Origin of the sequence: Lysobacter sp. MMG2, from assembly GCF_016735495.2 — a bacterium.
GTDB lineage: Bacteria > Pseudomonadota > Gammaproteobacteria > Xanthomonadales > Xanthomonadaceae > Lysobacter_J.
The window spans coordinates 455,871-512,371 of record NZ_JAERQY020000003.1; the positions used below are offsets into that span (position 1 = coordinate 455,871).

Consider the following 56,501-nt stretch of genomic DNA (forward strand, 5'->3'; position numbering starts at 1 on the left):
CGAAGACAACCTCGTGGATCGGCCCCGGCGCGCGCGCGGTGATCGCTTCGGCCCAGGCGTCGGCGTTCTTGTGCGTCGGCCACCACGCGGCGGCGAGCTTCATCGCCAGCAACAGCACGGCCCATGCGAGCAGGCGCGGCCATGGCGGCAGGTGGCGGTCCTCGCGCGTCCATTGCAGCGCGACGATCACCGCCATCGGCACGAACAGCGGCAGCACGTACAACGGCATGCGCGAGCGCGCGAAGCAGAACACCAGCAGCGGCAACAGCAGCCACAGCACGAGCAGCAGCCAGTGCGCATCGCGCTGACGCCGTTGCGGATCCTTCCACCATGGACGCACCAACGCTGGAAGTCCGCGCGCCCAGCGCCACAGCGTCGGTGTCCACGGCAGCGTGCCGAGGATCAACGTGGGCACGTAGATCTCGATCCAGCCGTACCACTCGGCGTGGCGGCCGAACTCGCCGGTGGTCATGCGGTTGACCAGTTCGTCGCCGACGAAGTATTCGAACAGCCCCGGATTGCCGTGAAACACCGCCACGTACCACGGCAACGCAAGCAACGCGAACAGCAGCATCCCGAACCACTGCAGCACGCGATGCGCGCGCCGTCCCGGCAGGAGGAAATCGAACAGCAGCACCACCGGCAAGGGGAACAATCCCGCCGGTCCTTTGGTGATGAAGGCCAGCGCCAGCGCCGCCCACATCAACGCGATCCAGCGACGCGGATGGGGCGAAGGGGCGAAGCGTGCTTCGACGAACGCCCACATCGCCAGCGTGGTCCATGCGGCGAGCAGGTAATCGGTGGTGATGAGCTGCGATGCGCCGAAGGGAAACAGCATCGTCGCGTACACGACCGGCGCGGCCGCCCGCGTGCCCGGCGCCAACCGCGCCGCGATGCGCCAGCACAGCCACACGCACATCAGGTACGACAGCGCGGCGGGCAGTCGCGCGGCCCATTCAACCGGGCCGAACACCGCCACGCTGGCGGCGATCGCCCAGTAGGTCAGCGGCGGCTTGGTCCAGTGGCCGACTTCGTCGTTGCGGCGCGGACTGAGCCAGTCGCCGCTGTCGAGCATGTTCAGCGCGACGTTGGTGTAGCGACCCTCGTCCGGTTCCCACAGACCGCGCGAGCCCAGGAAGGCGAGCGCCAGCACCGTCGCCAACGCGGCGGTCCACAGGGCCGGAGATCGCAGCCATCCTTGCATCCGGCTTCTGTAGCGAAGCCGGGGTAAAAGAAACGTCGGAGCGCGCCGTCAGCCGACCTGCGCGATCCAGTCCTCGAGGTTGTAGTAGTTGCTCACGCGGTGGATGCGTCCCTCGCGCACTTCGAAGAACGCGCCGCCCGGCAAGACGTACTTCTGGCCGTGCGCGGGCGGAAGGCCGCTGTCGTCGGCCAGGTATTCGCCGTGCACGATGTACTCCGCCGCGGCGCGGGCGCCATCGGGCGAGACCATCACCACGATGTCGTGCAGTTGCTCGCGGTAGCTGCGGTGCATGCGCTGCAGGAACGAGGAGAACGCCTCGCGGCCGATCTCGCGCGGGCCCTGGTTCAGGTCGTGCACCACCTCGTCGCCGAGCAGCGCGAGCATGCCGTCCCAGTCACCGCGGTTGAATGCGGCGTAGTAGGCCAGGATCAGCTCGGTGGCGCGGTCGTTGGTGCGGGTGCCGTCGATCTTCATCGCATGTCCTTGCCGATTCGCCGCGCCGTGGGGCGCAGCAGCGGATCGACATGATAGCCGGCGCCCACGCGGCCACGACCGTGATGGGCGCCATAAATGCGCACAGCCCGCACCTGGCATGGCGGGGGCCGGGCGCGTTCACCGGTCTTCACACCGGCTTGACTCAGATCCGCACGGCGTCGCGCTGGCGCTGGCGGACGAGGCTGATCGAGAGCACCGTCGCCAGCAGCAGCGTGGTCACCGCGAACAGGCCCGTGCCCAGGTGCGCCCCGCTCAGTCCCGTCGCGACGATGGCGTCTTCGCGCGGCACGAAGCTCGCCGCGCGCATGCCGGTGTAGTGCATGCCGCACACCGCCACGCCCATCGCCAGCGCGCTGCCCAGCCGCTGCACCCAGCCGCGCAGGTTGAACGCCAGCCACAGTGCGACGATCGAGGCGACGACCGCAATCACGCCGGATGTCGCGACCAGCGTCATGTCGTAGCGGATCGTCGCCGGCATCAGCATCGCCTTCATGCCGGTGTAGTGCATGCCGGTGATGCCCAGGCCCATGAACATGCCGGCCGCGAACACCTTGCCCCAGCCGAAGCGGCCCACGCCGGCGATGGCCAGCCCGAGCATGCACGCGGCCATCGCGATCAGCGCCGAGGCCACGGTGATGCGCAGGTCGTAAGACACCGCCAGATCCATGCGGCAGGCGAGCATCGCGATGAAGTGCATGGACCAGATGGCCCCGCCGCCCATCACCGCACCGGAAGACACGATGGCGCTGCAGCGCTGCGCGGCCGAGCGCGCCGTCGGAATCGCGACGGCAAGCTGCAATGCGGTGAACGAGCCCAGCACGGACACCACGAACGACAGGATCACCAGCAATGGATCATGGACGCATTGGACGACGTGATCGTGCGGCACGGCGCAACCCTCCCTAGTTGGTTCGGCAAGCTCAGTCGTGGAATTCGAAGCTGCAGATCTCCGCGCCGGTGTTGCGACAATGGGTTTCCACCACGCGCAGGCCGTCCGCGCCGTGCGGGCCGCCGAGCAGTCCGCCGAGCATGCCGCGCAGGAAATGGCAGCACGCACCGTGGCCGCCGCGATGGCAGAAGGGGCTGTTGCGCACGCGCAATGCGTCCTCATGCATTTCCGCCTGCACGATCTGGCGCAACGCAGGCAGCGCGATGTGGCGCACCGCGTCGCCCAGCGCCAGCTGGCCGCCGAGGGCGAAATCGCGCTTGTAGACCCACGTGCCGACGCGCTGGCCGATGTAACGCAGCGCCGGTTCGCGCTGGTCGGCCGCCAGTTCGCGCTCCAGCGCGAGCAGCGGCACGAAGATGTTCGGATAGTCGTGCGCCAGTTGCGGCAGCAACGCTTCGATGCGGCGCGAATCGGCCAGGCTGGGCACGGCATTGGCGCGCGCCTGTGCCTGCGTGTCGGCCGCGTCCGGCGGAACCGCCACGCGTTCGGGCTCGCCCTCGGGGCGCGTTGCCTCGAAGCTGCGCACCTGCGGGTGCGTGCCCAGGGTTTCCTCCAGTGCCGGCAGGTGCGCCTGCGGGCCGCGCACGAGCATCGTCAGCACGACACCGTCCGTGCCGCCGGCCATGCGCTGGCGCAGCAAGGTGAAGCCACTGGCAATGACCGCCTGGCCGAGCGCCAACAGCAGTCCTTCGCGCCGGTCGGAAACGACGCGAAACTCCACATCCACCATCAGCCACCTCCCCCATGGCCTGAGTGTCGTTCTGGTTGTCCGCCGTGCTGGCGCGCACCGCGACGACCCCGGGTCCCCACCCGGTGCCGCCTTGCGGCGGCGCGGTCGTCATGGCTTCACGCCAGAATCGGCAAAGCGATTCTGTTCAATCCGTCACAATAGAGCAAATACCGGGACGCGATGTTCAGGCGCGCGCGAACAGCGCCGGCAACGCGTCCGGATCGACGTTTCCGCCCGAGAGCACCACGCCGACGCGCTGCCCCGCAAACCGGGCCGGCGAGCCCAGCACGGCCGCCAGCGCGACCGCCGAGGACGGCTCGACGATCTGCTTGGTGCGCTGCCAGAACAGGCGCATCGCGGCCACGGTGTCGGTGTCCTCCACCGTGAGCACCTGCGCGCCATGGGCGTGCAGCATGGCGAAGTTGATCGCGCCCAGCGTCCCGCGCAGGCCGTCGCAGACGGTGTCGGGGGTGAAGTCGGTGACCCGCTCGCCGCGTTGCATCGAGGCGAACGTTTCGGCCGCGCCGGCAGGCTCGGCCAGGTACAGGCGCGTGCCCGGCGAGCGCGCGGCCACGCTCAGCGCGGTGCCCGCGGCCAGACCGCCGCCGCCGACCGGAACGACCAGCGCGTCGAAGGGTTCGGGCGCGCACAGCAATTCCAGCGCGGCCGTGCCCTGGCCGGCGATCACGCGCGGGTCGGTGTAGGGGTGGACGAGTTCGGCGCCCAGTTGCGCTTGCAGCTCCGCGCAGCGGGCCTCGCGCGCGGCGATGGTCGGCGCGCAGCGGTGCAGGGTGGCGCCGTAGGCTTCGATCGCCGCCAGCTTGGCCGCGACCGCGCCTTCGGGCACGACCACATGGCAGGCCACGCCGCGCGTGCGCGCCGCCAGCGCGAGGGCGGCGCCGTGGTTGCCGGAGGAATGCGTGACCACGCCGCGCGCGGCAGTGGCCTCGTCCAGCGACCAGATCGCATTGCACGCGCCGCGGAACTTGAAGGCGCCCGCGCGCTGGAGGTGCTCGGCCTTGAAGTGCAACTCGCAGCCGGCCAGCGCGTCGAGCGTGCGCGAGCGCAGCACCGGCGTGACGTGCGCATGCGGCGCGATGCGGGCGGCGGCGGCCAGGACGTCGTCGAACGTGGGCAGGACGGAGGCGGCGGTGTCGTTCATGAGGCGATGTTAGGACTTATCGACGGGCGTTGAGCAGGCTCACGGCGGCCGACCCGGCGACCACCAGCGCGGCGCCGATCCAGCCCAGCGTCGTGATGCGCTCCGGCGCCAGCCACTGCGGCCACAGCGCGTGCACCGCCCAGGCGGCCGCGATGCACAACAGGGGCGTGGTGGCGAGGATCGCCGACACGCGCGAGGCCTCCCAGTGCGCCAGCGCCTCGGCGAAGGCGCCGTACGCGCCGATCGTGTTGAAGGCGCAGTAGGCCAGCAGCGCCCAGTGCAGGGCATCGAGCTTGAGCAGCGCGGCCGGATGCGCGAACGGCAACAGCGCGATGCTCGCGAAGACATAGATGAAGAACAGGATCTGCATCGAGCCCAGGCGCACGAGCAGTTGCTTCTGCAGCAGCGCGTAGACGGCCCACACGATCGCGCCGACGATCACCAGCGCAGATCCCAGTACATAGCCCGGCGCCTTCGCGCTGGCGGCGAGCTGGTCGGCGAAGAACAGGCCCATGCCCGCCACCAGCAACCCCAAGCCGAGCCACTGCGCTGCGCGGAAACGCTCGCCGAACACCCAGATGCCGCCCATCGCCATCAGCAGCGGCGCCAGCTGGATCAGCAGCTGTGCGTTGGCCGGCGTCGTGTGCTGCACGCCGAGCAGGTAGAAGACGTAGTTGCCCACCAGCATCAGCGCGGCGACGCCGAGCATCGACCAGCCCCGGCCGTCGAGCGCGCGATAACCGCCCAGTCGCCCGCGCCATGCCAGCCAGCCGCCGGTCACCAGCGCGGCGACGAGGAAGCGGAACCAGGTCAGGGTGATCGGATCCAGCGACTGCAGCACCAGCTTCAGCGCGACCGGCAGCGTCGCCCAGCAGGCGGCGGTGATCAGGGTGAGCACGAGTCCCAGTCGCCAATGACCGGAGGCGCGATGCAGGTTCATGGGCGCGACCGTCGCGTAGGGCGTGCCATGCTGGCATCGCGCGAAGCATGCGGCAATGCGCGGATGCGGCGTCTTGCGCTCCCGTGCCCGACCCGCCTTGGCGGGTGTGAAACGCCCGAACAATTAAGGCCGAGTTCAAAGCCGCGGCCCGAAGCTGGCGCCATACCCTGGGGGGTCCGACCATGATCCGCAAACTGCTTCTGCCCGCACTGGCCACCACATTGCTGGCCGGCTGCGTCACCGGCTACACCTACCGTCCGGTCGGCGCCGGCGGCGACTACTACTACGGCCGACCGAGTGTCGAATACCGCTATTACGGCGGCTACAGCTACGGCTATCCGGGCTACAGCTATCCGTACTACGGCTACGGCGGCGGCTACTGGGGCAACCCGTACCGCTACGGCTATTACGGCTATCCGTACTACGCCTATCCGCGCTATCCCGTGTACCGCTACCCGTATCGCTACGACCGCCACCCCGGCCAGCGCTGGGATGGCCATGGTCACGATCAGGGCCATCGCGGGGACGGCCGCGGCAATGGCCAGCGTTGGGACGGGCGCGGCAATGGCCAGCGCTGGTCCGGTCCCAATCCGGGCGTCGGCCAGCAAGGGCCGATGCCGGGCAACAACGGACCACGTCCGGCGCAGCCGCCGCGCATGAGCCAGCCGCCGCGCGCATCGGCGGAGCCGGCTTCGCGCATGCCGCCGCCGCGCGTCAAGAATTCCCGCGGCGTCCAGGAACACGAGCGGTAAGCGGGTTTGCGGGCTCTCGGGCGCAGTCACACTTTTCCCCTTGCGCTCGGGGGCGACTGACGGCAATCTGCGGTCATTGACCGATTGCGTCGCTTTTGGACGTAATTCGGAGAGCTGGCCCAAGCCGAACCGCTCTATGTCGGCGCCCGATGAGGAACCACGGATCCCCCCTGTTCCGTCCCCATCGGGCGTCGGCGCCCATCCAGGTCGGGCGTCACGGCCCACCGGAAACACGAAAGGCGCCGGAAACGGCGCCTTTCGCATTTCGCGGCCCAAAAGCCGCAAATAAAAAGGGGGCCGAACGTCCCCCGACATTCGGCCCCCGTGCTTCCCCCGCGAGCGCTTGACCAGCCCCTGTTCCAATTCCGGCCGGCGCTTAGCGCCTGCCCCGCTGGGTGCAGAGAATATGTCGCAGGAACCGTGCCAACTTTCACCTCCCATTCATTCTCGGCGGCAGCCGAGCCGGGGCTGACCTAGAATTCGCGCCCGGAGCGCCTTGTCTGGCGCGGCTTCCCGAACAGAACGATGAGCCAGAACTTCTACCAATACGACGTGATCGTGGTCGGCGGCGGCCATGCCGGCACCGAAGCCGCGCTTGCCTCGGCCCGAGCCGGCGCCCGCACGCTGCTGCTCACGCATTCGGTGGAAACCGTGGGCGCGATGAGCTGCAACCCGGCCATCGGCGGCATCGGCAAGGGCCATCTGGTGAAGGAAATCGACGCTCTGGGCGGCGTCATGGCGCGCGCCGCCGACGCGGCCGGCATCCAGTGGCGCCGGCTCAACGCGAGCAAGGGCCCGGCGGTGCGTGCCACGCGCTGCCAGGCCGATCGCGCGCTGTATCGCGCCTTCATCCGCCGCGCCGTGGAGAGCCAGCCGAACCTGACGCTGTTCCAGGCCGCGGTGGACGACATCGCTTTTGAAGGCGGAAAAGTGACCGCCGTGGTCACCCAGACCGGCCTGCGTTTCGAGGCGCCCGCCGTTGTGCTCACCGCTGGCACCTTCCTCGCCGGCAAGGTTCATGTCGGCCAGACCACCTACGCCGCCGGCCGTGCCGGCGACCCGCCCGCGGTCGCGCTGGCGCACAAGTTGCGCGAAGGCCCGTTCGTGGTCGACCGCCTCAAGACCGGCACGCCGCCGCGCATCGACGGCCGCACGCTCGACTATTCGGTGATGGAGGAACAGCCCGGCGACGATCCGCGTCCGGTGATGTCCTTCATGGGCTCCACCGCCGACCACCCGCGCCAGGTCTCGTGCTGGATCACGCACACCTCCGAGCGCACGCACGAAATCATCCGCGGCGCGCTCGATCGCTCGCCGCTGTACACCGGCCAGATCGAAGGGATCGGCCCGCGCTACTGCCCGTCCATCGAGGACAAGGTGGTCCGCTTCGCCGAGAAGGCCAGCCACCAGATCTTCGTCGAACCCGAAGGGCTGGAGGTCGTGGAGATCTACCCCAACGGCATCTCCACCTCGCTGCCGTTCGACGTGCAGCTGGAGCTGGTGCGCTCGATCCGCGGCTTCGAGAACGCGCACATCACGCGCGCCGGTTATGCCATCGAGTACGACTTCTTCGATCCGCGCGGCCTGAAGACCACGCTGGAAACCAAGTCCGTCGCCGGCCTGTTCTTCGCCGGCCAGATCAACGGCACCACCGGTTACGAGGAAGCCGCCGCGCAGGGCCTGCTGGCCGGCGTCAACGCGGCGCGTTCCGTGCGCGGTTTGGAGGGTTGGAGCCCGCGCCGCGACGAGGCCTACCTGGGCGTGCTCGTCGACGACCTCACCACGCACGGCACCAGCGAGCCGTACCGCATGTTCACCTCGCGCGCCGAGTACCGCCTGCAGCTGCGCGAGGACAACGCCGATCTGCGCCTGACGCCGGTGGGCCGCGAGCTGGGCCTGGTCGACGACGCGCGCTGGTCGCGTTTCGACGCCAAGCGCGAAGCCGTCACGCGCGAGAACGACCGCCTCGGCGCGGTGTGGGCCGCGCCGAACAACGCGCTCGGTCGCGAGGCGATGGACGTGCTGGGCATCGAGATCAGCCGCGAGACCAATGCGCGCGACTTGCTCAAGCGTCCCGAGCTCGATTACGCAAAGCTGATGACCGTGCCGACGCTCGGCCCGGGCGTCGACGATGCCGAGGTGGCCGAGCAGGTGGAGATCGGCGTGAAGTACGCCGGCTACCTCGATCGCCAGCGCGAAGAGATCGCGCGACAGCAGCGCCACGAAACCACGCCGATCCCCGACGGCTTCGACTACGCCGCCGTGCGTGGCCTGTCGGCGGAAGTGCAGCAGAAGCTCGAACGCGTGCGCCCGCAGACGGTGGGCCAGGCGCAGCGCATCCCGGGCATGACGCCCGCGGCGATCTCGCTGCTGCTGGTGCACCTGACGCGGGCGCGGCGTACCCGGGTGGCGTGATCCGACGCGGACACGCCGCGAACACGGCGGTCCCATCTGGCGGCGCCCAGCTTCCCCGTCATCCCGTTTCACCGTCATCCCGGCGAAGGCCGGGACCCAGGCTGATGGCGCTTGCCCCACCCCAATCCCGCCATTCCAGCCAGCGCAGCGCGGGCGTACCCTTCGCGCATGAAAGCCCTCCGACTGCTGCTTCCGCTTTCGCTCCTGGCCTGCGTCGCGTGCGAGCGCAATGCGCCCACCGCGGCGACGCCGTCACCGGCGACCACGAGCGCCTCCGCCCCAACGACAATGCAGGCGAACGCCGAACCCTGGCCGCTCCCCATCGACGCCACGGCCGCCGCCGCACAGCCCGACCTGTTGCGCGCGCCCGACGGCAGCCTGCTGCTGTCGTGGGTCGAGCACGGCGAAGAAGGTTCGCCGAACCGCCACACCTTGAAGTTCGCCCGCTACGCCAACGGCGCATGGAGCGAGCCCCGCGAGATCGCCCACGGCGGCGACTGGTTCGTGAACTGGGCCGACACACCGCACATCGCGATGTCGCGCGACGGCGCGCTGTGGGCCCACTGGCTGCGCAAGAGCGCGGACGCGAAGTACGCCTACGACATCGTGCTCGCGCGTTCCGCCGACGGCGGCGCGACGTGGTCGAAGCCCATGCCCGTGAACACCGACGGCACGCCGACCGAACACGGGTTCGTCTCGATGTGGCCGGCGGGCAACGATCGACTGGGCCTGGCCTGGCTCGACGGCCGCAACACCGGCGGCGGCGGGCATTCCGCCCACGGCGGCCACGCGGCAGCCGGCGCGAAGCACGAGCCCGGCGCGATGACGTTGCGCACGGCCGTCTTCGACGCCGCGCTCGCGCGCAGCGACGAGCGCGAACTCGACGCGATGACGTGCGATTGCTGCCAGACCGACGCCGCGCTCACCGCCAGCGGTCCGCTGCTGGTGTATCGAGGCCGCACGCCCGACGAGATCCGCGACATCCTCACCGTGCGCGGCGATGGCGCGCAGTGGCAGGCCGCGCAGCGCATCCACGCCGACGAATGGAAAATGCCGGCGTGCCCGGTCAATGGCCCGGCCGTCGCGACGGACGGAACCAACGCGCTAGTCGCCTGGTACACAGGCGCCGGCAACACGCCGGCGGTGAAGCTTGCGCGCAGCGGCGATGCGGGCGCGACCTTCGCCGCGCCCCTCACGCTGCAACACGGCGAGGCGGTGCAGGGACGTGCCGATGTCGCGCTCGACGGCGCCGCCGCGTGGGCGCTGTGGATGGACGAGGTCGAAGGCGCGCAGACGCTCCGTTTCGCGCGCTATACGCCGGACCTCTCGCGCGAGCTGCAACGCGGCGACGTGGCGAAGTTGCAGGGTAAAGGACGCGGCACGGGACTGCCGAAGATCGCGCTCGTCGACGGCGCGGCCTACATCGTGTGGACCGACGTGATCGACGGACGCCCAGGCCTGCACGCCGCGCGCTACGCGGTGACGCCATGAACGCGCCGCTGCACGGCGGCTGCCATTGCGGCCGAATCGCGTTCGAGATGACGCTGTCCAAGCCCGCATCGGAGTTCACGCCTCGCGCCTGCGATTGCAGCTTCTGCCGCAAGCACGGCGCCGCCTGGCTGTCGGATGCGCACGGCACCTTGCGCGTGCGCCAGCGCGGTGAGGCGGTGGTGTACCGGCAGGGCTCCGCGCAGGCCGACTTCATCGCCTGCCCGCATTGCGCGGTGCTGGTGATGGTGATGTTCGAACACGAGGGGCTCACGCACGCGGCGGTCAACGTGCGTGCGGTGGACGACGCGGCATTCGCTCCGGAGCAGCCGGCCTCGCCGCAACGCCTTGCGCCCGACGCCAAGCGCGAACGCTGGACGCAGCTGTGGTTCCCGGACGTGCGTATCGCGATGGCGGACGACTAGTCGCCGCCTTCACCGACGGCGTCAGGCCTGCAACGCAAACAACTCCAGCTCTTCCTCGCCCATGCGCACGGTCTCCTTGAACCGCAGGCCGATGCGCTCCAGCACCTTCACCGACGCGGCGTTTCCGGGCGAGACGATCGCCAGCAGTTCCGGCATGCCCAGAACCTGCATCGCGTAATCGCGAACGGCGCCGCAGGTCTCCACCGCATAGCCCTTCGACCGATGGCGCGGCAACAGCGCGTAGCCGATGTCGGGCGAGGGCAGGGTGTCGCGACGCACGATGCCGGCCATGCCGATGAGCTCGTCCGTCCCGCGCAGCTCGATGAGCCACATCCCGTAGCCGTCGCGTGCGTAGTTCGCGCGCCAGCGGTCGATGTATTCGCCAGCGCTGTCCAGGTCGTGCACGCCGCGATCGCCGATGTTCGCCAGGAAGGCCGGGTCGGTCAGCAGCTCCAGGATGAAGGGCGCGTCGCGCGGCTCCATCTGGCGTAGCGAGAGTCGTTGCGTCTGAAGCACCTGCATGTCACCAGGATCCCTTGCGTTGGTTCCAGCGTGGAACGGGACGAACTAGAACGTGCTCACTTTTCCTTGCGCCAGTTGAGCGATGCCCGGTTCTCCACCGTGCTCGACTCGATCTGCACGTCGAAGCCCTTGCGCAGCAGGTATTTCAGCATCAACACCTGGCCGGTGCCGAGCAGCGAGACGCCATAGCCCACGTAGAGACGCGGCGAGATGTGCTTGCCGAAGCCGAGCACGCTGCCGCCGAGCGCGCGGCTGTCGCTCACGCCCGCATCGTCGAGGCCGAGCTTGGCGCCCAGCTGCGAAGCGATCAGGCTGCCGCCGGCCGACAGCGCGGCGCTGGCGGCATTCACCTGGCGGCTTTCGTCGCTGCTCGCGCTGGCGAGCGGGCGGCCGAGCGTGAGGTAGGCCAGCGCTTCGGATTGCGAGCTGGCCGGATCGGACCACACGTTCGCCGTCGGCGCACTCGCGCGACCGCGGATGTCGACGCCGGCGGTGACATCGCCGACCACGCGCTCGGCGCGGATGTTGAGGATCGGATCCGACACCGGACCGCCCGACCACGACAGCTCGCCGCGCGTGATCTCCAGCTTCTGTCCGTACGCCTTGTAGCGACCGCGCACCTGCAGCTGACCGCTGGCGGTCATTTCGCGACCGGGGTGCGAGCGCACGCGCATGCGGCCACCGAGTCCGCCTTCCAGGCCGAAGCCGTTGAGCTGCACGTCGTCGCCCAGCACGAGCGTCAGGTCGAGGTCGAGCGGCGATGCGGCACTGGCTTCCGGATCTTCCGGATCGAGCACGACCACATCGGGCGATGCCGACACGCCCTGATCCAGGCGCTCCAGATCGATGCGCGCCGACGGCACGGTGACGGTGCCCGTCACGGTGATCGGCTGTCCTGCGGCGTAGCGCACTTGCACGTCAGGGCTGGCGACGGCATGCAGGTCGCGCGTGTCCGACACGAGCACGTTCTGGCCCTTCGCGGTGAGCAGCAGCGGCGCGTCCGTGTTCTGCCAGTTGAGCGAACCGTCGACGTTGAGCCGGCCTTCGCCGGAGCGGATGTGGCCGGAGATGCGCGCGGTGCCGTCGGGCAGCGCGTCCAGGCGCACATCGCCGTCGTCCAGCAGGATCGCCAGCGACGGGATCTCGGTGCTGAACTGCGTCAGCCGCGCCTGGCCGCCCAGCTGCGGACGCGCGCGCGTCCCGCCGAGCGTGATGCGCGCGTCGAGGTTGCCCTTGGGCTCCATGATGTCGGGCGAGAACAGCTCCAGCCACACCAGCTCGGAGGTGTTCACCGACACCTGGCCGGACAGCGGCGCGTAGTCGTCCCAGCCCGTGGTGACGCGTGCGTCGATGCGGCCGCCGCTGTTGAAGGCGGTAGTGAGTTCGGCGTTGATGCGGCGCGGGTCGAACGTCGCTTCCAACGCGAGGTTCTCGTAACTGAGCACTTCGCGACGCGAGCGCTCACTGTTCTTCATGCCGCCGCCGGAGGAGCGCACGTTGAGGTTGCCGGCCCAGGCGTTGCCGGCCGGACGCAGTTGGCCGTCGAGCGAAATCTCGCCGCGGATCAGCCACGGCCGCTGGTCCTCGCGTTCGGGCAGGTAGGGCACGATGAGGGTGAGCGGCAGCGAGTCGCCGCGCACGGCCACGCCGCGTCGCGGCCAGTCGGCGTTCGCACACAGCGAACCGCCGCCGCTGGAGACGAAGCAGCTGTTGCTTAGCGAGCCGTTGCGACCGTCCCAGCTGAAGCGCGCCGCTTCGCGCAGGCGCCACGAGGCGCCGCGCACCGGCGTGAGCTGGAACGCCGACAGCGCACCCTGCCACGTATTGCCGCGTCGCACGACGTTGCCCGCAAGCGAGAGTTGACCGATGTCGCCGCGCGCTTCGCCCTGCACTTGCAATGCTTCCACCGAGCCGCGCGCATCCAGCGTCACCGAGGACAGCGGCAGGCCGACTTCCAGCCCGCTCGCGCGCACCGCAATGGCACCGTTACCGCGTTGCCACGGCAGGCGTCCCTTCGCGGTGAGCGTCTGCGCCTGGTAATCGCCGTAGCGCAATGCGCTGCCGGTGAGGTCGACGTCGATGTCCGGCGCATTGCGCGCGCCGCGCACGTGCAGCGTGCCGCGCAACGTGCCGGCGCCACCGGGCAGCAGGTCGGACAGCACGAGCGGCGCGAGGTTCGCGTCGATCTCCAGCGCATTGGCAACGCGGCCGTTGGCGTCGATGCGGCTGGCGCCGAGCGTGAGCGCGACGTCGCCCTCGTACGCGGTTTCGCCACCGGCGGTGCCGGCGCCGTGCATGGCGAAACGCCCCTGGCCGCGCAGCGGACGATCGCGCAGGCGGCCGCTGAGGTCGGTGGCGGTGGCGCTGATGTCGAGCCCGCCGTCGGCGCGCGTGCTGCCCTGCGTCTTGAGCTTGCCGTTGACCGAACCCTTGAAGTCGGCGGCGAAGTAGCCCGGGTCGAAACCGGCGAGCGTCGCATCGATGTCCCAGCCCAGCGACGGCGCCCATGCCACCGTGCCGGTGCCGTCGAGCGTGCCGCTGGGCATGCGCGCCTGCAGCGTCTTGAGCGTCATGCGCTCGTCGTTGCCGCGACCGTCGAACTTCACTACGGCCTGTTCGCCATCACGGCTCAGCGTGGCGTCGCCGATCGCCGCCCAGGACTTCAACGTGCCGGCGAATCCGAGGTCCGCATCGACGCCGATCGCGACCGCTTCGGTCTGTGCGGCCGGCGCGGGCGCGGTCACCTTGCGCAGCTTCTGCGCGCTGATGCTGGCGGGCGGGTTCCGCGAAGCCGCCGTCGGCGTGGCGGTGTTCGTGGTGGTCTCGCCGCCGAAGGTGAGGCCGCGTGCGTTCGCGGCGAAACGGAACTTCGCGTTCTCCGCGTCGGTGAAGTCCGCCGTACCGCGCAGCGTCGCGCTGCCGCCGAAGATGCGCAGCGCCAGCGGCTGCACGTCCAGCACCTGGTTCTCCAGGCGCACCTTGGACGGCAGCACGGTGGCGACCAGGTCACCCTGGCGGAATTCGCCGCGCAGGTCGGCCGAACCGCCCATGCCGTCGGCGCTGAAACTGAAGACCAGCGGGCGGTCCTCGTCGCTGGCTTCCGCGCCGGTGACCAGGCCGAGGTCGAGTCCTTCCGCATCCGCGTCGACCCGCCACTTCGGCTGCTCGCGTCCGTGCAGCACCAGGCTGGCGCGTAGCGGTTGCGGCGCATTGCCGGCGATGTAGACGTTCATGCGCGACAGATCGCCGCGCGCGACCAGCCCGAAGCGCGCCGGCGTGCGTCCGTCGGCGGCCGGGAGCAGGGCGCTCGCGGTGAGGTTCGTGAGGTAATCCTTGCGCGGCACGTAGTCGCCGTGCAGGTTGAAGCGGCCGCGATCGCTATCGACGTAGAGGTGCTCGACGTGCAGCTCGCCCTGGCGCGCATCGAGGCCGCCGCGCAGCGTGCGCACGTCGATCAGCTTCTCGCCCGCCTGCGTGAGCAGGAACCCGTCCACGCGCACGTCGTCGGCCTGCAATTCCAGCGGCGGCGCGATCTCCGGCAACACCTCGGGCCAGCGCGGCAATTCGAACGGCTCGTCGCTCTTGGGAATCTCCAGCTTCGCATTGCTGATCTGCAACGCGTCCAGGCGCAGGCGCCTGCGGATCAGCGGACGGATCGCCGGGTCCAGGTGCACGCGGTCGGCGGTGAACACGATGCGGTCGTAGGTGAAGCGCACGCCGTTCATCGTCAGCGGGCCGGACAGTGGGCCCTCGACGCTGCGCCACGACAGCGTGGCGTTCTCCGGCAGGCGCGACACGATCTGCGCCAGCAGCAGATCGCGACCGCCGATGCTGGTGAGCAGCCAGTACAGGAACACGCCGGCGATCAGCGCGATCGCCACCGAGAGGATGCCCGCGCGCACCGCCAGCCAGCGCATGCGCGCGAAACGGCGCTGGCGCAGCTCGGCGATCCGCTCCTCGTGCGGGTCGCGCGGTGTTTCGGCAGTGGGAGGAGTCGGCTGGCTCATGGGCGCCTCACCAGGTCGCACCGATGTTCAGGTAGATCTCGTAATCGGAGTCTGCATCGTTCAGGCCGTGCGCGATGTCGACGCGCACCGGGCCGACCGGCGACCGCCAGCGCGCGCCCACGCCGATGCCCGTGTGGACGTCGAAGTTCTGGTCGCGATCGTTGGGGTCGGACACGTCGCTGCCGAACTTGTTGAATGCATCGCCCGCGTCGACGAAGACGGCGGCGCCCCACGGCCCGTTGTTGAAATAGTGCTCGAACTCCGCCGAGCCCGTGAGCACGTACTTGCCGCCGATGGCGTACTTCTTTCCGTCCATGCCGATGGTGTTCGGCCCGACCTCGCGGAAGCCGTAACCGCGGATGCTGTTGTCGCCACCGGCGAAGAAGCGCAGGCTCGGCGGCATGTTGACCAGCGCGTTGGTGAACGTGCCGCCGGCTTCGGCGCGCAGGATGAGGCGGTTGCTCTCGCCGATGGCCTGGTAGAAATGCGCCTGCCCCCACGCCTGCGCGAAGTTCGCATCCGAACCCACGCCTTCCAGGCCGCCGCGCACTTCCACCGTCACGCCGATGCCGTGCAGCGGGAAGATGCGGTCGTCGGTGTCGATGTACTCGGCGCGCAGCGAAGGATAGAGAAACGTCGCGTAGCTGTAGGCGGTGGTGACGAGCTCGTCGCTTTCCTCCGCGTTCTCCGCCTCCTCGCTGCCCGGATCGGGGCCGTCTGCGCCGCCTTCGAAGGCCGCGTACGCCCAGCGCTCGCGCAGCGCATGCAACGAGGCGACCGCGTTGAGGCGGCGGCTCACCTGGCCGGTGCGGCTGGCGACGATCTCGACCTTGCGCGTGTCCATGTAGTCGGTCTGTTCGTCGTAGTACTGCGCGCTGAAGATGTACCAGCCATCCAGCCACGCGAACGCCGGAATGCGGTACTGCGCGGTCGCGGTCTTGCGCTTGGAGGCCCAGTCGATCTGGCCCAGCGCCTTGTGCCCGCGGTCGTTGACGTAACGACGCTCCATGCCCAAGCGCACACCGGGGCCGCTGTCGGTGCCGTAGCTCAGACCGGCGGTGTAGACGGTGCGTTTGGCGGGCGTCAGCGTGACGGTCACCGGCACTTCGTTGTCGACCGCGTCCTCGGGCCTGGGCTCGATCTCGATGCTGGAGAAGTAATCCAGCCGCGCCAGCGACTCGCGGAAGCGGTCGAGCTTGCCCTGGTGGTAGTAGCTGCCTTGTTCCCAGTAGATGAGCTTGTCGAGCAGGCTGTCGCGGATGATCGCGTGTGGCGTCTGCTCGATGTTGATCGGGCCCATGTCGTAACGACCGCCGCTGCTCCACACCAGGTCGATGTCGGCGGCACGCTGCGCGCGCGTGACTTCCACGCGGCGCGAACTGAAGTCGGCGTCGAAGTAACCGCGCTCGGCGAGGCGGCGGGTGATGCGGGTCTTGCTCGCCTCGTACAGCGCGTGATCGAACACGTCGCCCGTCTGCGGGCGGAACGCGGCGAGGTCCTGCTTGAGGTAACGGTCTTCGCTGCCTTCGCCGATGATCGCGATGTCGGAGCGGCGCACACGTACGGGCTCGTCGAGCGTGACGGTCACGCTGACGGTCACGCCGGTGTCGCCGTTGCCTTCGCGCTTTATCTCGATCTTGGGCGAATAGAAGCCGAAGGGCTCCAGCGCCTCGCGCGTTTCGTCCTCGGCCTCGCGGATCAGGTAGGCCAGGCGCCGGCCCGGCACGTCCTTTCCGATCGAATCCACCACCGACAACGCGCCGCGCACGTTCAGGGTCTGGGCATCGTTCAGGCCGTGGATGTCGACGGCCTTCACCGTCGCCGCGTGCGCCGCACCGGCTGTGGCGAGCAACAACGCGGTGACGGCTTGCAGGCGGAACGATGGGCGCATCGACGCAGGATACCCGGGCTTCATCCCGAAGCCAGTGAACGGAGCATGAGACGCGGGAGAGATTCTCCCGCGCCGGTTACATCGACAGGTATTCGATCGCGGCGACGCTGCCCAGTCGGTCCGACAGTCGCTTGAGCAGCGCGAGGCGGTTGTTGCGCACGGCCGCGTCGTCGACGTTCACCATCACGCCGTCGAAGAACGCATCGACCTGCGGACGCAGGCGTGCGAGACGCCCCAGCGCGGTCACGTAATCGCGCGCTTCCAGCAACGGATCGGTATCGGCGATGGCGCTGTCGACGGCGTCGCCGAGCTCGCGCTCGGCGGCCTCGGTGAACTTGCCCGCGTCCACGTTCGAGGGCACGTCGCCTTCGACCTTCTTGAGGATGTTGCGGATGCGCTTGTTCGCGGCGGCGAGCGCCTCGGCTTCGGGCAGCTTGGCGAACTCGGCGATGGCGTTGAGGCGGTGGTCGAAGTCGGGCAGCGAGTCGTGCACGACGTTCTCCACGGCATCGAACTGCACCGAGGCCACGCCGCGATCGGCGTAGTAACCGCGCAACCGGTCGTAGACGAACTGGGTGATGTCGAAGCTGCCGACCTCGGCGTGCTGCACCGGCTGCGCCGCGAGCGCGCGTTCGATCAGGTCGTGCAGCAGCAGGTCGTGGCCGCCTTCCAGCAGCGTACGCGCCAGGCCCAGCGCATTGCGACGCAGCGCGAAAGGATCCTTGTTGCCGGTCGGCTTCAGGCCCGCGGCGAAACCGCCGGCCAGCGTGTCCAGGCGTTCGGCGATCGCCAGCACCTGGCCGAGCTTCGACGGCGCGATGGCGTCGCCAGCGAAACGCGGCATGTAGCCTTCGTCGATGGCGTGGGCGATGTCGAGCGGTTCGTTCTCCACCGCCGCGTAGTAACGGCCGGCGATGCCCTGCAACTCGGGGAATTCGCCGACCAGGCGCGATTGCAGGTCGGCCTTCGACAGTTCCGCAGCGCGGCGCGCGGTGGCCGGATCGACACCGACCTGCGCCGCCACCGCTTCGGCCAGCGCGGCCACGCGCGCGACCTTGTCGGCGATGGTGCCGAGCTTGTCCTGGTACTTCACCGACTTCAGCCCGTCGTTCATCGACGCCAGGCCCTGCTTCATGTCCTCGACGAAGAAGAACTTCGCGTCGGCGAAGCGCGGGCGGATCACGCGCTCGTAGCCCTTGCGGACTTCGGCCTCGTCCTTGGACTCGATGTTGGCGATGCCGATGAAGTGCTCGCTCAACTTGCCGTCGGCATCGAGCACGGGGAAGAACTTCTGGTTCGCTTCCATCGTCGCGATCAGCGCTTCCTGCGGCACGGCCAGGAACTCGCGCTCGAAGCTGCATGCCACGGCCTTGGGCCATTCGGTGAGGCCGTTGACCTCTTCCAGGATGCCCGCGTCGATGCGCGCCTTACCGCCTGCGCTGCGTGCCGCGTCCGTCACTTCCAGCACGATGCGCTCGCGGCGTTCGTCCGGATCGACCAGCACCTTCGCACCGCGCAGCGATTCGACGTAGTCGGCGGGCGTGCTGAACCACACCGGCTTGTCGTGCATGAAGCGGTGGCCGCGGCTCATGCGATCGCTGCGCGCGCCGAACAGCTCGGCTGCCACGACATCCTTGCCCAGCAGCAGCACCAGCCAGTGCACAGGACGGGCGAAACCGTAGTCGTGATCGCCCCAGCGCATCGGCTTGGGAATCGGCATGGCGGCGACGGCTTCGCGCAGGATCTCCGGCAGCAGCGAAGCGGTGCTCGCGCCGGGCTTCACCGCGCGGTGGACGAAGCGCTCGCCCTTGTTGTCGGTGGTCTTCTCCAACTGCGTCCAGTCGATGCCGGCCTTCGCCGCGAAACCCTGCAGCGCCTTGGTCGGCTGGCCGTCGGCGTCGAGCGCGATGTTGAGGTAGGGGCCGAGCACTTCGGACTTCTGCTCCGGCTGCTCCAGCGCCACGCCCGGCAGGCGCACGGCGAGGCGGCGCGGCGTGTACAGCGGCTTGGCCTCAAAGCGGTCGAAGGCGATGCCGCGCTTGGCCAGGCCGTCGAGGACGCCGTCGAAGAACGCCTGCGCCAGCGCGGGCAGCGCCTTGACGGGGAGTTCTTCGGTGCCGAGTTCGATCAGGAGGGGGGACATCGTGGTCATCAAGGTTCTCGTCGTTCTCCCTCTCCCCTTGTGGGAGAGGAACTGGCGCGAAGCGCCAGGGAGAGGGGGTTGCCGCTGCAGGTGAGGAGCCAGCCCCCTCTCCCTCGCCGCTGCGCGGCGTGTCCCTCTCCCACAAGGGGAGAGGGGAAAAGCATCACGCGGCGGATGCCGCCTTCTTCAATACGGGAAACCCCATCTTCTCGCGCTGCGCGTAGTACGCCTCGGCCACGCCCTGGGCGATGCGGCGCACGCGCAGGATGTAGCGCTGGCGTTCGGTCACGCTGATCGCGCGGCGGGCGTCGAGCAGGTTGAAGCTGTGGCTGGCCTTGCAGACCTGGTCGTAGGCCGGCAGCGGCAGGCCGAGTTCGATCAGCTTCAGCGCTTCCTTCTCGCAGGCGTCGAAGCGGTGGAACAGCTCGGCGACATCGGCGTATTCGAAGTTGTAGGCGCTCTGCTCGACTTCGTTCTGGTGGTAGACGTCGCCATAGGTGACCGGCGTGCCATCGGGGCCGTACGTCCAGATCAGGTCGTACACGTTGTCGACGTTCTGCAGGTACATGCATAGGCGTTCGAGACCGTAGGTGATCTCGCCCAGCACCGGCCTGCATTCCAGGCCGCCGGCCTGCTGGAAGTAGGTGAACTGCGTGACTTCCATGCCGTTGAGCCAGACCTCCCAGCCCAGGCCCCAGGCGCCGAGCGTCGGCGATTCCCAGTTGTCCTCGACCAGGCGCAGGTCGTGCACCAGCGGGTCCACGCCCAGCGCCTTGAGCGAGTCGAAGTACAGCTCGACGATGTTGTCGGGGCTGGGCTTCATCGCCACCTGGTACTGGTAGTAGCGCTGCAGGCGGTTGGGGTTCTCGCCGTAGCGGCCATCGGTGGGACGGCGGCAGGGCTGGACGTAGGCGGCGTTCCACGGCTCCGGGCCGAGCGCGCGCAGGAAGGTGGCCGGATGGAAGGTGCCGGCGCCGACCTCCAGGTCGAGCGGCTGGATCAGCGTGCAGCCCCGCTCCGCCCAGAAGGCGTTGAGGCGCTGGATCAGTTCCTGGAAGGTAGGTGCGGCCATGGGTCTCGGTGGGGGTCCCGCAAAGCGCGTTAGTATAGCCACGGGCCTTGATGCCGCTGGGTTTTCGCGCGTTTGCGCAGCCGGCGACTCTGTCCCGCATGACCTTCCCCGCAGGCCGTTGCCGGCATGGGAAGGCCGATCCGTCCGCAGCCTGCCGTCCTTGCCGTGAATCACCGTCATCCCCGGCCCTTCCTGATCCTCGAGACCGGCCAACCGGTCGCCTCGATGCGCCGCCACCGCGGCTTTCCGCACTGGATCCGCGTCGCCGCCGGCCTGGATGCCGACGAGGCGATCGTGGTGAACGTGGAAGCCGGCGATGACCTGCCGGCGCGCGAAGGCTTCGCCGGCGCGATCATCACCGGCTCGGCCGCGATGGTCACCGAGCGCCGCGACTGGAGCGAACGCAGCGCGCACTGGCTGCGCGAAGCGGCGCAGGCGGGCATGCCGCTGTTCGGCATCTGCTACGGCCATCAGCTCCTTGCGCATGCGCTGGGCGGCGAAGTCGGCCCGAACCCGACCGGCCGCGAGATGGGCACCATCGGCCTGGAACTGCACCCGCACGCCGACGAAGACCCGCTGTTCAAGGGCCTGCCGGCGCAGTTCGCCGCGCAGGCCACGCACCTGCAGACGGTGCTGCGCGCGCCGCAGGGCGCGACCGTGCTGGCGCGTTCGAGCCAGGACGACTGTCATGCCTTCCGCTGGGGCGAGCGCGCCTGGGGCGTGCAGTTCCATCCCGAATTCAGCGCCACGCACATGCGCGGCTACGTCCACGCGCGGCGCGAGGCGCTGCACGGGGAAGGCCGCTGCGCCAAGTCGCTCGCGCGCGAGGTGAGCGCCACGCCGCACGCGCGGGTGGTGCTGCGCCGCTTCGTCCGCCACGCGCGCGGCCTGCACGGGCACTGATCGCCTCGACACCCTCGCTTCCCGCGTGCGATACCCTCCCCGCACGCGTCATTCCCCCCTCAAAGCCCATTCCATGACCACTCACGCAACCGGCCCGCTCTCCGGCCTGTCCTGGCTCAAGCGCGGCATCAACCTGGGCCGCCACAACGCCCGCGCCGTGTTCGGTGCGGCCGCGATCATGATGTTCGTCGCGCTGCTGCCCAGCATCGTGCAGCTCACGGTGCTGTCGGTGCTCAAGCCCGACGCCAACGGCGCGATGGTCGTCGCGGCGATCTCCACCGTGCTGTCCATCGTGATCCTCTCGCCGGTGATCGGCGGCTACCTGCGCCTGATCGACGCCACCGAGCACGGCCGCCCCGCGGTCGCCGCCGATGTGTTCGCGCCGTTCCGCCAGGGCGGCGACGCCGGCCGGCTGATCGGCTTCGGCCTGCTGATGACGCTGTCCTACGTGGTGATCGCGATGGTGCTGATCGGCCTGTTCGGCGATGGCCTGTTCGACTGGTACGTGAAGGTGCTGAACCTGCAGCAGGCGGCCGGCGGCAAGGTCGATCCGGCGCAGATGCCCGACATGCCCGAAGGCACCGGCGGTCTGCTGGGGTTGGGCTCGATCCTGTTCCTGTTCCTGTCGGGCGTTTACGCGATCGGCTTCGGCCAGGTCGCGCTGGGCCGCCGGCCCATCGCCGGCGCGATGGCCGACGGCGTGGTCGGCACGGCCAAGAACCTGCTGCCGATCCTGCTGCTGGCGATCGTGGTGGTGCTGGCTTCGATCCCGATCGGCATGGTGCTGTTGCTGGTGCTGGGCGTGATCGCGCTGATCGGCAACCTGATCCACCCGGCGCTGACGATGGCGCTGGTGCTGCCGCTGTACCTGGCGATGATGGTGGCGCTGTACGTGGTGATGTTCGGCGTCATGTACTACCTGTGGCGCGACATCTGCGGCCAGGAAACGTCGCAGGACAGCGGTCCGGCCGCGCCGCCCGGTCCGTCCAACCAGCACACCGTCGAGCTGTAAGCCCGCTCAGCCCAGCGCGCGTTCGACCGCCGCCTGCGCCAATGCGGCCAGGCGGCCGAAGAGCAGCAGCGTGAGCAGCGCGGCGGCGATCGCCTGCACAAGAATCCAGCCGCGCACCCATGCCGGCAGCGGCTGCGCCGTCGAGCGCACCACGCGCGTGCTGCTGAGGCGGTCGTGCAGGGCCAGGTGCTCCGGCCCGATCGCCGCCATCGCATGACCGAGGTTGAGCGTCAGCCAGGACAGCAGCCCTGCGATCTGACGCCCCACCGTGCGCACGAATCCCGGCCGCGTCCCGTCACGCGCAACCACGCGCAACCCGAGCGCCCGCTTGCCCGGGCTGCCCTGCCAGCGCGAACGCTCGCCGACGACGTGCAGCACCAGCATCAGGGCGGTGAAGGCGAGCACGGGCACGCACAGCGTGCGCAGCAGCGCCGCTTCCAGCGCGGCGATGCCCTGGCGCAGCGTGTCGTTGCCGAGTGCGGCGGCGAGATCGAGCGGCGATCCGCCCGCCTCGATCTGCTGGCCGAGCATGCCGTAGAAGCGATCCAGCATGTCGACGAAGCGCTGCTCCAGCGCCTGCGCATCGCGCGTCAATCGACCCCACAGGAACGGTGCGAGCACCGCGGCCACCAGCGCCGCATCCAGCGACCAGGCCGCGTAGCGCGGCCAGAAGCGGGCCGGGGCACTCACGCGCCGGGCGTCTGTCCGGCTTCGGGGCGCGGCTTGAGCCAGCGCGAGGCGACGATGCCCAGCTCGTAGAGGATGCACATCGGGATCGCCAGCATCAGCTGCGAGACCACGTCCGGCGGCGTGATCACCGCCGCGATCACGAACACGCCCACGATCGCGTAGCCGCGCGATTCGCGCAGCTGCTCCGGCGTGACCCAGCCCAGCAGCACCAGGATCACCAGCGCCACCGGCAGCTCGAAGCTCGCGCCGAAGGCCAGGAAGATCACCAGCACGAAGTCCAGGTACTTGCCGATGTCGGGCGTCATCGCCACCACGTCCGGCGTGAACCGGGCGAGGAAGCCGAACACCGACGGCAGCACCAGGAAGAAGGCGAACGCGCAGCCGATGTAGAACAACGCCACCGCCGAGACCAGCAACGGCATCGCCAGGCGCTTCTCGCGGTGGTACAGGCCCGGCGCGACGAAGGCCCAGGCCTGGTAGAGCAGCCACGGCATCGCGATCAGCAGCGCGGCGAAGAACGCCAGCTTCACCGGCACGAAGAAGCCGCCGGCCGGATCCACCGCGACCAGCTGGCCGTTGTCCGGCAGCGACGCCAGCAGCGGCTGGGCGAGGATGGCGTAGATGTCGGCCGCGAACGGCAGCAGAGCCACGAACACGATCATCAGCCCGGCCACCGCACGCAGCAGGCGCGCGCGCAGTTCGATCAGGTGGTCGATCAGGCGCGTTTCACTGCCGCCGTCGGTGTCGGAGTGGGCGGGTTCGGAGTCGTGGCTCATCGGCGCTGCGCCCCGTCATCGGCGGCGGACGGGGCGGGGCGGACCGGCACGGGCTCGGAGTCGGTTTCCACCGGAAGCGGTCGGATTTCGTGCAACGCCGTGTCGACCGGAGCCGGTTCGGGCGGCTGCAGCGCCGGATCGGTGGCGGAGGCCAGCGGGCGTTCCTCGATTTCGACGGGCTCGGCCGGTGCGGTATCGCGCACGTCGCGATCGAGTGCGTCCAGCTCGCGCTGCAGGTCTTCCTGCTCGCGCTTGATGCGATTGCGCGCCTCGTCGATGCCGGCGTTGAGTTCCTGCTGGGCCTCGCGCAGCGAGTCCTGCGTCTCGCGCAGGCTGCGCTTGAGTTCCTCGGCCGCCAGCTCGTTCTCCAGCTCGGACTTCACCGAATACCACTGCGCGCGCGCGCGCCGCACCCACAGGCCGGCGAAGCGCGCGGCCTTGGGCAGGCGCTCGGGGCCCAGCACGAGCAGGGCCACGATCGCGATGACGAAGATCTCGGAAAACCCGATGTCGAACATGGCCGAGGACGCAGTGGACGCCGCACCGCGTCAGCGCGGGGTGCGGTCGTCCTGCTTGCTGGTTTCGCTGGACTTGGTCTCGTCGCGACGCTCATCGCGCAGCTGCGCCGAGGGCTTGTCCTCGTCCTCGTCGCGCATGCCCTTCTTGAAGCCCTTCACGGCCTCGCCGAGGTCCTTGCCGACGTTGCCCAGGCGCTTGGTGCCGAACACCAGCACCACGATCACCAGCACGATCAGCCAGTGCCAAAGACTCAAACCGCCCATGAGGAATGTCCGCCAGAAATGGATGTTCAGGATACCGCAGCGCCATGGCAGGCGCTGTCATGGTCGTGCATGCGCAGCGTCAGGAGCGTGACGGGCGCACGCCCATTACGGCAGCGGCTCGGCCTGAACCGGGCTTTCCACGGTCTCGAACGCCGAAGGCTGTTTCGTCGCGGGCTGCGCCGGGGCCATCGGGGTCGTGGAGGCGGCACCGGAAGGTGCGCGGTTTTCGGTGGTCTTGGGGGCCGGGCGCGGCGCGGAGGTGCGGGCGCGTTCATCGGCGTCCGCGTTGGTGCGCGCGGTGCGGGCGATGTTGCTGGCCTCTTCCAGGCGGTCGCGGAAATCGACGACGGCCGTGGACGGCTGCCCATTGGCGCGGCCTTCGAAGATCATGCGCGGCGTGGTGTCCTGGCCGTAGACCGACTCATTGGCGGTATCGTCGATCGACAGCACGGCGCCATCCAGCGCGATGCCGGCGAACAGGCCGCGCGCGCGCGACCACGACCAGATCTCGGCCTTGAGCTGGCCGTCGGTCGCGGTGCTGGCATTGCGGCCCACGGGACCTGCGGCCACGCCGGCGTCCGCGCCGAGGGTCACCTTGCCGTTGACGATGGAATCCAGCCCGCGGTCGCTGCGGAACACCAGCACGATGTCGGCCGACTGCACGCCGGCCTGGAAGCCGATGCTCCCGCCGGTGAGTTTCACGAAGCTCGGGTTCGACCAGGTGCCGTCGGGGTTCTTCACCGAGAGCAGGCCGTGGCCGCGACGACCGCCAAGCACCAGGCCGATCTTCAGCGCATCGGGCACAACCACGATCCCGCGCGCTTCGTCGAGCAGCTTGTCGGGAATGCCGGACTCCGGAATCTGCTGGATGTCGGTCAGCACCCGCACGGCCTGACGCGCGCGCTCGTCTTCCTGTGGGCCGGCGACCGCGGCGGTGGCGACACTGAGGGCAAGCGACAGGACAAGCAGGCGCGGCAGGCGGGACATGGCGGACTCCAGTGAAGACTCGACGAGTGAAGCAGCGAGGGATGTTCGAGTGTTCGACCGCCGGCAAGGCAGTCGGTTCAGGCTAGTGATACAGCAATGAATCCTCACCGAACCGACGCGCACGTCAAGCGCCGGAAGTGCGTTCTGCTCGCCTATGCTGATCAGCCCGGCGTGCCGATCGTGTCGATTCGCGCCGCGGTGGCGGTGTGACGAAGGCCGTTCGCCGCACGATCCCGCGCAGGATGTGATGCGCGCAGGCGAGCGCTGCTGTCATCCTATGCGCATGCCCGCCCACGCCAGCAGCGACGCCGCACCCGACGGCGTCATCCCCGTTCCGTCCGGCCAGGCGCCGGACACCGCGCTCGTCCTGGTCAACCTCGGCACGCCCGACGCGCCGACGCCCGGGGCCGTGCGCCGGTATCTGGGCGAGTTCCTGAGCGATCGCCGCGTGGTCGGCCTGCCGCGCTGGCTGTGGCTGCCGCTGCTGCACCTGGCCGTGCTGCCGCTGCGCGCGAAGGTCGTGTCGGAGAAATACGCCAGCATCTGGATGCGCGGCGAAGACGGCGGCTCCCCGCTGGCGGTGTACACGCGGCGCCTGGCGTGGGCCGTGCAGAACGAATGGCCGCAGGTTCGCGTGATCGACGCCATGCGCTACGGCTCGCCCTCGCTGGCCGCGCGCCTGCGCCAGCTGCGCGAGGCCGGCGTGCGCCGCGCGCTGGTGCTGCCGCTGTATCCGCAGTACTCGACGACGACGACGGCCTCGGTGGGCGACGTGCTCGCGCGCGAGACGCAGCTGCCCACGCGCATGGTCCAGGATTATCACGTCGATGCGGGCTGGCTCGCCGCCATGGCCGACTCCATCGCCGCCCATCGCCAGCAGCACGGCGCCGGCGACCATCTCCTTTTCTCTTTCCACGGACTGCCGCAGCGGCTGGTCGATGCCGGCGATCCGTACGCACGCCAGTGCGAAGCGGGTGCGCGCGCGATCGCGCAGCGCCTGGGCCTCGCCGACGATGCGTGGACGCTGAGCTACCAGTCGCGCTTCGGCCGCGACCGATGGCTGGAGCCGAGCACCCAAGCCACGTTGCACGCGCTGGCCGCGCGCGGCGTGCGCCAGGTGGACGTGGTCGCGCCGGGCTTCGCCGTGGATTGCATCGAAACACTGGAAGAAGTGGCGATGATGCTGGCCGAAGACTTCGCCGCGCACGGCGGCACGCTGCGCTACATCCCCTGCCTCAACGACACGCGCCCGCACGCACAGGCGCTGGCCGACATCGCGCGCGCGGAACTGGAACGGTGGACCTGATGCGCGCGCGCGAATTGCAGGAGTTCGGCGTCGACACGCCGTTGGGCCGCATCCGTGGCCTGCGCGGCGTCCTTCGTCGCGACGGCGATGCGCGCGACGACCTGCCGCGGGTGATCGCGCTGCACGGCTGGCTCGACAACGCCGCCAGCTTCGTGCCCTTGGCGCAGCACCTGCACGGCATCGAACTCGTCGCGCCCGACCTTCCGGGCCACGGTGCCAGCGCGCATCTGGCGCCGGGCGCGGACTATTCCTTCGCCGGCGCGGTGAATTCGGTGCTCGACATCGCCGATGCGCTGGGCTGGGAGCGATTCAACCTGCTGGGCCATTCGATGGGTGCGGGCATCTCCAGCCTCGTCGCCGCGGCATGCCCGCAACGCGTGGAACGGCTGGTGGCGATCGAAGCACTCGGCGCGCTGGCCGAAGTGCCCGAGCGCACCGTCGTGCGCCTGCGCGATGCCATCGCCGCGACGCGCGCGCTGCGCGGCAAGTCGCTGCGCGTGTTTCCCGACCTCGCCATCGCCGCGCGCGCGCGCATGGCGGCCGGTGCGCAGGTTGGCAGTCGCCTGCAACTGGACGCGGCGCGCCTGCTGGTCGAGCGCGGCGTGGTTCCGGTGGAAGGCGGCTTCAGGTGGTCGAGCGACCCCCGCCTGACATTGCCGACGATGCAACGCATGACCGAGCCGCAGATCCGCGATCTCGTCGCCGGCATCGAATGCCCCACGCGCGTGATCTTCGCCGACCCCGCCCAGCCCTACCTGCCCGAACCGCTGCGCCGCGAACGCGCCGGCCTGCTTCCGCGCGGCGAACTCGTCGTCATCGAGGGCGGCCACCACCTGCACATGGAGCAGCCGGAGCGGGTGGCGGAGGTAATCGGGGATTTCTTCGTCACTGCGATCTGAAGCCCCTCTCCCGACGGGAGGGGGGTTGGGGTGAGGGGCGGCGGAGTGATGGCGCTCCCGCTGGAATGACAGGACGCGTTGGAACGTTGGACAACGTGGCGGCCTGGGTCCCGGCCTTCGCCGGGATGACGGGAACCTCCGCGTGGCGCGAGGTCCCGCCTGATGAAACCTACGCCGCTTTCCCGCACAACGCCCGCAGCGTCGCCTTCAATCGCCGGCCTTCGGAATGGAAGTAATCGCGTTCCTCGCGCCACAGCGGGCAACGCGCTTCGACCTCGCGCCAGAACGAACGCGAATGGTCGGCGTGGATCAGATGGCAAAGCTCGTGTACGAGCACGTATTCGAACGCGCTCGGCCGGGCCAGCACCAGCGACAGGTCCAGCGCCATCGAGCCGTCGGGCGCGAGCGAGCCCCACTGCGACGACATGATCTTGAACGTCACGCGTCGCGGCGCGCGCGGCAGCGACGGCAGGTAGCGCGGCATCCAACGGCCGACGTCGGCGCGGGCCTGCGCTTCGTAGAAGTCGCGAACGGCACGGCGCAGCGCGGTGTCGCCGGCGCGCGCGGGGTGCGTGAAGACGAGTGCGTCGTCGCCGTCGCCGGCGCGATCCAGTCGTGTGAAGCGCCCCGCCTGCCAGTGCACGTCGTGCAGCGCGCCGCGCAAGGGAAGCTGCGTCGTGATGCCCGGTTCCAGCGACGGAACATCGTCGAGGGTGAAGCGCTCCAGCTGCGCGGCGAGCCAGTCGACGTGCTGCGCGACGAAACGGTCGGCGGTGGCGAGGCTGGCGCGCATCGGCACCGTCAGGCGCGCGCCGCGCTCATCGACCGAGAGCTTCAAGCGCCGTGCGCGCGGATCGCGCACGCGTTGCAAAGGGACGCTGCGTCCATCCGGCAACTCCACTTCCAGCGTCTCGCGCTCGAGCGTGCGCGGCGCGGGGGCGAACAGGCGGGCGAGGGGGCGCAGCGGAGACGGCATGGGACGATCTTAGCGGCGCTGCATGACGATGTGCTGCATCGCCGACGCAGCTCGCATCAAAAGATCGACAGAGTGGATGCCGCTGCGCCGTCTCGCGCCGAACCCGTCTGCGAAGCGTGGCGCCGGGCGTCCCGGCGCCGGATGCATCAGGCGTCCGCCTTCGACAGCTTCAGCGCGCCTTCCAGCACCGTGAACAGGCGGCGGAACTCGCCGGCCATCAGGATGAAGCGCGCGTCGAGCTCGGCACGCAGGTCGTCGCGCTCGGTCGATTCCAGTTCGTCCACCGCGCCGTCGAGCAGCTTGAACTTGCGCACGATCAGATCCTCGCCGAGCACGAAGGAAACGTGATCGTCCAGATTCAGCGCCAGGCGCGTGACCTGCTTGCCCGATTCCAGGTGCTTGGCGATCTCGTCGCTCTGCAGCTCCATGCGCTGCACCTTCACCACGGCGCCCTGGTCGATGGGATCGCGCAGTTCGCACTCGTCACCCAGCGACAGGCCTTCCGGCAGCGGTTCGCCGGCGACCCATCCGGTCAGCACCGAACGCGGCGCGACTTCGGCATTGAGCGGCAGCGCGGGGAAGCTGCCCAGCGCGCGGCGGATCTCGCTGACGACGTTTTCGCCGGACTTGCGGCTGGAGGTATCCACCGCGACCACGCCCAGGCCCATGTCGATAAGCGCATCGGTGCGGCTGGGCTTCACGAACGCGCGCGGCAGCAGGTCGGTGATGAGTTCGTCCTTGATGCGCTTGCGCGTCTTGCCGCCGGGCTTGCGGCCTTCCTTCGCCTCGATTTCCGACAGCTTCTTGTTGAGCATGTCGTTGACGACCGAGCCCGGCAGGATCTTGTCTTCGCCGCCCACGGCGAGCCAGGTCGCGTCGCTGCGGTTGTGCAGCATCTCCTCGGAACCCCGTCCGAAGGGCGAGATGAAGCCGCGGCTGGACAGTTCCAGCGGGCCGACCGGCTTGAGCTGGCATTCGCCCAGGCCGCTTTCCAGATCGTCGAACTTGGTGGTGGTGGGGAAGCGGAACAGCGTCAGGTTGCGGAAGAACATTCAGGAGGCCGGGAATAGGGGAATGGAGAATCGGGAATCGGGAATCGAAACGGCGTGAGGCAGGGGCGGAGGCTTGGCTTCTACGATTCCCCATTCTCCATTGCCGATTCCCGCGGATCACCCGCCAGCCACGCATGCGCATCGGGCAGCGGCGCGTCGCCGTGGCGGCCGAGCGCGAGGAAGTCGAACAGCTTCGGATCGCTCAACTGCGAGGGGCGGATGTCGCCCAGCGCACGCGCGATGGTCTCGATGCGTCCGGGGGTCTCGCGTTCCCAGGCGTCCATCATCTTCTTCACCTGCTTGCGCTGCAGGTTTTCCTGCGAGCCGCACAGGTTGCAGGGGATGATCGGGAAGCCCTTGGCGTCGGCGTAGGCGCTGATGTCGTCCTCGCGCACATAGGCCAGCGGGCGGATGACGACGTGCTTGCCGTCGTCGCTGAGCAGTTTGGGCGGCATCCCCGAGAGCTTGGCGTGGAAGAACAGGTTGAGGAAGAACGTCGCCACCATGTCGTCGCGGTGGTGGCCGAGCGCGATCTTGGTGAAGCCGTTCTCCTGCGCGTAGGTGTAGAGCGCGCCGCGTCGCATGCGCGAGCACAGCGAACACATCGTCTTGCCTTCCGGCACCACGCGCGTGACGACGGAGTATGTGTCCTGTTCGATGACGTGGTACGCCACGCCGATCGATTCCAGGTACTGCGGCAGCACGTGCTCGGGGAAATCGGGCTGCTTCTGGTCCAGGTTCACCGCGACCAGTTCGAACTTCACCGGCGCCTTCTGCTGGAGCTGCAGGAGGATGTCCAGCATGGTGTAGCTGTCCTTGCCGCCGGACAGGCACACCATGACTTTGTCGCCGTCCTCGATCATGCCGAAGTCGGCGATGGCGCGGCCGACCTGGTGGCGCAGGCGCTTGGCGAGCTTGTGGTTCTCATGCACGCGGCGCTGCGGGGCGCGCAGGTGCGGCTGGGGTTCCAGCAATGGCAGGACGGTGCTCATGGACCGGCCATTCTACCGGCCGGGGCGCGGTGACGCTGGTGCCGGCGCCGCGTTAAGCTTCGACCATGATCGAAAGTGACGATCCCGCCTTGCTCGCACGCCAGCTGGCCGAATTGCGGCTCGAACACCGCGACCTGGATTCGGCCATCGACCGGCTCGTCCAGGCGCCGGAAGCGGATGAGCTCACGATCAAGCGCCTGAAGAAGCGCAGGCTCTGGCTCAAGGACTGCATCGCGCGGCTGGAAAGCGCGCTGATTCCCGACGAGCCGGCCTGAGGGCCGGCCCGTCGTCGAACGTCAGCGACTCGCGCCGGCTTCGCCCGCGCCGCCGTCCTCTTTCTCCTCCGACTCCGGCAGCCAGGAGTAACGGAACGCGAGGTTCACGTTGTCGCCGGCACGCGTGAGGCGGTACACGCCGATCGGCTCGGCCTGCACGCGACGCTCGCCCGTGGCGGGCGCGACCTGAGGGTTCTTCGGCATCTCCGTCACGCGCGCCGGCAGTTCGCCGCGGAACAGGTTGCCCAGCAGTCCGCGCATTTCGGTGGCGTTGGAGGCGATGGCGGTGTGCAGTCGCGCGCAGCCTTCGGCCGTCCAGATCCTGCTGCGCTGCACGGCCTCGTCGATCGGCGTCCAGGCCGGTGCCGCCGCCGCACGCAGCTTGCGCTTGTGCTCCTGCACCAGCGGCGCGACCTTGCCGCGGGCGACGCGGTCGCCGCCGTTGGCCTTCACGATCAACTCGTTCACGTTCAGCGCTTCGTAGCGCGCGTTCTCCTCGGCGATGGCGGCGTCGATGTCCGCCTGCGTCTTGGGGGCGATCTCCACTCGGTCCGACACGACGACGAGGTCGTCGGTCCAGGCCGGGTTCTTGCGCCAGTTCTTCGGTGATCCGGGCAACTGCTCGGCGTAGGCCGACGCGCTGACGCTGGTCACGATCGCCGAGAAATCCGAGCTCATGCTGTAGCTCGTACTGAGCACGTAGCGCGGCTGTTCCTTGTCCACGATCTTGTCCATCGACTGCTTCGGCGCCAGCGTGTGCGCCGTGATCGTGGTGGCCTTGCCCCAAGCGGTGTCGCGCACCGCATCGGCCACCGTCGTGCTCAACGCCGCGCCCTGGTCGAGGTTGCACCCGCCGCCGCGAAGGATCGCGTCCGCCGGTTCGATCTGGTTCTTCGCCGCGGCCTGCATCGAGGCGTTGATCAGGACGCCGGCGATCAGCCCACCGGCCACGCCTGCGGCTGCGGCCTGTCCGGCGCTCATGCCGGGCGGCACGTTGTAGAACATCGGGTTGTACAGCGTCGGATCGCCGGACACGCTGTAGTACTGGTACGGGACCTGGCTCTTCAGCGTTGTGTTGAGCAGCACCACGTGCACGGGCGTAGCCGCCAGCACGGCCGACTGCGCCGGATCGTGGCCGACCGGATCGGCCGCGAACACCGGCATGGAAAGCGCGCACAGAATCACCGCCGCCATCGGGCGGCGCTTGCATTGCATCATCGATGGTTCCCCTGGTTGGCCGGCATTCCCCTCCGGCCAACCGAGTATAGGGCGGTGCGCCGATCAGTCGGCGGCCGGCGGCTCGGCAGGCGTCGCGGGCTTGGCGCTCTCGGGACTGATCTTCTCGATGGTGTGGCGCAGCTCGCGGCCGAGGATGAACTTGGCGTCCTTCGCCCAGGTGTCCAGTCGGCTGTCGAAGGCGAGCTTGCTGTTCTCGTCCGGCCACACCAGTTTCATCTCGCGCAGCTTCTGGATGAAGCCGCGGAACAGCGTCTTGTCGAAGAACTCCGGCGCGGCCGGCGCGTAGAGCAGCGACAGGCGCTGCGCGGCGAGCTGGCACAGGCCTTCCAGTTCCGACGCGGTGAGCGTGCCGGGGCCGTTCTTCACCAGCACCGAAATGGCGATGTAGTAGCGCTCGAATGCCTGCTGCAGCGAATGGCCGATCGCGCGTAGGCGGAAGACCTCGTCGGTCTGGCCGGCGTTGCGGGCCAGGATGCCGCCTTCGTCGTCGCTGATGCGTTCCAGCAGGCCTTCACGAATGAACACCTCGACCGTGCGGTTGAGGCGATCGGCGAACGCTTCTTCCGTCCAGGGCAGGAACAGCTCGGCCTGCAGGAACGGGTACACGCTGCGGCCCAGGCGTTGCACGCCGTTGAGGCTCATGCGGCGGTTGTTCTGGAAGCAGCAGGCGATCCACGAGGCCGCCGTGAACAGATGCAGCACGTTGTTGCGGAAGTAGCTCAGCAGCACCGCGTTGTCGCCGCTCACGCCGAGCACGTCGCCCAGCGGATGGGCGATGCGGCTGAGCACGTTGATCTCCTCGCCGTGGGCGATGATTTCTTCCGGCGCGTGCGGGGTCACGGTGACGCGGTCGGAATACGGCAGCTCGGCCAGCAGCGTCTTGCTGAGCGCGATCTGCGCGCGCAGGTCGGCCTCGCCCATGGCGTGCTTCGGCGTGGAAAGCAGCGCGATGGCGAGCAGGTTGATCGGATTGACGTCGGCGGCGCGGTTGACGTTGACCTGGATGCGCTGCGCGAGCGCGTCGACGGTGTCCGACAGCCAGGCCGGCTTCTCTTCCTCGCCGACGGGCGTGCCGTCCCAGTCCGGCGCGTGCTCGTGGAGCACGTCGTTGAGGCGGATCGGTTCGCCGAAGTTCACCACCACCTGGCCGTAGTTGCTGCGCAGCACCTTGGGGATGCCCATCAGCAGCTGCCAGATGGATTCCTTCTCCTTGGGCTTGCCGGTCAGCTCGTCGAGGTAACTGGTGCCTTCCATCAGCTTCTCGTAGCCGATGTAGACCGGCTGGAACAGCACCGGGCGCGTGGGCTGGCGCAGGAAGGCGCGCAGGGTCATCGCCACCATGCCGCCCTTGGGCGGCAGCAGGCGGCCCGTGCGCGAGCGCCCGCCTTCGACGAAATACTCGATGGAATGGCCACCGGCGACGAGCTGCGCGACGTACTCGCTCAGCACCGCCGAATACAGCGCGCTGCCGCGGATGCTGCGGCGGATGAAGAACGCGCCGCCCTTGCGCAGCAGCGTGCCGACCACCGGCAGGTTCAGGTTGATGCCGGCCACGATGTGCGGCGGCACGATGCCCTTGGTGTAGAGCAGGTAGCTCAGCAGCAGGTAATCCATGTGGCTGCGGTGGCAGGGCACATAGACCACTTCGTGGCCCGGCGCGTCGTCCTTGAGCTTGTCCAGGTGATGCACCAGCACGCCGCGGTAGATGCGGTTCCACACCGGCGTCAGCAGGAAGCTGGCCGAGCGCACGACCGGGTGCGAATAGTCGGCGGCGATTTCGTAGGCGAAACCGTGCGCCTTCTTCCAGGCGTCGGCCAGCGAACTCTTGTCGCGAGCGGCCTGGTCGGCGATGGCTTCCTTCACGCTCGGCGCGGCCAGCACCTGGTCCACCAGGAGGCGGCGCGTCGACAGGTCAGGCCCGATCACCGCTGCGCGGATGCGGCGGAAGTGCGTGCGCAACACGCGCGAGAGCTTGCGCACCGTGCGTTCGGCCGGCAGGCCTTCGTCGACGATCGAGCGCAGGCTCACCGGCGGGGCGAAACGCACCAGCGTGTCGCGGCCGTTGAGCGCGATGGCGAGCAGCCGGCGGAAGCGGCCCACCAGGGTCCAGTTTTCGGAGAACAGCACCGAGAACCAGCCGCTGTTCTTGTCCGGCGCGCGGCCGACGAAGATCGACACCGGCACCAGCTGCACGTCCAGCGACGGGTCGGCGCGGTGGGCGTCGAGCAGGTGCGCGAGCGAGCCGGAATGCGTCTTCGGCGAGGCCGGCGACGTGCCCAGCGACTGCTGCAGCTGGGCCAGCGTGTTGACGTTGCGGCGAGACAGGGCCAGGTAGGCGCGCTTGCGCTTGAGCGGGTCGCCCGGCAGCGGTTGCAGCGGCGAGGGCAGGCCGGCTTCGCGGCAGGCACGCTCCAGGATCAGCGCGTTGCTGAGGCCGTAGTCCTCCAGCACGTAGCAGACCGGGCGGCCGCTCCATTCCTCCGGGATCTCGGCCGTCGGGTTGCGCGGCTCGATGGTGATCTGCACCCACGGCGCCATGATCCGGCCGAGCAGCTTGGCCCACCACGGGCGCCGCGGGCCGCTGCGTCGCGGCCCCCGCATCGGCTCGCGCGCCTGCGGCGCAGGGGCGATCGGCAGCTGCGCCTGGGCCGGATCGGCGTCGGGCGTCTCGGGCATCGGCTCGTGCGCGGCCGTCCCGTCGAACGCTCGGGCGGGCGTGGAATCGGCGGCCGTCGCGTCCTTGTCGGCGTCCGGGAAAGGCAGGGGTGTCTGTTTCGGCATCGCGGGCATTATGCCTTCGCGGCTTCGGCCGCGTTCAGCGCGCCACGGGGGCGTCCGGTGCGCTGGCGGGCGAGTCGGACTCGGGCGCCGTGCGCGCCGCTTCGGCTTCGGCGTGGCGCAGTGCATCGGTCAGGTACCAGCGGCCGTCGTGGCGCTCCACCGCCAGTTCGGCCTCGATCAGCTGGCCGGCCAGCGTGTACTGCAGGCGGATGCGGGCATGGTCGCCGTTCTGTTCGATCAGGCCGGCGCGGGCGGTGGCCAGGTCGGCGTTGAGGTCCAGTCCATAGGCCAGCAGCACCCGCTTCACGCGGCCGAAGAACGGCCCCATCCGCTCCAGGCTGCGCTGCATGCCCAGCTCGCGGAAACGCGCCGGCCCGCCGGCCAGCCCGGTCTGGCGGGCGCCGGCGACCAGTTGCGGGAGCGTCTGGCGCGCACGTTGCAGGTCACCCAGCGGGGCTTTCTGCGCCCAGCCGCTGATGGCCCCGACGATCTGGACGTAGTGGGCGCGCTCCTGCGCGCTGTAGTCGCCTTCCCGCCGCAGGTACTGGGCGGCGAACAACCCCAGCGTGGCCGCAGCGGAGCGGAGCTCGGCGCTCGCGCCGGAAAATTGACGCTGGTAGACCGTCAGCAGCTGCTTCTCGGCGCCGGGGGCGGCGAGGGCGTCGATGAAGGCCGGCAGGCGGTCATCCAGGGGAAGATCGGTGAGCGGCCAGCGCGTGCGGCCCTCGTTCCAGGCCTGGTCGAGCCGGGCGTGCAGCGCGGGCGGGACGGCGTGGCGCGAATAGCTCACCAGATCGTCGTGGCGAAGATCGCGGATCAGCTGTTCGACCGCCTGGGCGGGCTGCGTCGGCGTGGGTTCGAAGGCCGGCGCGGGCGCGCGCTGGCAGCCACCGCCCGCCGTCAGGGCGGCAAGCAGCGTCAGCGCGGCGATGGCGCGGGCGATCGATGTCATCGGGTGCGGCTCTCCCCAAGTCGCTGTCGGCATCTTGGCGATGGGGGCGGGACCGGGCAAGCCAAGGCGGTCCCGGAATTGCGAACCCGCCGGTTTATCGGCATCCCGTCACATTTCTTTAGGTCAAAAAGTGACGTGGACGGGCGGAATCCGCAATCAGAGGCGGAAAGTGTGATCGGAATCTCGTTCAGTTTTACCGGAATCGGTCCCTTCACGCATCCATAACGGCTCCAAAACGGTTTTGAGACGGTTGGCACAGATTCTGCTTTCTAAGCCCTGAACCGGCAATTTCGCCGGGGCATAGCGTCCCGCCACGGCGGACCACACTCCAGGGTTTATTTATGAAGAAGCTCCTCCTCGTTGCGGCCGCCCTTGGCCTGGCCCCGATGTCCGCCATGGCCGTCGACGGCACCATCAGCATCACCGGTGAGGTCAAGGCCTCGACCTGTCTGATCAACACCCCGGCTGGCGGCAACATCGCCGTCGTGCTGCCGCAGGTGTCCACCACCGCGCTTCCGGCGCTGGGCGCCACCGCCGGCAACAAGCTGTTCACCATCTCGCTGACCGGTTGCGGTTCGCTGACCAAGGCGACCACGTACTTCGAGCAGGGCGCCAACATCGACGCCACCACCGGCTACCTGAAGAACACGATCACCTCGGGCGGTGCGGGCAACGTGCTGGTGCGTCTGGTCAACGATGACCTGACCACCGAGATCAAGCTCAACCAGGGCGCGGGCGCGCAGGCGTCGAAGACCTTCGACATCGCCGCCGGCAAGGCCACGCTGAACTACTACGCGCAGTACTACGCCACCGCCCAGGCCACCCCGGGTCAGGTGAGCACCTCCGTGCAGTACACGATGCAGTACCAGTAAGTGCATCACGCGGGCGCAGCCAAGCGGCTGCGCCCGCGCTCTTCTCCGCAGCACCCATTCCCCCTCAGGTACCCCGGATGAACCTTTGGAACCGCACCGTCGGTGCGGCACTGCTCGCGTTTTGTGCCGTGCTTCCTGTCGCCCATGCCAACGTGCTGATCGGTGGAACCCGCGTGGTCCTGCCGGCCAAGGACGGTGAGGTCACCGTGCGCCTGACCAACGCCAACGAACACCCTGCCCTGGTGCAGGCGTGGATCGATCGCGGCGACCCGAAGGCCACGCCGGACACCGTCGACACCCCTTTCCTGATCACGCCGCCCATGTTCCGCATGGAAGCCGGGCGCGATCAGAGCCTGCGCATCCTCTACACCCGTGAGCCGCTGCCGAGCGACCGCGAGTCGCTGTTCTGGCTCAACGTGCTGGAAATCCCGCCCAAGCCGGCCGATGGCGAACTGGCCAAGGCCAACTACCTGCAGCTGGCGCTGCGTTCGCGCCTGAAGCTGTTCTTCCGCCCGCAGGGCCTGACCGGCGATCCGAACAAGGCGCCCGAGCAGCTCACGTTCCGCGCCGCTGCCGGCGAGCTGATCGTTCGCAATCCGACGCCGTACCACATCACCGTGAGCGAGCTGGCCGTCACCGACGGCGGCAAGTCGTTCGACGCCGAGGCCGGCATGGTCGCGCCGTTCGGCGAACTGCGCCTGCGCGTGCCGACGCTCGCCAAGACCGCCCCGGCCGGCGCGGCCGTGCGCTACACCACGATCAACGACTACGGCGCCGCCTCCGCCTTCACCGCGAGCGTGACGCCCTGATGCGCGAAAGCGGCCGCCATTCGCCGGCTGCTATGCACGTACCGGGCCGCGCCGCGCTCGGTGCGGCCATTGCGTTCGCCCTTTTCGCGTGGGGGCCGGCACTGGCCGCGCCCGCCGCGCCGGGCGATGCGCAGTTCGACATGAGCCTGCTCGCCGGTGGCGCGCAGGCCCCCGTGGACCTCACGCGCTTCGAGCGCGGCACCGTCATCACGCCGGGCACGTACCGCCTCGACCTGTACCTGGACGGCGAGTGGTCCGGGGCGAGCGAGGTGCGCTTCGCCTCGCCGACGCCCGACACCAACGCCGTGCCGTGCTTTACGCCGGAGCTGTTCGACCGGCTCGGCCTGCCCCGGGCCAAGCTCACCGAGGAAGCCCGCGCGCGACTGGCGCAGGCCGACGGCTGCGTCGCCATGTCCGACCTCATCCCCGGCGCCACCGCCGTCTACGACCAGACCGAGCTGCGCCTGGACGTGACGGTGCCGCAGGCGTGGAAGGGCTACCGCGCGCGCGGCTACGTCAGCCCCGAGCTGTGGGACAAGGGCGTGACCGCGGGGCTGCTCAACTACAACCTCAACGCGTATCGCACCGAGAGTGGCGGCCAGAGCATGACCGCCGGCTACCTGGGCGTGAACCTGGGCTTCAACCTCGGTGCCTGGCGCTTCCGCCACGACGGCAACCTGACCTGGCAGTCGGGCAGTGACGTGGCGTCCGATCACGCCTGGCAGTCGATCGCCACCTACGCCCGGCGCGACATCCCGACCTGGGGCGCGCAGGTCACCCTCGGCGACAGCTACACCAGCGGCGAGCTGTTCGACAGCGTCGGCGTGCGTGGCGTCCAGTTGGCGACCGACGACCGCATGCTGCCCGACTCGCTGCGCGGCTATGCGCCGACCGTGCGCGGCGTCGCCGAGACCAGCGCGCGCGTGTCGATCCGCCAGAACGGCGCGCTGATCTACGAAACCACGGTGACGCCGGGTCCGTTCGCGATCGACGATCTCTACGCCACCGGTTACGGCGGCGACCTGCGGGTCACCGTGACCGAGGCCGACGGCCGCGTGCGCGAGTTCACCGTGCCGTTCGCGACGGTGCCGCAGCAGCTTCGCCCGGGGCGCTACCGCTACGCGATCTCCGCCGGTCGCGTGCACGACCAGGGCCTGGGCGACGATCCGGCACTGGTCCAGGCCACCCTGCAGCGCGGCCTCAGCAACACGGTCACCGGTTACGGCGGCCTGCTCGGCAGCGACGGCTACTTCGCCGCGCTGGGCGGCGTGTCGCTCAACACGCGCCTGGGCGCGATCGCCTTCGACGTCACCGCCGCGCGCACCGACGTGGCCGGCACCGAAGGCAAGACCGGCCAGAGCCTGCGCGCGACGTACAGCAAGATGCTGCCGAACACCGGCACGACCTTCAGCCTGGCCTCGTACCGCTATTCCACCAGCGGCTACTACAGCCTGCGCGATGCGCTGATCGCGCGCGACTACGCCGACGGCCGCTCGTTCGTGACCGACCTTGCATCGCTGGATCCGGCGACCAACCTTCCCGTCGCGCTCACGCCGGAACAGCGCGATGCACTGCAGGGCGGCCGTGCCGTCGACGTGCTGGCCAACCAGTACGGCCTGGATCGCCAGCGCAACCGCTTCGACGTGAACCTCAACCAGCGCCTGGGACAGAACGGCGGCGTGATGTACGCCACGGCGTCGGCGCGCGACTTCTGGAATCGCAGCGGCAGCGACGTGCAGTTCCAGCTGGGTTACAGCAACAACTTCCGTTCGCTGAACTACAGCGTGTCCGCCAACCGCGTGCGCGACCTCGACGGCCGCTACGGCAACCAGTTCAACCTGAGCATCAGCGTGCCGCTGGGAAGCAGCCCCAGCGCGCCGAGCGTGGCCGCCAGCGCGACCCGCGACGACGACGGCCGCACCCAGGCGCAGGTCACCGTGGCCGGGCAAGCCGGGCGCGACGGCCAGATCACGTACGCCGCCACCGCCGCACATGCCGACGATGCCGGCGCCTACGGCAGCCTCAACGCCGGCTACCGCACGCCGTTCGCGGCCTTCAGCGCGGGCTACGGCCAGGGCGATGGTTACTCGCAGGCATCCTTCGGCGTGCAGGGCACGGTGGTCGCGCATCCGGGCGGCGTCACCCTGGGGCAGCCGGGCGGCGACACGCTCGCCATCGTCCATGCGCCCAACGCCACCGGCGCGCGCGTGCTCAACGCGCCGGGCGTGCGCATCAACCGTTTTGGTTATGCGCTGGTGCCGTTCCTGATGCCCTACAACTTCAACAACCTCGAGCTCGATCCCAAGGGCCTGTCCCTGGACGTGCAGCTCAAGGCGACCAACGCGCGTGTCGCGCCTTACGCCGGCTCGGTGGCGATGGTCCGCTTCGAAACCGAATACGGCCGCAGCGCGCTGGTGCGCGCGCGCATGGACGACGGTCGCGCGGTGCCGTTCGGGGCCGATGTCGTCGACGCCGCGGGCCGCACGCTGGGCGTGGTCGGCCAGGGCGGGCGCCTGCTGGTGCGCGGCGTGGACGAGCAGGGCACCATGACGCTGAGCTGGGCGGAAGACGGCGTGACGCGCCGATGCCGCGTCAGTTACCGCATGCCGGCGCCGGTCGAGGGCGCGGCGAACGACCTTCCGACGCTCGACGTGCGCTGCACGCCCGAAGCACCTTCCGCCGTGGCCGCGCAGTGAGCGCGCACCGCACCAAGATGCCGACCGACATGAAACTGCCCGCTCGCTCCGATTCCGCGCCGCGCACCGCACAGCAGGTGCGCGCGGTGATGCGGCTGCTGGCGATGCTGGCGATGCTCGCCGGACTGAGCGCCTTGCCGTGGAGCGCGAAGGCCGGCCCGGCCACGTCCGACTGCACCGCGGCGGCGCAGAACTTCACGCTGGGCGCCGTGACGGTGGAGCCCAACGCGCCCGTCGGCGCGCTGCTGGGAACGCCTGCGTCCATCACGATGGTCTTCAGCTGCACCAACATTCCGGTGCTCGACACCACCAAGGGCCATGGTCTCTATATCCAGGCCGGCGACCTCGCCGGGCTGGATGCGACCGACACCGAGGCGAACGGCATCGTCTTCGACACCAACCTCAACGGCATCGGCCTGAAGATCACCGGCACGCCGTTCCAGGCGAAGTCCGAGCCCTGCGTGCGCTGCGGCCCGAACTCCACCCGCGGCTTCGAGATCGGTCCGATCGACCGCGCCAGCAACGGCACCGGCAGCATCAGCAACACCTTCACCGCGCAACTGATCAAGACCGGCACCATCACGCCGGGCACCGTCTCGCAGATCAGCCGCCTGATGCGCTTTTACTGGTACGAGTACGGCGTGACTTCGAGTGTCGGCACGATCGGCAACCTGCGCCTCAACGGCGGCACGACGGTCACCGTGCCGACGTGCCTGGTGAACTCGGATTCGGCGCTGCTGGCCGTGCCCTTGCCGACCGTCTCGTCCGCCTCGCTGACCGGTGCGGTGGGAACCGTGGCCGGCCGTACACGCTTCAACATCAACATGCGCTGCCAGGTCGGTTCGCGCGTGCGCATCACGATGGACAGCGCCCGCCAGGGCACCGGCACCGGCGTGGTGATGCCCACGACCTCCGGCACCGGTCCGTGGGCCGCCAATGTCGGCGTGCAGATCCTCAACGGGACGTTCGGTGCCGTGGCGTTCGATTCGGCGGTTCTGGTCGGCACCACGCCGGCAGCCGGTACGTGGTCGGTGCCGTATTACGCGCAGTACTACCGCTACAGCACCGCCACCGTAACGGCCGGCAAGGTGGCGGCTACCGTGACCTACACGCTCAGTTACGACTGACCGCCCGTCGTCGCTGCACTCAGTCGTATTCCTGCGTCGCCAGCATCGAATGCGTGCCTGCCTGTCGCAGGTAGGCGTCGTGGTAGGCGATCACCTGCGATCCCGGCAACGCGGCCGCGGCCGGTTCCAGCCGCAGTGTGTAGGCCGTGGGAACGGACGTTCCCGGGCAACGCGTACGAAGGTGCGGCGGCACGTTCTGTGCAGGGGTTTGGATCACGGCGGGAGCGCAGGTTGGAGTCACCACGCTGCCCGTAAACGTGATGCGTCCGTCGGACGCATGCGCGTTCGCCGCCACCACCAGTGCCCAGAGCACGGCGCCCACCGTGGCTCTGACTCGCTTCATGGCCTTTCCTTGCGCTTCTATGCGCGTAGTTCGCCTATTCGCTCCATCGGCAGGACTGAAGTTTTCTGGAGGGGATACGCCGCAAGACGTGAAGGAACTGCAATGGGCGTCACACTTCGCGGCCGTCGGTCGGCGCGAAGGCGGGAGCGGTCAGGGCGGTCGGCGGTCGCGATGTGGGCGCATCGGACGAAAGGCGGGCGAAGAAAAAGGAGGCCGGGGCCTCCTTCAAATCCGGCCGGGGCCGGAGGACTTCGAGTTGTGGCATGGCTCCGGCTCGCGCCGGACGGAGGGCAGACTACCCGCCCTCAAAACCTAATGCAACTCGTGAAGAATCACGTTGCAAGCCATTGATTTGTAAAAGCGGAATCAGGGCGCGACATTCAGCGCCGCGCGCTTGGCCTCGCGACGCGCCTCGCGCGGCTGGGCCCAGTCGTTGTTGAACACCGCCGGCTCCCAGCTGCCGTAGGTCGGGTTGGGCAGCATGAACCAACGTTCGCCGAACCAGTCGCCGTACTTGTCCAGCAGCTGCGCGCGGCCTTCGCGCGTGTTGGCGGTGATCTGCACGAAGTCGCCCAGCTGGTCGCCGAACTGCATCAGCACGCGGTACTGCTGGCCGGCGAGGCGGCGTCGGCAGTTCTTCTCGCTGCCGTTCTGCTCGCAGTCCGGCACCACCGTGCCCAGGCCGAGGAACACGCTGTCGTCCTTCACCGGCATGCCGACGGCCTTGAGGTTGGCGATGGTCGCGTCCTTCAGGTGCACGGCGCGGTTGGACAGGTAGAGGATCGTCACGCCCTTCGCGGCGGCGGCCTTGGCGAACTCCACCACGCCCGGCACGGCCTTCGCCTTCTTCTCGGCGACCCAGGCGTCCCAGGTCACTTCGTCGTATTCCTTGCCGTCGCGCACCAGGCGCGCCTGGTAGGGCGAGTTGTCGAGCACGGTCTCGTCCACGTCCATCACCACCGCAGGCGGCAGGCCGGTCGCGGGATTGCCGCGCTCGTCGGGAACCAGCGCGTCCCAGTGCTTTTCCTTCAGCGCGGTGCCCAGCTTGTCGGCGGCGGCGCGGTAAACGGTCGTCGTCGCCGCCGGGTACTCGGCACTGGCCTGCATCCACAGCACGGCGTTGAGGTTGTCGTCGGCAGTGACGGCCGGCTTGGCGGCGGCGGTGGACGATGGCGCGGCCGGGGCGCCGGTCTGCGACGCAGGCGTGTGCGTGCGGTCGCACGCGGTCAGGGCGAGCGTGCAGGCGAGAAGGGAAAGCGAAAGGACGCGTGGCTGCATCATGGCGGGACAGAGGCCGGATCGGGGCGCGAGTGTAGCCCGAGGTCCGCGACAGCGTCGTGTCGCCGCATGCCGGCAGGGCCGGCGATGCGAAGACGGGGCCGGATCACCGGCCCCGTCGTCCAACATGGATCAGAAGCGCAGTTCCAGGCCGAGCGTGGTCGTGCTCGCGGTGCTGGAGTCGTCTTCCAGCTCGCCATCCTCGTCCAGCGCGGAGTAGGCGTAACCGTTGTACATCAGGTTGATGTTGAAGTTCGGCGTGACGTCCACGCCGATGCCGGCACCGAAATAGGCGCCGCCGCCGTCTTCGCTTTCCGATGCGGTCTCGGTGCCGTTGAGGCCACTGAGGAACGGGTCGTTGAACGCCCAGCTGTAGCTGGCCTTGATGTCCTGCTTGTAGCCCATGTAACCGGCGCGGCCGACGGCGAACCAGCGGCTGTTCGTGCCGAAATTGAAGCGCGCGTTGGCGCCGACGTGCGCGTAACGGACATCGAAGCCGATCCGCCCTTCTTCCGACAGGAAGCCGTCGTCGAAGGAATAGCTGTCGCTGATTTCGCCGACCTTGCCGCCACCCGCTTCCAGGCCGATCTGCGTGATCGAACCCGCCTGCCAGCGATAGCCCAGGCTGAGCGCGCTGGTGTCGGCCTTGTCTTCGGACAGGCCGCTGTTGTCGTACGTCGCCTGACCGGCCTGGCCGGCGATAAAGAAACTACCCTGGGCTTGCGCCGCAGGCACGGTGATGCTGCACGCGATGGCGAGCAGCGCCATGCATCCATACTTGGACATGTCTTCCCCAAAAAACGTGTTGATGGACGGACGCCGTTGCGGCATCCGAGGGCCCTCCCCCGGGCCCGTCATCAGTGTAGCGGGATTGCGCGCCCGGCCCCGCAGGGACGATCAGGCCGATGCCACCTGCAACGACACCTGCTTGCGCCCGTCATCCAGCCATTGCGAACCGACTTCGCCGAAGCCGAAGCCCGCATGGAACCGGCGCGATGGCTCGTTCGGCGGCACGGTGTTGAACTCGCACGACACCGTGTCGACGCCCGCGGCGCGTGCGAAATCGAACAGGTCGCGGTACAGCATCGCGCCCAGCCCGCGGCCCTGGTGCGACGCCGCCACGACCACGCGATCGATGTAGAGGAAGCGCGGATAGCGCTGCGCGAACCACAGGTAGTTCGGGCTGTCGTAGTCCGCGCCTTCGCGGAAGGCGAGCAGGAACGCCACCACCTCGCCGTCCTCGCGCACGACGCGGTGGTATGCCGAGCGCGCATCGAGCTGGCGCAGGCGCGCAGCGTCCATCGGGCTGGTCATTTCCACCGCTTCGAGGTTCAGTGCCAGCACGCGTGGATGGTCGGCCTCGCGCGCGGGTTCGATGATCGCGCTCATGCCCCGTGCGTCCCGGCTTCGTAGAGTTCGATCGGCAGCCCGTCGGGATCGGCGAAGAAGGTGAAACGACGACCGGTGAACTCGTCCACGCGCAGCGGTTCGACGTCGATGCCGTGCGCGCGCAGCGCATCGGCGTGGACCGCCACGTCGTCCACGACGAACGCCAGGTGTCGCAACCCACACGCTTCGGGGCGCGACGGGCGCGGCGGCGGCGAAGGGAACGAGAACAGCTCGATCTGCGTGCCATCCGGCAGCGCGAGGTCGAGCTTCCACGAATCGCGCGCCTCGCGATACGCCTCGGCGACCACGCGCAACCCGAGCACGCGCGTGTAGAAATCCTTCGACCGCGCGTAGTCGGAGGCGATGATGGCGACGTGGTGGAGGCGCTGGAGATTCATGGGTTCGTTCGTTGTCATGGGCACTCCCATGGCGGGAAGCTGCCTCACCGTCATTCCCGCGAAAGCGGGGGCTTTTGGGCCGCCGCATGGCGGCACTCTCCAGTGACGTTTCATGCTTTCACGGCAGCTTATACGCGGCGGTGGGCTGCTTTGTCTGCGAGGCGCCGGTAGAGCGTGGAATGTCCCTGGAGAGTGCCGCCATGCGGCGGCCCAAAAGCCCCCGCCTTCGCGGGAATGACGTGAGTGGGCGGAAACGCACCCGCTTTCCTCACCCCTCTCCCAACAATGCCTTGATCGCCGCGAACCCCGCCGCCGCGCGTTCCTGCTTGCGCGCCGCATCAGCCACAGGATCGGCGCCGTCGCGCTGGATTTCCGCGGCGGGCAGTTCGTCGAAGAAGCGACTCGGCTTGAGGCGCAGCTTGTCGCCCCACTTCGACGCCTCGCGCGAATGCGACAGCCACAGCTGCTCCTTCGCGCGCGTGATGCCGACGTAGAGCAGGCGCCGCTCTTCTTCGAGCGAGCCTTCCTCCAGTGCCATTTCGTGCGGCAGCGTGCCGTCTTCCATGCCGACGATGAAGACGTAGCGGAACTCCAGGCCCTTGGCCGCGTGCAGCGACATCAGCCGCACCTGGTTGCCGGCCTCGCCCTTGTCGGCGTGCGAGAGCAGCGCGAGCTGCGCGGCCAGTTCGCCCGGGCCCGAACCCTTGCCGCCGTCGAACCAGTCGGACAATTCCTCCAGGTTTTCCTTGCGGCGCTGGAAACTCGCCTCGTCCTTGCACTGCGCGCGGATCGACGCGAGCAGGCCGCTCTTCTCCGCCAGCGAGCGCACCAGATCGGCCGGGCTGATCTTGAACGCTTCGCCACGCAGGTGGCGCACGATGTTGACGAAGCCGTCCAGCGCATTCGCCGCGCGCGGCGCCAGCTGCTTGAGCACGCCGATCTGCTCGGCGGCGCGCGACATCGGCATGTGCGCGTGCTGCGCCAGTTCGGCGAGTTTCGCCAGCGTGGTCGCGCCGACTTCGCGCTTGGGCGACTGCACGGCGCGCAGGAAGGCCGCGTCGTCGTCGGGATTGGCGATCAGGCGCAACCACGACAGCGCGTCCTTCACTTCGCCGCGCTCCAGGAACGCGGTGCCGCCGCTGAGGTGGTAGGGCACGCGCAGCAGCTGCAGCGCCTTCTCCAGCGCACGGCTCTGGTGGTTGCCGCGGAACAGGATGCAGAAATCGCTCCACGGCGCGGTCTTGGCGGCGGCGAGGAAGTGGATTTCCGCGGCGACCTTCTCCGCTTCGTGCGCGGCGTCCTTGCACTCCCACACGCGGATGCGCTCGCCGTCGGCCTGGTCGCTCCACAGCGTCTTGGGATGCTCGTGCGGGTTGTGCGCGATCAGCGCGTTGGCGCTGCGCAGCACGCGGTTGGAGCAGCGGTAGTTCTGCTCCAGCTTGATGATCTGAAGGTTCGGATAGTCCTTGCCCAGCTGCAGCAGGTTCTCCGGATTGGCGCCGCGCCAGGCGTAGATCGACTGGTCGTCGTCGCCCACGCAGGTGAACAGGCCCTTCTCGCCGGCCAGCGCCATCAGCAGGCGGTACTGCGCGTCGTTGGTGTCCTGGCACTCGTCCACCAGCAGGTAGCCGATGCGTTCGCGCCAGGCCAGGCGCAGGGTTTCGTCGCCTTCCAGCATCTGCACGGGCAGGCGGATCAGGTCGTCGAAATCCACCGCATTGAACGTCGAAAGCCGCGCCTGGTAGCGCTGGTACATCAGCGCCGCTTCCATCTCGCGCGGGCTCTTGGACACGGCCAGCGCCTCTTCCGGCGACAGGCCCGCGTTCTTCGCGCGCGAGATGAGATTGCGCATGTCGTCGATCGCGTCGGGCTTGCTGCCCGTTGGCATCAGGTCCTTGATCTGCGCGTTGGAGTCGTCGCTGTCGAACACCGAGAACCCGCGGCGCAGCCCCGCCTTCGCATGGTCGATCTGCAGGAACTTCAGCCCCAGCGCGTGGAAGGTGCACACGGTCAGGCCTTCGGCCGCGTCGCCCTTGATGCGCTTGGCCACGCGCTCCTTCATTTCCTTCGCCGACTTGTTGGTGAAGGTGATGGCGGCGATGCGCTTGGCCGGCATGCGGCCGGAGGCGATGAGGTGCGCGATCTTCTCCACGATCACGCGCGTCTTGCCGCTGCCCGCACCGGCGAGCACGAGGAGGGGGCCGTCGGTGTGCAGGACGGCAGCGCGTTGAGGGGGGTTCAGACCGTGCATGTGGCGTGTTTGCTGCCGCGGAGGCGGCGGCGTATTGTGCCGTAATCGACCTTTGGGGCGCGCCCGCCGCTGCATCACGCGGGAAGGTCGTACGATCGGAAGACGCGGCCGGAGGTTCGACCCGCCGTTCAGGTGATCGCCGGCACGCCCACGGCCCGGACTGGCCCGATGGAGAGGCAGCCATGCGCACGATCCGCACGATGCGACCCGCTTTCACCGCCTTCGCCCTGTCGGGAGCGATGCTGGCGGCCTCGACCCTCGCCGCGCCCGCCCGCGCCGATGAAGCCCCGTCGCTCAGCAGCGCCAGCTTCATGGAACTGGATGCGATGCTGCCTTCGCTGCGCGGACGTCCGAACGAGGAGTTCCGCGTGCAGGGCCTGAAGGCTTACCGGCAGCGCCGCTACGACGAGGCGATCCGCCGGTTCGAGCTGGCCTCCGAGTACGCCGACAAGTATTCGCAACACTACCTCAGCCTGATGCACTGGCACGGCGTGGGCACGAAACCGGACCGCGTGCAGGGCTACATCTGGAGCGACCTGGCCGCCGAGCGCGGCAATCCGCGCTTGCTGGCGATCCGCGAGAAGATGTGGTCGCAACTGACGCCGCAGGAGCAGGCGCGCGTGCCCGATGCCGGCGCCGCGTTCTACGCGCGTTACGGCGACGACGTCGCCAAGCCGCGTGCCGAGGACGAAATCCGCCGTTTCGCACGCAACATGACCGGCAGCCGCGTGGGCTACCGCAACCAGCCGATCGAAACCGGCGGCGGACCGATCAACGGCGTGTTCCTCACCGAAACCGGCAGCAATGCCGCGGCCTACGCCGTTTCGGTCGCCGGCTCGCCCGACGAGCTGTACGGCAAGGAAGGCGGTCTGCGGCGCCTGGAGACATACTGGCAGGAGCAGGACCGGCTGCTGGACGGCAGCGTCGAAGTCGGCGAACTGGAAACCGTGCGCCGCAACGACCGTCGCGTTCCTGCCGAACGCTGACGTCGCACATTCACGAAGGCCTGATCGAAAGGAGACGAGATGGAAACCCTGACTGCCGCCGTGCTTCTCGCCGCGTTGGCCGCCGGCCCGACCGCACCGACGCCGGAAGCCGAGAAGGCCGCCAGCGCCAGCACCGATCGCATGGATGCGCGCGCCTACGACGAGCGTTCGCGCTTCGCTTCCACGCATCCCAACGAACTCTTCCGCCTGTACGGCAGCGATGCCGCGGCGAAGGGCCAGTGGGAGGCCGCGATGCGGCACTTCGTGAAGTCGGCGAGCTACGCCGACAAGTACTCGCAGCACCGCATCAGCCTGCTGTACTGGCACGGTGTGGGCGTGCAGCGCGATCGCGCGCTGGCCTACGCGTGGGCGGACCTCGCCGCCGAGCGCATGTACCCCAGCTTCATCGTGCTGCGCGAGAAGATGTGGCTGGAACTGAGCGAAGACGAGCGCGCGCGTGCGCTGCGCGAAGGCGCGGCGCTCTACGCGCAGTACGGCGACGACGTGGCCAAGCCGCGCCAGACGCGCGGCATCGCCAAGGCCAAGCGGAACATCACCGGCAGCCATCTGGGCTACGTGGGTTTCCTCACCGCGACCGCGCCCGTCGGCAACGACATGGGCGGCACGGACTACTTCGACCTCACGCCGATGTTCGCCAGCTGGCGCTGGCAGCCGAAGAAGTACTGGGCCGTCGAGGACGCGATCTGGCAGGCCGGCAGCGTCGAGGTCGGCCCGGCCGCACCGGCGCGCCGCGACGCCGACGACTGAGGCCGTTCCCTTCATCGCGGCGGCCAGGCCCGGGCCTCCACACGCCCGGGCCGGTGCCTGAATGCGCCCCGTCGGCCGTATAGACTGCGGCTTCGCCCCTCGACGGATCCGCCATGCGCCTGGGCCTGGCCGCCAACCGCCTGCACCACCTCAGTGAAGACGCCGCGCTGTTCCGCCTGTTGCGCACCTGCGAGCCGGGGATACGCGAACTCGGCCTGGAACTGCACACCATCGGCCGCACCTTCGACGCCATCGCCGCCGCCGGCATGCTCGCCGGCTACACCGGCCTGCGCCGTTATCCCTACGGACGCGAAGGCGGGCTGATGAAACTGGTGGCCGAGGTCGTCGGCCTGGGCAGCGCGGAACGCACGCTAGACGGCGCGATCTACCTGATCGACCCGGTCGATCCGTCTTCGGTGTTCCCCGAAGCGGTGGCGCTCAAGCGCCAGTGCGTGATCCACGGCAAACCTTTCATCTCCACCGTCGCCTCCGCGCGCGACTGGATCGAGATGGAGCGCGTGCACGCCGGTCTTGCGCCGGATCCCGCCGCCGACGCACTGCACGCGCTGGAAACGCAGACGCTGGCGATGATCGCCCACGACGCGATGAAGCCGCAGATGATGGCCTACGCCGCCGAGCACTTCGACGTGCTCTCGCGCTTCCAGCGCCGCGTCGCCACGGGCACCACCGGCCAGCGCCTCAACGAACTGGCCTGGAGCCGCGGCTGGCCGCAGGGCCAGGCCTGGGTGCAGCGTTACGAAAGCGGTCCGATGGGCGGCGACGCGCAGATCGCCGACCTGGTGCTGGAGCGTCAGTGCCAGCGCGCGATCTTCTTCGAGGACCCGCACGTCGCGCGCCAGCACGAAGCCGATATCCAGCTGCTCGAACGCGCCGTCACCACGGTCACTTTCGACGCGGTGTGCATCACCTCGCCCCGCGTCGCGCAGCGCTGGGCCGAAGCCGTGCGGCTGCGCGCGCGACGCAACGACTGAGGCCGCGCACAGCCGCGGCCCGCGCGTGCGCAGGCCTGTTGGCGCCGGGAGGCGCCACGCGCGCGACACGTCGTAAAATGCGCGCATGGCAAAGCTCTATTTCTATTATTCGGCGATGAACGCCGGCAAGACCACGACGCTCCTGCAGTCGGCGCACAACTACCGCGAGCGCGGCATGCGCGTGGCGATCCTCACCCCGCGGCTGGACGACCGCGCCGGCACCGGCGTGATCGCCTCGCGCATCGGCCTGCGCTCGGAGGGCATCGCGTTCGAACGCGACGACGATCTGGAGGCGAAGGTCCGCCACGACATCGCCCAGCATGGCGCGCTGCATTGCGTGCTGGTGGACGAGGCGCAGTTCCTGACGAAAGCGCAGGTGTGGCAGCTGAGCGAGGTGGTCGACGCGCTGCGCATCCCGGTGCTGTGCTACGGCCTGCGCACGGATTTCCGCGGCGAGCTGTTCGAGGGCAGCCAGTACCTGCTGGCGTGGGCGGACGAACTCACCGAGATCAAGACCATCTGCCACACCGGCAAGAAGGCGACGATGGTGGTGCGCGTGGACGCGCAGGGCCGCGCGGTGCGCGAGGGGCCGCAGGTGGAGATCGGCGGCAACGATCGCTACATCTCGGTCTCGCGCGCGGAATACAAGAAGGTGATGAGCGGCGAGGGCGCGATCGAACCGTTGCAGCCGCCGCTGCCGCTGTGAGGCGATAGCGATATCGAAGGGTGCCAACGCGTCGCCATCCGCTTTCACGGTGGCGACGCATCGCCCGTTCAGAACCGCTTGCGCACCAGCAGCGAAGCGCTCCGGTTCTCGATCTCGCCGTAGTCCTCCGCTTCGAACAGCACCTGGATGGCGGCATTGCTGTTCCAGGTGTGCTCGAGTCCGAATCCATAGCGGATGCCGTCGCGCGTGCCGTCGTCGACGGAAATCCGGAACGCATCGCCGATGGTGAAGCGTGCGGTGCGGTCGCGATCGTCCAACGCGTCGTCGTACACGTAGTTCGCGTAGGCGAACACGACGCTGATCTCCGGCTTTGCGGTGGCGGCCGGCAGCGACCGGCGCACGGTGACGCCCGCTTCGCCACGGAACGTTCCGGCGTCGAAGTCCCCATAGCCCAGGTCCAGCGCCACCGCGCCGCGTTCGTTGTAGCCATCCTCGTCGAAGCGTTGATAGCGCAGATGCATCTGCGGCTGGATCAGCCAACCGTCGCCCGGGATGAGGTTGTAACCGGCGCCGGCCGTGGCCGTCCAGGCGCGTGCGTCGCGATCGCCCTGCGCCTGCGCGGCAATCGGGCCGAAGACGACGGCCCGCGTGGTTTCGACGTCATAGACACCGTATTCGAGCGCTCCCTGCACGAACCAGCGGCGTTCACCCCAATAACTGCCGTACACGCCCGCCGCCCATCCATCCAGACGCGTGCGACCGGTGTCGGCAGTCGGGCCGCGATAGGCCATGTCCAGATCGTCGAACGCCAGGTACGCGCCCACGACGCCCGAGTCGGCCAACGCCGCGTCCGCACCGAGGATGAAGCTGCGGCCGTCGCTCTCGTAACCTTGCCGGAACAGATCGACGCGATCGCCCTCGCTGCTCTGGTAATAGCCGCGCAGCCACATCTCCACGCCTTCGCGCAAGCGATAGGCATCGTCGCTTCCGTCGCCCACGCGCAGCGTGGTGAGCGTCGCCTGCATCGTCAGCGGTTGGCCGGTGATCGTGTAGCCGTTCACGGCGAACTGCGCACCGCTGAAGGTCACCGCGCCTGCGCTGTTGTCCACGGTGACGATGCCAGGCGTGCCCTGGAAGATCGCGAAGCTGTCCGCCTGCCACGGTCCGTTGAGGGTTCCGCTGATGTCGGCCCACGACTGGCCGGTCGTGGCCAGCCACGTTCCCGCGCCGCCGTCGATTCGACCGTTGTTGAACAGCGCGCTGTTGCCTCCGTCCCAGAACGTCAGCAGCGCCCCCTTCGTGTTCGCCAGATTGATCTGCTGCGCCGCGGAGGTCTGCACGAACAGATCCAGATTCGGCGTGAAACCCGCGGGCACGACGCCGAAGTCCAGGCCGTTGTCGGTCAGCGCGCCGGTGTAGTTCATCAATCGGTAAAGCCCCGGGCCAAAGGCGCCCGTCGAGGTGATGTCCAGAAGGCCATCGAGCACGAGATTGCCGCTGATGCCGAACAACGCGGTCGTACCGGGCGCCGCGAGTGAGGCATCCACATGCGAGAGCGGATTGAGCGTCAACGGGCCCATGGTGAACGTCTGGCCCTGCACGCCGATCAGGCGTGCGTTGTCGGCCACGGTCACGCTGCCTCCGGTTGCGCGCCTATTCCATGCGCGGCGAGTCCTTGTCATCGATGGACCGGATGCCCGAACGAGAGCGCATGGATGAACATTCCGCGTACTGCCCCACAGCCTTCATCTCGTGAAAAGCCGGTGAGGCAGAATCCTTTTTATGGCGTTATCTAGGCGTGAAACCGGGAGCGCGTGCCCGATGGCGTGACAATCTGGATCTCGGTTTCGAAGAAGCTGTCCCGAATCCCGAATCCCGAATCCCGAATCACGAATCACGAATCACGAATCACGAATCACGAATCCCGAATCCCGAATCACGAAAAGCCTAACCACACCCCCGCATGATCGCCGCCACCTCGCGTGGAATCGCACCGCCGTCGGGCTGTTCGCTCAACAACTGTTCGTGCAACGCATCCAGACGCGCCATCGCGGGATCGCGGTCCGGCCCGTGGCAGCGCAGCTGTGCGGCATAGGCTTGCGCGCGCCATGCCGTGCGGCGCAGGTCCAGGTCGCCGTGTGAGAGCCCGGCCAATGCATCCAGTCGCGTCAGCGCGCCGTCGTCGCCGTCCAGCGCCTGTGCGCGGGCCAGGGCCAGTTCGGCTTCGCGCGTGTTCGGATGCGTGCTGCCGTAGCCGCTGCGGGTGAGCGTCACGGCCTGCGCCAAGTGCGCCATGCCCTGGTCGTGCTGGCCGAGCGAGAGTTCGATCTGGCCCAGCAACCGGTCGGTGTCGCCGACCAGCGGGTGACGCGGGCCGAGTTCCTCGAGGCGCAACTCGCGCGCTTCCGTCACCGCTTTCAGCGCGGTGCGGTCGCGTCCCGACGCGTGCAGCAAGCGGGCCTGGTCGAACAGCGCGTCGGCCAGTCGCGGGACGTCGTCGTGTTGCCGGGCCAGCGTCACGGCGCGTTGCATGGAAGCCAGCGCGGTCGCGCTGTCGCCGCGCTCCCAGGTCACCAGGCCGAGCTGACGCTGCAGACGCCCGAGTTCGCCTGCACCGCGCCGGATTTCGCCCGGATCGCTTCCGCCCGCGCTGACGCGTCGTTGCTGTAGCGCGATGGCCTCGCGCAGTTCGGTTTCCGCCTGGGAATAGCGGCCCTGCTCGATGTGCAGCGCGGCCAGCTGGCGACGCAGCGAAAGCGTGGCCGGATGCTGCGCGCCATACACCTCCAGCGCGAGCGCGAAGGCATCCGACGCCGAGCGTTCGGCCGCATCCGTCTGGCCCAGGCCCTGCCGCAGCGATGCCATGCGCGAGCCGATCTCGACCATCAGCGCATGCCGTTCGCCCACTTTCTGACGCAGCTGGATGCGCGCTTGTTGATAGCCCTGCAACGCGGCGCCGGACTGGCCGGCATCGGCCTGCAGGTTGGCCAGGTCGATCAGGTTCTCCACCGTGCCCACTTCGTCGCGATCATCGCGGCGCAGCGTGAGCGAACGTTCGAACAACTGGCGCGCACCCTGGCGCTCGCCGTTGTCGCGACGGCAGCGGCCGAGTTGCGAGTAGAACTCGCTCACCTGCGGCGGCAATTGCGCCTGCTCGCGCCGCGCGGTTGCCAGCGCGGGTTGCATCAGGCCGATGCACTGCCGCGCCTCACCCAGCAAACGCAGCGCCTGGCCGCGCTGCGTCAGCGATTCCAGTTGCAGGCTCACGGGGACGTCCGGAGCGGATTCCAGCGCGACGGCCTGGCGGTTGAGCAGCACCAGCGCTTCGCGGTAATCGCCCAGGCCGATGCGCAGGCGTGCGATCACGCCCAGCAGTTCGGCGCGCGCGCGCGGTTGCCGCGCGAGTTCGCGGTTGCCGCGATCCAGCGAATCGTCGAGCAGGCCGCGCAGGTCCAGCGCCTGGCCTTCGGGCGTGCCACGCGCGCTTTCGAACACGCCGACCATGAAGTCCTGCATCGCCTGCGCGCGTCCGGCTTCGGCGACGGCCTGCCGCGCCTGCCAGGCGACGATCGCCAGCGCCGCGCTCAACACCACGGCCACGAGCGTGCCCGTCGCCAGCGACCAGCGGTGCCGGCGCAGGTATTTGCCGAAGCGGTAGCCCATGCTTTGCGGGCGCGCCTGCACGGGACGACCGGCCTCGTAGCGGCTCAGGTCCAGCGCCAGCGCTTCCACCGACGGATAGCGCTGCTCGGGCCGCTTGGACAGCGTCTTGAGCACGATGTTGTCCAGATCGCCGGCGAGCATGCGCGCGTGGCGGCGCAATGCGTGCACATCGGCGCCCGCGTCTTCGGCGCGACGCAGCAGCGTGTGCGAGGGATGCTGCGGATCGGCGGCGAGGATCGCCTCTTCCCATTCCGCATCGGTCTGCCGTTTCAGCCGGTACGGCTTGGTGTCGGTGAGCAGTTCGAACAGCACCACGCCCAGCGCGTACACGTCGGTCATCGTGGTGACGGGTTCGCCGCGCACCTGCTCGGGCGCGGCGTAGTGCAGGGTGAACGCGCGCACGCCGGTGCGCGTCTGCTCGACCATCGGCGCTTCGGAATCCAGCAGTTTGGCGATGCCGAAATCGAGCAGGCGCACGTCGCCGCTGGGTGTCACCAGGATGTTCGAGGGCTTGAGGTCGCGATGCACGATCAGGTTCGCGTGCGCGTGGCTCACCGCGTCGCAGATCTGATGGAACATGCGCAGCCGTTGCTCCAGCGGCAGCTGGTGGTTGCGGCAGTAGTCGGTGATCGGCTCGCCTTCGACGTACTCCAGCGCGAGGTACGGCAGGCCATCGGTGCTCATGCCCGCGTCGAGCAGGCGCGCGATGTGCGGGTGCGCCAGGCGCGCGAGGATCTGCCGCTCGCGCGAGAAGCGCACGCGCAGGTTGCTGTCGGCCAGGCCGGGGCGCAGCAGTTTCAGCGCGACGCGGCGCTGGTACAGGCCGTCGGCGCGCGCGGCCAGCCATACCTGGCCCATGCCGCCTTCGCCGAGCAGGCGTTCGAGTCGATACGGCCCGACTTCACCGCCTGCGCGCAGGCCGGCCAAAGGCGCGACCAGCGGTTCGGACAGGAAGTCCTCGTGGCTTTCGTCCAGCGTGATGAGCGTCTGCAGCTCTTCGGCCAGCGCGGGGTCTTCGTCGCGCAATTGCGCCAGGCGCAGCTCGCGCGCCTGCGGCTCCAGTTCGAAGAGCGCGTCGAGCAGCGGGGAGATGCGTTGCCAGCGCTCGGGATCCATCGGGACTCGACCTCAGGGATCAACGCGGGGCGCGTGGGAGAAACCTTACGAATCCTTCAACGACGCCAGCAGGAACAGCCGCGCCTTCTGCCAGTCGCGGCGGATGCTGCGCTCGGAACGCTCCAGCAGCGCGGCGATCTCCAGTTCCGACAGGCCGGCGAAGTAACGCAGTTCCACCACCTGCGCCAGGCGTGGATCGACGGCGGCGAGCTTGGTCAGCGCGGTGTCCAGGCCGAGGGTGTCTTCGTCCAGGCGCAGGCCGCCTTCGACGTCGTCGGGAAGTTCCGTGACGCGGTGCAGGTCGCCGCCGCGCTTCTGCGCCAGGCGCTGGCGCGCGTAATCCACGACCACGCTGCGCATGGCCGAGGCGGCGTAGGCGAAGAAGTGCGCGCGGTCGTCGAACTGCGCCTCGCGGCGGCCGATGAGCTTGAGATAGGCCTCGTGCACCAGGGCGGTGGCATCGAGCGTCTGCCCATGCTGGCCGGCGAGTTGGCGCCGCGCCATCGTGTGCAGTTCCTGATAAAGCGTGGCGAGCACGCGGTCGAGTGCGCCGCGGTCCCCTTCTCGTGCAGCATCCAGCAGCAGCGTGATATCGGCGGTGTCGGCCATGGGCAGCCCCGTGCGCAGTGGCTCGGAATATATCCCTTTTTGTGACATGCAACTCGAAAAAGTCGCGTCAGAATGGGCCGCGCCGCTCCTTCAGTTTTTTCTGACACTGCCTCATCGGGGCGGTGTCACTTCTGGCAGTGGCCGCACCAAACGGTCGTGCGTTGGCCGATGGCGGCCTGTTTCAGCGGCCGTCCGCAGCGCGGACAGGGCTCGCCGCCCCGGCCGTAGGCGGACAGTTCCTGCTCGAAATAGCCCGGGGCACCGTCCGGGGCGATGAAGTCCCGCAGCGTCGTCCCGCCGCGTTCGATGGCATGGCCGAGGATGCGGCGGACCTCGTCGGCCAGGCGCTGGTAGCGCTCGCGCGAGACCTTGCCGGCCGCGCGCAGCGGCGAGATGCCAGCGGCGAACAGCGCTTCGGCCACGTAGATGTTGCCAACCCCGACCACCACGCGTTGGTCCATCAGGAAGGTCTTCACCGGCGCGCTGCGGCCCCGGCTCAGGGCGAACAGGTAGTCGCCGTCGAAGCCGTCCGACAGCGGTTCCGGCCCCAGGTCGGCGAGCAGTTCGTGGGTGTCGCCGGGCGGTTGCCAGAGCAGGCAGCCGAACCGGCGCGGGTCGTTGAAGCGCAGCACGCGCGCGCCCTGTCGGCCTTCGGGGGCCAGCGCGATGTCGACGTGGTCGTGGGCGCGCACCGGCGTGTCGGCCGGCAGCACGCGCAGG

Annotated in this window: 49 protein-coding genes (2 of these 49 cut by a window edge); 17 read left to right on the forward strand and 32 right to left on the reverse strand. The window is 69.0% G+C overall.

What is annotated here, in order from left to right:
* From JI752_RS14030 to JI752_RS14055, 6 genes are all read right to left on the reverse strand, one after another.
* Positions 1 to 1,204, reverse strand: the 5' portion of a protein-coding gene (locus tag JI752_RS14030) for a glycosyltransferase family 39 protein (RefSeq protein WP_216965101.1). The gene continues 305 nt to the left of window position 1, outside the view; only the first 1,204 of its 1,509 coding nucleotides appear in the window; the start codon lies at positions 1,202 to 1,204; the stop codon falls past the left edge of the window.
* Between the two features lie 48 nt (positions 1,205 to 1,252).
* Positions 1,253 to 1,678 carry a ketosteroid isomerase-related protein gene (locus JI752_RS14035; protein WP_216965103.1) on the reverse strand — a complete coding sequence of 142 codons (426 nt, stop codon included), beginning with the start codon at positions 1,676 to 1,678 and terminating at the stop codon, positions 1,253 to 1,255.
* 163 nt (positions 1,679 to 1,841) lie between these two features.
* The gene (locus tag JI752_RS14040; RefSeq protein ID WP_216965105.1) at positions 1,842 to 2,588 is read right to left on the reverse strand and encodes an MHYT domain-containing protein; all 747 of its coding nucleotides are present in this window, start codon (positions 2,586 to 2,588) and stop codon (positions 1,842 to 1,844) included.
* 31 nt (positions 2,589 to 2,619) lie between these two features.
* Positions 2,620 to 3,375 carry a V4R domain-containing protein gene (locus JI752_RS19545; protein ID WP_216965107.1) on the reverse strand — a complete coding sequence of 252 codons (756 nt, stop codon included), beginning with the start codon at positions 3,373 to 3,375 and terminating at the stop codon, positions 2,620 to 2,622.
* Between the two features lie 187 nt (positions 3,376 to 3,562).
* Complete coding sequence (locus JI752_RS14050) at positions 3,563 to 4,540, reverse strand: pyridoxal-phosphate dependent enzyme (protein ID WP_216965109.1); 978 nt, start codon at positions 4,538 to 4,540, stop codon at positions 3,563 to 3,565.
* A 16-nt stretch (positions 4,541 to 4,556) separates the two neighbouring features.
* Positions 4,557 to 5,480 carry a DMT family transporter gene (locus JI752_RS14055; protein ID WP_216965110.1) on the reverse strand — a complete coding sequence of 308 codons (924 nt, stop codon included), beginning with the start codon at positions 5,478 to 5,480 and terminating at the stop codon, positions 4,557 to 4,559.
* A gap of 182 nt (positions 5,481 to 5,662) precedes the next feature.
* On the opposite strand from JI752_RS14055, the gene JI752_RS14060 reads away from it, so the two are divergent.
* The 4 genes from JI752_RS14060 to JI752_RS14075 all read left to right on the forward strand — a co-directional run bounded on the left by JI752_RS14060 (position 5,663) and on the right by JI752_RS14075 (position 10,560).
* Complete coding sequence (locus JI752_RS14060) at positions 5,663 to 6,232, forward strand: hypothetical protein (protein ID WP_254200786.1); 570 nt, start codon at positions 5,663 to 5,665, stop codon at positions 6,230 to 6,232.
* Positions 6,233 to 6,757: 525 nt separating this feature from the next.
* Positions 6,758 to 8,647 (forward strand): tRNA uridine-5-carboxymethylaminomethyl(34) synthesis enzyme MnmG, encoded by a 1,890-nt coding sequence (mnmG, locus tag JI752_RS14065; protein WP_216965112.1) that lies wholly within the window; start codon positions 6,758 to 6,760, stop codon positions 8,645 to 8,647.
* Between the two features lie 168 nt (positions 8,648 to 8,815).
* Positions 8,816 to 10,138, forward strand: coding sequence for a sialidase family protein (locus JI752_RS14070; RefSeq protein WP_216965114.1), 1,323 nt, complete (start codon positions 8,816 to 8,818; stop codon positions 10,136 to 10,138).
* On the forward strand, positions 10,135 to 10,560 hold the full coding sequence (locus tag JI752_RS14075) for an aldehyde-activating protein (RefSeq protein ID WP_216965116.1): 426 nt from the start codon (positions 10,135 to 10,137) through the stop codon (positions 10,558 to 10,560). The genes JI752_RS14070 and JI752_RS14075 overlap by 4 nt, the downstream gene beginning before the upstream one ends.
* 21 nt (positions 10,561 to 10,581) lie before the next feature.
* Here JI752_RS14075 and JI752_RS14080 read toward each other — a convergent pair whose 3' ends face one another.
* From JI752_RS14080 to glyQ, 5 genes are all read right to left on the reverse strand, one after another.
* A complete protein-coding gene (locus JI752_RS14080; protein WP_216965118.1) occupies positions 10,582 to 11,082 on the reverse strand; it encodes a GNAT family N-acetyltransferase in 501 nt (166 codons plus the stop codon).
* Positions 11,083 to 11,138: 56 nt separating this feature from the next.
* Entirely contained in the window at positions 11,139 to 14,999 is a 3,861-nt protein-coding gene (locus JI752_RS14085) for a translocation/assembly module TamB domain-containing protein (protein ID WP_345777362.1), read from the reverse strand.
* A gap of 97 nt (positions 15,000 to 15,096) precedes the next feature.
* A complete protein-coding gene (locus JI752_RS14090) occupies positions 15,097 to 16,980 on the reverse strand; it encodes an autotransporter assembly complex family protein (RefSeq protein ID WP_216965123.1) in 1,884 nt (627 codons plus the stop codon).
* Between the two features lie 76 nt (positions 16,981 to 17,056).
* Entirely contained in the window at positions 17,057 to 19,132 is a 2,076-nt protein-coding gene (glyS, locus tag JI752_RS14095) for a glycine--tRNA ligase subunit beta (RefSeq protein ID WP_216965125.1), read from the reverse strand.
* A 154-nt stretch (positions 19,133 to 19,286) separates the two neighbouring features.
* Positions 19,287 to 20,195, reverse strand: coding sequence for a glycine--tRNA ligase subunit alpha (glyQ, locus tag JI752_RS14100; protein ID WP_216965127.1), 909 nt, complete (start codon positions 20,193 to 20,195; stop codon positions 19,287 to 19,289).
* Positions 20,196 to 20,321: 126 nt separating this feature from the next.
* On the opposite strand from glyQ, the gene JI752_RS14105 reads away from it, so the two are divergent.
* Both JI752_RS14105 and JI752_RS14110 read left to right on the forward strand, forming a co-directional pair.
* Entirely contained in the window at positions 20,322 to 21,098 is a 777-nt protein-coding gene (locus JI752_RS14105) for a glutamine amidotransferase (protein WP_216965129.1), read from the forward strand.
* A 73-nt stretch (positions 21,099 to 21,171) separates the two neighbouring features.
* The gene (locus tag JI752_RS14110) at positions 21,172 to 22,110 is read left to right on the forward strand and encodes a hypothetical protein (RefSeq protein ID WP_216965131.1); all 939 of its coding nucleotides are present in this window, start codon (positions 21,172 to 21,174) and stop codon (positions 22,108 to 22,110) included.
* A 6-nt stretch (positions 22,111 to 22,116) separates the two neighbouring features.
* Here JI752_RS14110 and JI752_RS14115 read toward each other — a convergent pair whose 3' ends face one another.
* The 5 genes from JI752_RS14115 to JI752_RS14135 all read right to left on the reverse strand — a co-directional run bounded on the left by JI752_RS14115 (position 22,117) and on the right by JI752_RS14135 (position 25,345).
* Positions 22,117 to 22,800, reverse strand: a complete 684-nt coding sequence (locus tag JI752_RS14115) for an RDD family protein (protein WP_216965133.1) — start codon at positions 22,798 to 22,800, stop codon at positions 22,117 to 22,119.
* Entirely contained in the window at positions 22,797 to 23,576 is a 780-nt protein-coding gene (tatC, locus tag JI752_RS14120; RefSeq protein ID WP_216965135.1) for a twin-arginine translocase subunit TatC, read from the reverse strand. The genes JI752_RS14115 and tatC overlap by 4 nt, the downstream gene beginning before the upstream one ends.
* Positions 23,573 to 24,094 carry a Sec-independent protein translocase protein TatB gene (tatB, locus tag JI752_RS14125; protein ID WP_216965137.1) on the reverse strand — a complete coding sequence of 174 codons (522 nt, stop codon included), beginning with the start codon at positions 24,092 to 24,094 and terminating at the stop codon, positions 23,573 to 23,575. Before tatB ends, tatC begins: the two co-directional genes overlap by 4 nt.
* A 30-nt stretch (positions 24,095 to 24,124) precedes the next feature.
* Positions 24,125 to 24,358 carry a Sec-independent protein translocase subunit TatA gene (gene tatA, locus JI752_RS14130; RefSeq protein WP_216965138.1) on the reverse strand — a complete coding sequence of 78 codons (234 nt, stop codon included), beginning with the start codon at positions 24,356 to 24,358 and terminating at the stop codon, positions 24,125 to 24,127.
* A 105-nt stretch (positions 24,359 to 24,463) separates the two neighbouring features.
* A complete protein-coding gene (locus tag JI752_RS14135) occupies positions 24,464 to 25,345 on the reverse strand; it encodes a lipid-binding SYLF domain-containing protein (protein ID WP_216965140.1) in 882 nt (293 codons plus the stop codon).
* Positions 25,346 to 25,628: 283 nt separating this feature from the next.
* On the opposite strand from JI752_RS14135, the gene hemH reads away from it, so the two are divergent.
* Entirely contained in the window at positions 25,629 to 26,651 is a 1,023-nt protein-coding gene (hemH, locus tag JI752_RS14140) for a ferrochelatase (protein WP_216965142.1), read from the forward strand.
* Entirely contained in the window at positions 26,651 to 27,550 is a 900-nt protein-coding gene (locus tag JI752_RS14145) for an alpha/beta hydrolase (RefSeq protein ID WP_216965407.1), read from the forward strand. Before hemH ends, JI752_RS14145 begins: the two co-directional genes overlap by 1 nt.
* Before the next feature lie 169 nt (positions 27,551 to 27,719).
* On the opposite strand, the gene JI752_RS14150 is transcribed toward JI752_RS14145, so the two are convergent.
* The 3 genes from JI752_RS14150 to ttcA all read right to left on the reverse strand — a co-directional run bounded on the left by JI752_RS14150 (position 27,720) and on the right by ttcA (position 30,570).
* The gene (locus JI752_RS14150) at positions 27,720 to 28,526 is read right to left on the reverse strand and encodes a SprT family zinc-dependent metalloprotease (protein ID WP_216965144.1); all 807 of its coding nucleotides are present in this window, start codon (positions 28,524 to 28,526) and stop codon (positions 27,720 to 27,722) included.
* Positions 28,527 to 28,672: 146 nt separating this feature from the next.
* Entirely contained in the window at positions 28,673 to 29,578 is a 906-nt protein-coding gene (locus JI752_RS14155) for a recombination-associated protein RdgC (RefSeq protein WP_216965146.1), read from the reverse strand.
* Between the two features lie 80 nt (positions 29,579 to 29,658).
* Positions 29,659 to 30,570, reverse strand: a complete 912-nt coding sequence (gene ttcA, locus JI752_RS14160; RefSeq protein ID WP_216965148.1) for a tRNA 2-thiocytidine(32) synthetase TtcA — start codon at positions 30,568 to 30,570, stop codon at positions 29,659 to 29,661.
* Positions 30,571 to 30,635: 65 nt separating this feature from the next.
* Here ttcA and JI752_RS14165 point away from each other — a divergent pair, with 65 nt between their 5' ends.
* Positions 30,636 to 30,845, forward strand: coding sequence for a YdcH family protein (locus JI752_RS14165; RefSeq protein WP_216965150.1), 210 nt, complete (start codon positions 30,636 to 30,638; stop codon positions 30,843 to 30,845).
* A gap of 21 nt (positions 30,846 to 30,866) precedes the next feature.
* Here JI752_RS14165 and JI752_RS14170 read toward each other — a convergent pair whose 3' ends face one another.
* The 3 genes from JI752_RS14170 to JI752_RS14180 form a co-directional block, all read right to left on the reverse strand.
* Positions 30,867 to 32,063, reverse strand: coding sequence for a hypothetical protein (locus tag JI752_RS14170; protein ID WP_216965152.1), 1,197 nt, complete (start codon positions 32,061 to 32,063; stop codon positions 30,867 to 30,869).
* A gap of 63 nt (positions 32,064 to 32,126) precedes the next feature.
* The gene (plsB, locus tag JI752_RS14175; protein WP_216965154.1) at positions 32,127 to 34,874 is read right to left on the reverse strand and encodes a glycerol-3-phosphate 1-O-acyltransferase PlsB; all 2,748 of its coding nucleotides are present in this window, start codon (positions 34,872 to 34,874) and stop codon (positions 32,127 to 32,129) included.
* Between the two features lie 25 nt (positions 34,875 to 34,899).
* A complete protein-coding gene (locus tag JI752_RS14180; protein ID WP_216965156.1) occupies positions 34,900 to 35,817 on the reverse strand; it encodes a hypothetical protein in 918 nt (305 codons plus the stop codon).
* A 341-nt stretch (positions 35,818 to 36,158) separates the two neighbouring features.
* Between JI752_RS14180 and JI752_RS14185 the strand changes: the two genes are divergently transcribed.
* The 4 genes from JI752_RS14185 to JI752_RS14200 all read left to right on the forward strand — a co-directional run bounded on the left by JI752_RS14185 (position 36,159) and on the right by JI752_RS14200 (position 41,321).
* Positions 36,159 to 36,689: a fimbrial protein gene (locus JI752_RS14185; protein ID WP_216965158.1), complete on the forward strand. Its 531-nt coding sequence runs from the start codon at positions 36,159 to 36,161 to the stop codon at positions 36,687 to 36,689.
* Positions 36,690 to 36,766: 77 nt separating this feature from the next.
* On the forward strand, positions 36,767 to 37,498 hold the full coding sequence (locus JI752_RS14190; protein WP_216965160.1) for a molecular chaperone: 732 nt from the start codon (positions 36,767 to 36,769) through the stop codon (positions 37,496 to 37,498).
* A gap of 32 nt (positions 37,499 to 37,530) precedes the next feature.
* Positions 37,531 to 40,194 carry a fimbria/pilus outer membrane usher protein gene (locus JI752_RS14195; RefSeq protein WP_216965162.1) on the forward strand — a complete coding sequence of 888 codons (2,664 nt, stop codon included), beginning with the start codon at positions 37,531 to 37,533 and terminating at the stop codon, positions 40,192 to 40,194.
* Positions 40,195 to 40,223: 29 nt separating this feature from the next.
* Entirely contained in the window at positions 40,224 to 41,321 is a 1,098-nt protein-coding gene (locus JI752_RS14200; RefSeq protein WP_216965164.1) for a fimbrial protein, read from the forward strand.
* 19 nt (positions 41,322 to 41,340) lie between these two features.
* Here JI752_RS14200 and JI752_RS14205 read toward each other — a convergent pair whose 3' ends face one another.
* From JI752_RS14205 to JI752_RS14230, 6 genes are all read right to left on the reverse strand, one after another.
* Positions 41,341 to 41,664: a hypothetical protein gene (locus JI752_RS14205; RefSeq protein WP_216965166.1), complete on the reverse strand. Its 324-nt coding sequence runs from the start codon at positions 41,662 to 41,664 to the stop codon at positions 41,341 to 41,343.
* Positions 41,665 to 42,030: 366 nt separating this feature from the next.
* Positions 42,031 to 42,945 (reverse strand): 5'-nucleotidase, lipoprotein e(P4) family, encoded by a 915-nt coding sequence (locus JI752_RS14210; RefSeq protein WP_216965168.1) that lies wholly within the window; start codon positions 42,943 to 42,945, stop codon positions 42,031 to 42,033.
* 129 nt (positions 42,946 to 43,074) lie between these two features.
* Positions 43,075 to 43,728: an outer membrane beta-barrel protein gene (locus JI752_RS14215; RefSeq protein ID WP_216965170.1), complete on the reverse strand. Its 654-nt coding sequence runs from the start codon at positions 43,726 to 43,728 to the stop codon at positions 43,075 to 43,077.
* A 111-nt stretch (positions 43,729 to 43,839) separates the two neighbouring features.
* Positions 43,840 to 44,331 carry a GNAT family N-acetyltransferase gene (locus tag JI752_RS14220; RefSeq protein ID WP_216965172.1) on the reverse strand — a complete coding sequence of 164 codons (492 nt, stop codon included), beginning with the start codon at positions 44,329 to 44,331 and terminating at the stop codon, positions 43,840 to 43,842.
* Positions 44,328 to 44,729 carry a VOC family protein gene (locus JI752_RS14225; protein WP_216965174.1) on the reverse strand — a complete coding sequence of 134 codons (402 nt, stop codon included), beginning with the start codon at positions 44,727 to 44,729 and terminating at the stop codon, positions 44,328 to 44,330. Before JI752_RS14225 ends, JI752_RS14220 begins: the two co-directional genes overlap by 4 nt.
* 268 nt (positions 44,730 to 44,997) lie before the next feature.
* A complete protein-coding gene (locus JI752_RS14230; RefSeq protein WP_216965176.1) occupies positions 44,998 to 46,980 on the reverse strand; it encodes a UvrD-helicase domain-containing protein in 1,983 nt (660 codons plus the stop codon).
* A 182-nt stretch (positions 46,981 to 47,162) separates the two neighbouring features.
* Between JI752_RS14230 and JI752_RS14235 the strand changes: the two genes are divergently transcribed.
* From JI752_RS14235 to JI752_RS14250, 4 genes are all read left to right on the forward strand, one after another.
* On the forward strand, positions 47,163 to 47,966 hold the full coding sequence (locus JI752_RS14235; protein WP_216965178.1) for a hypothetical protein: 804 nt from the start codon (positions 47,163 to 47,165) through the stop codon (positions 47,964 to 47,966).
* 39 nt (positions 47,967 to 48,005) lie between these two features.
* A complete protein-coding gene (locus JI752_RS14240) occupies positions 48,006 to 48,734 on the forward strand; it encodes a hypothetical protein (protein WP_216965180.1) in 729 nt (242 codons plus the stop codon).
* A gap of 113 nt (positions 48,735 to 48,847) precedes the next feature.
* Positions 48,848 to 49,726, forward strand: a complete 879-nt coding sequence (locus JI752_RS14245) for a methylglyoxal synthase (RefSeq protein WP_216965182.1) — start codon at positions 48,848 to 48,850, stop codon at positions 49,724 to 49,726.
* Between the two features lie 85 nt (positions 49,727 to 49,811).
* The gene (locus JI752_RS14250) at positions 49,812 to 50,432 is read left to right on the forward strand and encodes a thymidine kinase (protein WP_216965183.1); all 621 of its coding nucleotides are present in this window, start codon (positions 49,812 to 49,814) and stop codon (positions 50,430 to 50,432) included.
* A 68-nt stretch (positions 50,433 to 50,500) separates the two neighbouring features.
* On the opposite strand, the gene JI752_RS19345 is transcribed toward JI752_RS14250, so the two are convergent.
* From JI752_RS19345 to mutM, 4 genes are all read right to left on the reverse strand, one after another.
* Entirely contained in the window at positions 50,501 to 52,027 is a 1,527-nt protein-coding gene (locus JI752_RS19345) for an autotransporter outer membrane beta-barrel domain-containing protein (protein WP_216965184.1), read from the reverse strand.
* A gap of 313 nt (positions 52,028 to 52,340) precedes the next feature.
* A complete protein-coding gene (locus tag JI752_RS14260) occupies positions 52,341 to 55,172 on the reverse strand; it encodes a protein kinase (RefSeq protein ID WP_216965185.1) in 2,832 nt (943 codons plus the stop codon).
* A 45-nt stretch (positions 55,173 to 55,217) separates the two neighbouring features.
* Positions 55,218 to 55,781 (reverse strand): ECF-type sigma factor, encoded by a 564-nt coding sequence (locus tag JI752_RS14265; protein ID WP_216965187.1) that lies wholly within the window; start codon positions 55,779 to 55,781, stop codon positions 55,218 to 55,220.
* A gap of 125 nt (positions 55,782 to 55,906) precedes the next feature.
* Positions 55,907 to 56,501, reverse strand: the 3' portion of a protein-coding gene (gene mutM, locus JI752_RS14270) for a bifunctional DNA-formamidopyrimidine glycosylase/DNA-(apurinic or apyrimidinic site) lyase (protein WP_216965189.1). Its footprint extends 233 nt past the window's final position; only the last 595 of its 828 coding nucleotides appear in the window; its start codon lies beyond the right edge, outside the window — the gene reads right to left on this strand; its stop codon occupies positions 55,907 to 55,909.

Coding starts and splice junctions, on each gene's coding strand:
- JI752_RS14250 (WP_216965183.1), top strand. CDS start 49,812: ATGGCAAAGCTCTATTTCTATTATTCGGCGATGAACGCCGGCAAGACC.
- JI752_RS14145 (WP_216965407.1), top strand. CDS start 26,651: ATGCGCGCGCGCGAATTGCAGGAGTTCGGCGTCGACACGCCGTTGGGC.
- hemH (WP_216965142.1), top strand. CDS start 25,629: ATGCCCGCCCACGCCAGCAGCGACGCCGCACCCGACGGCGTCATCCCC.
- JI752_RS14080 (WP_216965118.1), bottom strand. CDS start 11,082: ATGCAGGTGCTTCAGACGCAACGACTCTCGCTACGCCAGATGGAGCCG.
- JI752_RS14210 (WP_216965168.1), bottom strand. CDS start 42,945: ATGATGCAGCCACGCGTCCTTTCGCTTTCCCTTCTCGCCTGCACGCTC.
- JI752_RS14035 (WP_216965103.1), bottom strand. CDS start 1,678: ATGAAGATCGACGGCACCCGCACCAACGACCGCGCCACCGAGCTGATC.
- JI752_RS14170 (WP_216965152.1), bottom strand. CDS start 32,063: ATGATGCAATGCAAGCGCCGCCCGATGGCGGCGGTGATTCTGTGCGCG.
- JI752_RS14085 (WP_345777362.1), bottom strand. CDS start 14,999: ATGCGCTGGCTGGCGGTGCGCGCGGGCATCCTCTCGGTGGCGATCGCG.
- JI752_RS14090 (WP_216965123.1), bottom strand. CDS start 16,980: ATGCGCCCATCGTTCCGCCTGCAAGCCGTCACCGCGTTGTTGCTCGCC.
- tatA (WP_216965138.1), bottom strand. CDS start 24,358: ATGGGCGGTTTGAGTCTTTGGCACTGGCTGATCGTGCTGGTGATCGTG.
- JI752_RS14195 (WP_216965162.1), top strand. CDS start 37,531: ATGCACGTACCGGGCCGCGCCGCGCTCGGTGCGGCCATTGCGTTCGCC.
- JI752_RS14060 (WP_254200786.1), top strand. CDS start 5,663: ATGATCCGCAAACTGCTTCTGCCCGCACTGGCCACCACATTGCTGGCC.
- JI752_RS14260 (WP_216965185.1), bottom strand. CDS start 55,172: ATGGATCCCGAGCGCTGGCAACGCATCTCCCCGCTGCTCGACGCGCTC.
- JI752_RS14150 (WP_216965144.1), bottom strand. CDS start 28,526: ATGCCGTCTCCGCTGCGCCCCCTCGCCCGCCTGTTCGCCCCCGCGCCG.
- JI752_RS14225 (WP_216965174.1), bottom strand. CDS start 44,729: ATGAATCTCCAGCGCCTCCACCACGTCGCCATCATCGCCTCCGACTAC.
- JI752_RS14155 (WP_216965146.1), bottom strand. CDS start 29,578: ATGTTCTTCCGCAACCTGACGCTGTTCCGCTTCCCCACCACCACCAAG.
- JI752_RS14185 (WP_216965158.1), top strand. CDS start 36,159: ATGAAGAAGCTCCTCCTCGTTGCGGCCGCCCTTGGCCTGGCCCCGATG.
- JI752_RS14135 (WP_216965140.1), bottom strand. CDS start 25,345: ATGTCCCGCCTGCCGCGCCTGCTTGTCCTGTCGCTTGCCCTCAGTGTC.
- JI752_RS14205 (WP_216965166.1), bottom strand. CDS start 41,664: ATGAAGCGAGTCAGAGCCACGGTGGGCGCCGTGCTCTGGGCACTGGTG.
- JI752_RS14230 (WP_216965176.1), bottom strand. CDS start 46,980: ATGCACGGTCTGAACCCCCCTCAACGCGCTGCCGTCCTGCACACCGAC.
- JI752_RS14235 (WP_216965178.1), top strand. CDS start 47,163: ATGCGCACGATCCGCACGATGCGACCCGCTTTCACCGCCTTCGCCCTG.
- plsB (WP_216965154.1), bottom strand. CDS start 34,874: ATGCCCGCGATGCCGAAACAGACACCCCTGCCTTTCCCGGACGCCGAC.
- JI752_RS14110 (WP_216965131.1), top strand. CDS start 21,172: ATGACCACTCACGCAACCGGCCCGCTCTCCGGCCTGTCCTGGCTCAAG.
- glyS (WP_216965125.1), bottom strand. CDS start 19,132: ATGACCACGATGTCCCCCCTCCTGATCGAACTCGGCACCGAAGAACTC.
- JI752_RS14070 (WP_216965114.1), top strand. CDS start 8,816: ATGAAAGCCCTCCGACTGCTGCTTCCGCTTTCGCTCCTGGCCTGCGTC.
- JI752_RS14180 (WP_216965156.1), bottom strand. CDS start 35,817: ATGACATCGATCGCCCGCGCCATCGCCGCGCTGACGCTGCTTGCCGCC.
- JI752_RS14200 (WP_216965164.1), top strand. CDS start 40,224: ATGAAACTGCCCGCTCGCTCCGATTCCGCGCCGCGCACCGCACAGCAG.
- tatC (WP_216965135.1), bottom strand. CDS start 23,576: ATGAGCCACGACTCCGAACCCGCCCACTCCGACACCGACGGCGGCAGT.
- JI752_RS14220 (WP_216965172.1), bottom strand. CDS start 44,331: ATGAGCGCGATCATCGAACCCGCGCGCGAGGCCGACCATCCACGCGTG.
- JI752_RS14075 (WP_216965116.1), top strand. CDS start 10,135: ATGAACGCGCCGCTGCACGGCGGCTGCCATTGCGGCCGAATCGCGTTC.
- JI752_RS14240 (WP_216965180.1), top strand. CDS start 48,006: ATGGAAACCCTGACTGCCGCCGTGCTTCTCGCCGCGTTGGCCGCCGGC.
- JI752_RS14105 (WP_216965129.1), top strand. CDS start 20,322: ATGGGAAGGCCGATCCGTCCGCAGCCTGCCGTCCTTGCCGTGAATCAC.
- JI752_RS14265 (WP_216965187.1), bottom strand. CDS start 55,781: ATGGCCGACACCGCCGATATCACGCTGCTGCTGGATGCTGCACGAGAA.
- mnmG (WP_216965112.1), top strand. CDS start 6,758: ATGAGCCAGAACTTCTACCAATACGACGTGATCGTGGTCGGCGGCGGC.
- glyQ (WP_216965127.1), bottom strand. CDS start 20,195: ATGGCCGCACCTACCTTCCAGGAACTGATCCAGCGCCTCAACGCCTTC.
- JI752_RS14050 (WP_216965109.1), bottom strand. CDS start 4,540: ATGAACGACACCGCCGCCTCCGTCCTGCCCACGTTCGACGACGTCCTG.
- JI752_RS14055 (WP_216965110.1), bottom strand. CDS start 5,480: ATGAACCTGCATCGCGCCTCCGGTCATTGGCGACTGGGACTCGTGCTC.
- JI752_RS14190 (WP_216965160.1), top strand. CDS start 36,767: ATGAACCTTTGGAACCGCACCGTCGGTGCGGCACTGCTCGCGTTTTGT.
- JI752_RS14245 (WP_216965182.1), top strand. CDS start 48,848: ATGCGCCTGGGCCTGGCCGCCAACCGCCTGCACCACCTCAGTGAAGAC.
- ttcA (WP_216965148.1), bottom strand. CDS start 30,570: ATGAGCACCGTCCTGCCATTGCTGGAACCCCAGCCGCACCTGCGCGCC.
- JI752_RS14215 (WP_216965170.1), bottom strand. CDS start 43,728: ATGTCCAAGTATGGATGCATGGCGCTGCTCGCCATCGCGTGCAGCATC.
- JI752_RS14165 (WP_216965150.1), top strand. CDS start 30,636: ATGATCGAAAGTGACGATCCCGCCTTGCTCGCACGCCAGCTGGCCGAA.
- tatB (WP_216965137.1), bottom strand. CDS start 24,094: ATGTTCGACATCGGGTTTTCCGAGATCTTCGTCATCGCGATCGTGGCC.